Source organism: Kitasatospora saccharophila (assembly GCF_039529925.1).
Lineage (GTDB): Bacteria > Actinomycetota > Actinomycetes > Streptomycetales > Streptomycetaceae > Kitasatospora > Kitasatospora saccharophila.
Window position 1 is genome coordinate 71,175 of the sequence record NZ_BAAANS010000024.1, and the last position, 54,268, is coordinate 125,442.

General features: G+C 75.0%; 56 protein-coding genes and 1 pseudogene. 33 read left to right on the forward strand and 24 right to left on the reverse strand.

The annotated features are described in order from the left end of the window. Positions 1–59 precede the first annotated feature (59 nt). Both ABD345_RS18720 and ABD345_RS18725 read right to left on the reverse strand, forming a co-directional pair. Positions 60–419, reverse strand: a complete 360-nt coding sequence (locus ABD345_RS18720; RefSeq protein ID WP_344553420.1) for an EF-hand domain-containing protein — start codon at positions 417–419, stop codon at positions 60–62. A gap of 129 nt (positions 420–548) precedes the next feature. Further along, positions 549–1,130, reverse strand: a complete 582-nt coding sequence (locus ABD345_RS18725; RefSeq protein ID WP_344553421.1) for a TetR/AcrR family transcriptional regulator — start codon at positions 1,128–1,130, stop codon at positions 549–551. A 124-nt stretch (positions 1,131–1,254) separates the two neighbouring features. On the opposite strand from ABD345_RS18725, the gene ABD345_RS18730 reads away from it, so the two are divergent. The 3 genes from ABD345_RS18730 to ABD345_RS18740 all read left to right on the forward strand — a co-directional run bounded on the left by ABD345_RS18730 (position 1,255) and on the right by ABD345_RS18740 (position 3,363). Further along, entirely contained in the window at positions 1,255–2,034 is a 780-nt protein-coding gene (locus ABD345_RS18730; RefSeq protein ID WP_344553422.1) for an SDR family NAD(P)-dependent oxidoreductase, read from the forward strand. 61 nt (positions 2,035–2,095) lie between these two features. After that, positions 2,096–2,428, forward strand: a complete 333-nt coding sequence (locus ABD345_RS18735; protein WP_344553423.1) for a hypothetical protein — start codon at positions 2,096–2,098, stop codon at positions 2,426–2,428. Between the two features lie 53 nt (positions 2,429–2,481). Continuing rightward, positions 2,482–3,363, forward strand: a complete 882-nt coding sequence (locus tag ABD345_RS18740) for an IS5 family transposase (protein WP_344553424.1) — start codon at positions 2,482–2,484, stop codon at positions 3,361–3,363. Positions 3,364–3,374: 11 nt separating this feature from the next. Here the strand turns inward: ABD345_RS18740 and ABD345_RS18745 are convergent, their stop codons facing one another. Beyond that, positions 3,375–3,851 carry a DUF7919 family protein gene (locus ABD345_RS18745; protein WP_344553425.1) on the reverse strand — a complete coding sequence of 159 codons (477 nt, stop codon included), beginning with the start codon at positions 3,849–3,851 and terminating at the stop codon, positions 3,375–3,377. A gap of 122 nt (positions 3,852–3,973) precedes the next feature. Here ABD345_RS18745 and ABD345_RS18750 point away from each other — a divergent pair, with 122 nt between their 5' ends. After that, a complete protein-coding gene (locus ABD345_RS18750) occupies positions 3,974–4,240 on the forward strand; it encodes a hypothetical protein (protein WP_344553426.1) in 267 nt (88 codons plus the stop codon). A 12-nt stretch (positions 4,241–4,252) separates the two neighbouring features. On the opposite strand, the gene ABD345_RS18755 is transcribed toward ABD345_RS18750, so the two are convergent. Beyond that, complete coding sequence (locus ABD345_RS18755) at positions 4,253–5,230, reverse strand: sigma-70 family RNA polymerase sigma factor (RefSeq protein ID WP_344553488.1); 978 nt, start codon at positions 5,228–5,230, stop codon at positions 4,253–4,255. A 102-nt stretch (positions 5,231–5,332) separates the two neighbouring features. On the opposite strand from ABD345_RS18755, the pseudogene ABD345_RS18760 reads away from it, so the two are divergent. Together ABD345_RS18760 and ABD345_RS18765 are read left to right on the forward strand one after the other, a co-directional pair. Next, a pseudogene (locus tag ABD345_RS18760) lies at positions 5,333–6,295 on the forward strand (RNA polymerase subunit sigma-70); the annotation flags it as partial. 114 nt (positions 6,296–6,409) lie between these two features. After that, a complete protein-coding gene (locus tag ABD345_RS18765; RefSeq protein WP_344553427.1) occupies positions 6,410–6,967 on the forward strand; it encodes a dihydrofolate reductase family protein in 558 nt (185 codons plus the stop codon). Positions 6,968–6,992: 25 nt separating this feature from the next. Here the strand turns inward: ABD345_RS18765 and ABD345_RS18770 are convergent, their stop codons facing one another. The 4 genes from ABD345_RS18770 to ABD345_RS18785 form a co-directional block, all read right to left on the reverse strand. Beyond that, positions 6,993–8,039, reverse strand: coding sequence for a LacI family DNA-binding transcriptional regulator (locus ABD345_RS18770; RefSeq protein ID WP_344553428.1), 1,047 nt, complete (start codon positions 8,037–8,039; stop codon positions 6,993–6,995). Positions 8,040–8,093: 54 nt separating this feature from the next. Further along, complete coding sequence (locus ABD345_RS18775; RefSeq protein ID WP_344553429.1) at positions 8,094–8,996, reverse strand: carbohydrate ABC transporter permease; 903 nt, start codon at positions 8,994–8,996, stop codon at positions 8,094–8,096. Position 8,997: 1 nt separating this feature from the next. Further along, complete coding sequence (locus tag ABD345_RS18780) at positions 8,998–9,930, reverse strand: carbohydrate ABC transporter permease (protein ID WP_344553430.1); 933 nt, start codon at positions 9,928–9,930, stop codon at positions 8,998–9,000. Positions 9,931–10,144: 214 nt separating this feature from the next. Next, the gene (locus ABD345_RS18785) at positions 10,145–11,458 is read right to left on the reverse strand and encodes an ABC transporter substrate-binding protein (protein ID WP_344553431.1); all 1,314 of its coding nucleotides are present in this window, start codon (positions 11,456–11,458) and stop codon (positions 10,145–10,147) included. 293 nt (positions 11,459–11,751) lie between these two features. On the opposite strand from ABD345_RS18785, the gene ABD345_RS18790 reads away from it, so the two are divergent. From ABD345_RS18790 to ABD345_RS18800, 3 genes are all read left to right on the forward strand, one after another. Beyond that, positions 11,752–13,806, forward strand: coding sequence for a beta-galactosidase (locus tag ABD345_RS18790; RefSeq protein ID WP_344553432.1), 2,055 nt, complete (start codon positions 11,752–11,754; stop codon positions 13,804–13,806). A gap of 102 nt (positions 13,807–13,908) precedes the next feature. Beyond that, complete coding sequence (locus ABD345_RS18795; RefSeq protein WP_344553433.1) at positions 13,909–14,463, forward strand: GNAT family N-acetyltransferase; 555 nt, start codon at positions 13,909–13,911, stop codon at positions 14,461–14,463. A 306-nt stretch (positions 14,464–14,769) separates the two neighbouring features. Continuing rightward, positions 14,770–15,417, forward strand: a complete 648-nt coding sequence (locus ABD345_RS18800; RefSeq protein WP_344553435.1) for a hypothetical protein — start codon at positions 14,770–14,772, stop codon at positions 15,415–15,417. A 138-nt stretch (positions 15,418–15,555) separates the two neighbouring features. Here ABD345_RS18800 and ABD345_RS18805 read toward each other — a convergent pair whose 3' ends face one another. Further along, positions 15,556–16,194, reverse strand: a complete 639-nt coding sequence (locus ABD345_RS18805; protein WP_344553436.1) for a LysE family translocator — start codon at positions 16,192–16,194, stop codon at positions 15,556–15,558. 213 nt (positions 16,195–16,407) lie between these two features. On the opposite strand from ABD345_RS18805, the gene ABD345_RS18810 reads away from it, so the two are divergent. From ABD345_RS18810 to ABD345_RS18820, 3 genes are all read left to right on the forward strand, one after another. Further along, positions 16,408–18,180 (forward strand): MFS transporter, encoded by a 1,773-nt coding sequence (locus ABD345_RS18810; protein WP_344553437.1) that lies wholly within the window; start codon positions 16,408–16,410, stop codon positions 18,178–18,180. A gap of 34 nt (positions 18,181–18,214) precedes the next feature. Then, positions 18,215–18,661 carry a MarR family winged helix-turn-helix transcriptional regulator gene (locus ABD345_RS18815; RefSeq protein ID WP_344553438.1) on the forward strand — a complete coding sequence of 149 codons (447 nt, stop codon included), beginning with the start codon at positions 18,215–18,217 and terminating at the stop codon, positions 18,659–18,661. 167 nt (positions 18,662–18,828) lie between these two features. Beyond that, the gene (locus ABD345_RS18820; protein WP_344553439.1) at positions 18,829–19,257 is read left to right on the forward strand and encodes a hypothetical protein; all 429 of its coding nucleotides are present in this window, start codon (positions 18,829–18,831) and stop codon (positions 19,255–19,257) included. A gap of 46 nt (positions 19,258–19,303) precedes the next feature. Here the strand turns inward: ABD345_RS18820 and ABD345_RS18825 are convergent, their stop codons facing one another. Further along, on the reverse strand, positions 19,304–20,155 hold the full coding sequence (locus tag ABD345_RS18825; RefSeq protein WP_344553440.1) for an aldo/keto reductase: 852 nt from the start codon (positions 20,153–20,155) through the stop codon (positions 19,304–19,306). Positions 20,156–20,273: 118 nt separating this feature from the next. On the opposite strand from ABD345_RS18825, the gene ABD345_RS18830 reads away from it, so the two are divergent. After that, on the forward strand, positions 20,274–20,924 hold the full coding sequence (locus ABD345_RS18830; protein ID WP_344553441.1) for a helix-turn-helix domain-containing protein: 651 nt from the start codon (positions 20,274–20,276) through the stop codon (positions 20,922–20,924). Positions 20,925–20,990: 66 nt separating this feature from the next. On the opposite strand, the gene ABD345_RS18835 is transcribed toward ABD345_RS18830, so the two are convergent. Continuing rightward, positions 20,991–21,554: a hypothetical protein gene (locus ABD345_RS18835; protein WP_344553443.1), complete on the reverse strand. Its 564-nt coding sequence runs from the start codon at positions 21,552–21,554 to the stop codon at positions 20,991–20,993. Positions 21,555–21,799: 245 nt separating this feature from the next. After that, complete coding sequence (locus ABD345_RS18840; RefSeq protein ID WP_344553444.1) at positions 21,800–22,570, reverse strand: TetR/AcrR family transcriptional regulator; 771 nt, start codon at positions 22,568–22,570, stop codon at positions 21,800–21,802. Between the two features lie 146 nt (positions 22,571–22,716). Between ABD345_RS18840 and ABD345_RS18845 the strand changes: the two genes are divergently transcribed. Then, positions 22,717–23,874 carry an FAD-dependent oxidoreductase gene (locus tag ABD345_RS18845; RefSeq protein ID WP_344553446.1) on the forward strand — a complete coding sequence of 386 codons (1,158 nt, stop codon included), beginning with the start codon at positions 22,717–22,719 and terminating at the stop codon, positions 23,872–23,874. 107 nt (positions 23,875–23,981) lie between these two features. After that, on the forward strand, positions 23,982–24,383 hold the full coding sequence (locus ABD345_RS18850) for a DUF5959 family protein (RefSeq protein ID WP_344553447.1): 402 nt from the start codon (positions 23,982–23,984) through the stop codon (positions 24,381–24,383). A 71-nt stretch (positions 24,384–24,454) separates the two neighbouring features. Here ABD345_RS18850 and ABD345_RS18855 read toward each other — a convergent pair whose 3' ends face one another. Genes ABD345_RS18855 through ABD345_RS18865 form a run of 3 tightly spaced genes read right to left on the reverse strand, consistent with a single transcriptional unit; the run spans position 24,455 to position 28,141 of the window. Then, positions 24,455–26,362, reverse strand: coding sequence for a serine hydrolase (locus ABD345_RS18855; RefSeq protein ID WP_344553489.1), 1,908 nt, complete (start codon positions 26,360–26,362; stop codon positions 24,455–24,457). Further along, positions 26,293–26,871, reverse strand: a complete 579-nt coding sequence (locus ABD345_RS18860) for a hypothetical protein (RefSeq protein WP_344553449.1) — start codon at positions 26,869–26,871, stop codon at positions 26,293–26,295. The genes ABD345_RS18855 and ABD345_RS18860 overlap by 70 nt, the downstream gene beginning before the upstream one ends. A 25-nt stretch (positions 26,872–26,896) precedes the next feature. Beyond that, on the reverse strand, positions 26,897–28,141 hold the full coding sequence (locus tag ABD345_RS18865; protein ID WP_344553450.1) for a PucR-like N-terminal domain-containing protein: 1,245 nt from the start codon (positions 28,139–28,141) through the stop codon (positions 26,897–26,899). A 589-nt stretch (positions 28,142–28,730) separates the two neighbouring features. Between ABD345_RS18865 and ABD345_RS18870 the strand changes: the two genes are divergently transcribed. Then, positions 28,731–29,069: a hypothetical protein gene (locus ABD345_RS18870; protein WP_344553452.1), complete on the forward strand. Its 339-nt coding sequence runs from the start codon at positions 28,731–28,733 to the stop codon at positions 29,067–29,069. A 6-nt stretch (positions 29,070–29,075) separates the two neighbouring features. Here the strand turns inward: ABD345_RS18870 and ABD345_RS18875 are convergent, their stop codons facing one another. Then, on the reverse strand, positions 29,076–30,152 hold the full coding sequence (locus tag ABD345_RS18875; RefSeq protein WP_344553454.1) for a 1-acyl-sn-glycerol-3-phosphate acyltransferase: 1,077 nt from the start codon (positions 30,150–30,152) through the stop codon (positions 29,076–29,078). 277 nt (positions 30,153–30,429) lie between these two features. Here ABD345_RS18875 and ABD345_RS18880 point away from each other — a divergent pair, with 277 nt between their 5' ends. From ABD345_RS18880 to ABD345_RS18905, 6 genes are all read left to right on the forward strand, one after another. Beyond that, positions 30,430–31,311, forward strand: a complete 882-nt coding sequence (locus ABD345_RS18880; RefSeq protein ID WP_344553455.1) for a patatin-like phospholipase family protein — start codon at positions 30,430–30,432, stop codon at positions 31,309–31,311. Between the two features lie 445 nt (positions 31,312–31,756). Further along, the gene (locus ABD345_RS18885; protein WP_344553457.1) at positions 31,757–33,163 is read left to right on the forward strand and encodes a family 2B encapsulin nanocompartment shell protein; all 1,407 of its coding nucleotides are present in this window, start codon (positions 31,757–31,759) and stop codon (positions 33,161–33,163) included. Positions 33,164–33,424: 261 nt separating this feature from the next. Next, positions 33,425–34,255 carry a hypothetical protein gene (locus ABD345_RS18890; RefSeq protein WP_344553458.1) on the forward strand — a complete coding sequence of 277 codons (831 nt, stop codon included), beginning with the start codon at positions 33,425–33,427 and terminating at the stop codon, positions 34,253–34,255. Positions 34,256–34,386: 131 nt separating this feature from the next. Continuing rightward, entirely contained in the window at positions 34,387–35,151 is a 765-nt protein-coding gene (locus tag ABD345_RS18895) for a bestrophin-like domain (RefSeq protein WP_344553459.1), read from the forward strand. A gap of 258 nt (positions 35,152–35,409) precedes the next feature. Continuing rightward, on the forward strand, positions 35,410–36,012 hold the full coding sequence (locus ABD345_RS18900) for a CYTH domain-containing protein (protein WP_344553460.1): 603 nt from the start codon (positions 35,410–35,412) through the stop codon (positions 36,010–36,012). Continuing rightward, positions 36,009–36,509: a hypothetical protein gene (locus tag ABD345_RS18905; RefSeq protein WP_344553461.1), complete on the forward strand. Its 501-nt coding sequence runs from the start codon at positions 36,009–36,011 to the stop codon at positions 36,507–36,509. The genes ABD345_RS18900 and ABD345_RS18905 overlap by 4 nt, the downstream gene beginning before the upstream one ends. A gap of 99 nt (positions 36,510–36,608) precedes the next feature. On the opposite strand, the gene ABD345_RS18910 is transcribed toward ABD345_RS18905, so the two are convergent. After that, positions 36,609–37,361, reverse strand: a complete 753-nt coding sequence (locus tag ABD345_RS18910) for a dienelactone hydrolase family protein (protein WP_344553490.1) — start codon at positions 37,359–37,361, stop codon at positions 36,609–36,611. Positions 37,362–37,634: 273 nt separating this feature from the next. Here ABD345_RS18910 and ABD345_RS18915 point away from each other — a divergent pair, with 273 nt between their 5' ends. After that, on the forward strand, positions 37,635–38,084 hold the full coding sequence (locus ABD345_RS18915; protein ID WP_344553462.1) for a MarR family winged helix-turn-helix transcriptional regulator: 450 nt from the start codon (positions 37,635–37,637) through the stop codon (positions 38,082–38,084). A gap of 58 nt (positions 38,085–38,142) precedes the next feature. Then, positions 38,143–39,597, forward strand: coding sequence for an MFS transporter (locus tag ABD345_RS18920; protein ID WP_344553463.1), 1,455 nt, complete (start codon positions 38,143–38,145; stop codon positions 39,595–39,597). 7 nt (positions 39,598–39,604) lie between these two features. On the opposite strand, the gene ABD345_RS18925 is transcribed toward ABD345_RS18920, so the two are convergent. After that, on the reverse strand, positions 39,605–40,036 hold the full coding sequence (locus ABD345_RS18925; protein ID WP_344553465.1) for a nuclear transport factor 2 family protein: 432 nt from the start codon (positions 40,034–40,036) through the stop codon (positions 39,605–39,607). Positions 40,037–40,143: 107 nt separating this feature from the next. Between ABD345_RS18925 and ABD345_RS18930 the strand changes: the two genes are divergently transcribed. From ABD345_RS18930 to ABD345_RS18945, 4 genes are all read left to right on the forward strand, one after another. Then, the gene (locus tag ABD345_RS18930; protein ID WP_344553466.1) at positions 40,144–40,719 is read left to right on the forward strand and encodes a GNAT family N-acetyltransferase; all 576 of its coding nucleotides are present in this window, start codon (positions 40,144–40,146) and stop codon (positions 40,717–40,719) included. 83 nt (positions 40,720–40,802) lie between these two features. Then, positions 40,803–41,606 (forward strand): GNAT family N-acetyltransferase, encoded by an 804-nt coding sequence (locus tag ABD345_RS18935; protein ID WP_344553468.1) that lies wholly within the window; start codon positions 40,803–40,805, stop codon positions 41,604–41,606. Positions 41,607–41,615: 9 nt separating this feature from the next. Then, complete coding sequence (locus tag ABD345_RS18940; RefSeq protein ID WP_380271705.1) at positions 41,616–41,921, forward strand: hypothetical protein; 306 nt, start codon at positions 41,616–41,618, stop codon at positions 41,919–41,921. 51 nt (positions 41,922–41,972) lie between these two features. Further along, positions 41,973–42,914 (forward strand): GNAT family N-acetyltransferase, encoded by a 942-nt coding sequence (locus ABD345_RS18945; protein WP_344553469.1) that lies wholly within the window; start codon positions 41,973–41,975, stop codon positions 42,912–42,914. 9 nt (positions 42,915–42,923) lie between these two features. Here the strand turns inward: ABD345_RS18945 and ABD345_RS18950 are convergent, their stop codons facing one another. Further along, a complete protein-coding gene (locus ABD345_RS18950; protein ID WP_344553470.1) occupies positions 42,924–43,730 on the reverse strand; it encodes a phosphotransferase in 807 nt (268 codons plus the stop codon). Positions 43,731–43,761: 31 nt separating this feature from the next. After that, a complete protein-coding gene (locus ABD345_RS18955) occupies positions 43,762–44,787 on the reverse strand; it encodes a 2-dehydropantoate 2-reductase (protein WP_344553471.1) in 1,026 nt (341 codons plus the stop codon). Positions 44,788–45,000: 213 nt separating this feature from the next. Between ABD345_RS18955 and ABD345_RS18960 the strand changes: the two genes are divergently transcribed. Next, positions 45,001–45,432, forward strand: a complete 432-nt coding sequence (locus ABD345_RS18960; protein WP_344553472.1) for a hypothetical protein — start codon at positions 45,001–45,003, stop codon at positions 45,430–45,432. A 20-nt stretch (positions 45,433–45,452) separates the two neighbouring features. Here ABD345_RS18960 and ABD345_RS18965 read toward each other — a convergent pair whose 3' ends face one another. Beyond that, positions 45,453–46,610, reverse strand: coding sequence for a PP2C family protein-serine/threonine phosphatase (locus ABD345_RS18965; RefSeq protein WP_344553473.1), 1,158 nt, complete (start codon positions 46,608–46,610; stop codon positions 45,453–45,455). A gap of 266 nt (positions 46,611–46,876) precedes the next feature. Here ABD345_RS18965 and ABD345_RS18970 point away from each other — a divergent pair, with 266 nt between their 5' ends. The 3 genes from ABD345_RS18970 to ABD345_RS18980 all read left to right on the forward strand — a co-directional run bounded on the left by ABD345_RS18970 (position 46,877) and on the right by ABD345_RS18980 (position 50,265). Next, entirely contained in the window at positions 46,877–48,427 is a 1,551-nt protein-coding gene (locus ABD345_RS18970) for an APC family permease (protein ID WP_344553474.1), read from the forward strand. After that, a complete protein-coding gene (locus ABD345_RS18975) occupies positions 48,424–48,798 on the forward strand; it encodes a cupin domain-containing protein (protein ID WP_344553475.1) in 375 nt (124 codons plus the stop codon). The genes ABD345_RS18970 and ABD345_RS18975 overlap by 4 nt, the downstream gene beginning before the upstream one ends. A gap of 75 nt (positions 48,799–48,873) precedes the next feature. Continuing rightward, on the forward strand, positions 48,874–50,265 hold the full coding sequence (locus ABD345_RS18980; protein WP_344553476.1) for an NAD(P)/FAD-dependent oxidoreductase: 1,392 nt from the start codon (positions 48,874–48,876) through the stop codon (positions 50,263–50,265). A 53-nt stretch (positions 50,266–50,318) separates the two neighbouring features. Here the strand turns inward: ABD345_RS18980 and ABD345_RS18985 are convergent, their stop codons facing one another. The 3 genes from ABD345_RS18985 to ABD345_RS18995 all read right to left on the reverse strand — a co-directional run bounded on the left by ABD345_RS18985 (position 50,319) and on the right by ABD345_RS18995 (position 52,086). Beyond that, on the reverse strand, positions 50,319–50,942 hold the full coding sequence (locus tag ABD345_RS18985) for a DinB family protein (RefSeq protein ID WP_344553477.1): 624 nt from the start codon (positions 50,940–50,942) through the stop codon (positions 50,319–50,321). A 68-nt stretch (positions 50,943–51,010) separates the two neighbouring features. Next, positions 51,011–51,280: an acylphosphatase gene (locus ABD345_RS18990; protein ID WP_344553478.1), complete on the reverse strand. Its 270-nt coding sequence runs from the start codon at positions 51,278–51,280 to the stop codon at positions 51,011–51,013. Between the two features lie 194 nt (positions 51,281–51,474). Continuing rightward, positions 51,475–52,086 (reverse strand): GNAT family N-acetyltransferase, encoded by a 612-nt coding sequence (locus ABD345_RS18995; RefSeq protein ID WP_344553480.1) that lies wholly within the window; start codon positions 52,084–52,086, stop codon positions 51,475–51,477. 300 nt (positions 52,087–52,386) lie between these two features. Between ABD345_RS18995 and ABD345_RS19000 the strand changes: the two genes are divergently transcribed. After that, complete coding sequence (locus ABD345_RS19000; RefSeq protein ID WP_344553481.1) at positions 52,387–54,261, forward strand: FUSC family protein; 1,875 nt, start codon at positions 52,387–52,389, stop codon at positions 54,259–54,261. The last annotated feature ends 7 nt before the right edge of the window (positions 54,262–54,268 follow it).

Below are 54,268 nucleotides of genomic sequence, written 5' to 3' on the forward strand. Positions count from 1 at the left end.
CGTCGGGGTCGGGGAGGCGGACGACCAGGCCCTTGGCGGTTCGGCGTTTCCCGGGCCGCTCAGCCGAGCGGGCCGTAGAGCCGGTTGCCCGGGGCGGCCGGATCCGGGATGACGCAGCACTCCTGGAGGGCGCTGAGGAGTTCGTCGACGGAGAGCTTGCCGCTGGCGTCGGTGTCCAGGTGCCGGAAGGCGGCGGCGCGGTCCTCCGGGGCGGTGCGGCCGTGGTCGAGGCGGGCCTTGAGGGAGAGGACGTCGTACGGCTCGCGCAGCATCGCGCTGCTGCGGGGCCAGTGCACCCAGCCGGCGCCGGGGGCGGGGACGCTGCCGACCAGGACCGGGTAGGCGGGACGCGGGTGGGCGGGGCGCGGCGGTGCGAGCTGTGGTGGGGCGGGACGCGGCGGTGCGGGAGCGGGTTCCACGTCACCGATGGTGGCGGTAGGCGGTGGGCGGGCCGGGGGCTTCCCATCCGTCGGGTGGTTTTCCGATCGGCCGGAAAGCGTCTTGTCGTACCATGAGGTGGGGGCCGGGCGCGGCCGGGCGCGGCCGGGTCAGTGCGGCCAGCAGTCCAGGGCGTGCGCGGCGATCCGGTGCAGGTCCGCGGGCGGGGTGCCCTCGGTGGCCTGGACGGCGAGGCCGTAGGTGACCGTGATCAGGTGGTCGGCCAGCACGCGGGGATCGGTGCCGGGCGGGAACTCGCCCGCCCGGGCGGCCAGTTCGAAGCGGGCGCGCAGGGCCGCCCGGTGCGCCGCGCGGCGGGCCGCGCTCTCGGCGCGCACGCCCTCCGCGCCCGGGCCGGTGGCCAGCGCGCCGTGCACCAGCAGGCAGCCGGGCCCCTCCGCGCGGGTGACCACCTCGACGGTGCCGCGCAGCAGGCGCTCGGCGGCGGCCCGGGCGGTCGGCTCGGCCAGCGCCTCCTGGACGTGCCGGGCGGGCCCGCGGTGGTAGCGGTCCAGGCACTGGCGGAACAACGCCTCCTTGTTGCCGTACGCCGCGTACAGGCTGGGGCGGTTGATGCCCATCGCGGCGGTCAGGTCGGAGAGCGCGGTGCCCTCGTAGCCGTGCCGCCAGAACACCCGCATGGCGCGCTCCAGGGCCTCGTCGAGGTCGAACGTGCGCGGACGGCCCGTCATGTCGCCCTGCCTTCCCGGGAGTTCGCGCGGTGGCCCGCGCTCGGGCGCCGCGATTGTGTACCGATCGATATGGTAGCGTCCCCGATGTGTACCGCACGGTACAGATCTCGGAGGGGGACCCGACATGACGCACCAGACCACCGCCACCGCCACCTTCGCGCCCGACGTGCTGGCCGGCCGCACCGCCCTGGTCACCGGCGGCTCGCGCGGCATCGGCGCCGCCACCGCCCTCGCGCTGGCCGCCGCCGGGGCGGACGTCGCGATCAGCCACAGCGGCTCGGCCCCGCGCGCCGAGGAGGTGGTGCGCCGGATCGAGGCGCTCGGGCGGCGGGCCGCCGCCTACCGGGCCGACCAGGGGGACGCCGCACAGGTCGAGGGCCTGGTGGCCGCCGTCGCCGAGGACTTCGGACGGCTGGACGTGCTGGTCAACAACGCCGGCGTGATCACCCCCGGGCCGCTCGCCGGAGAGGCCGACCCGGACGCGCTGGCCCGCCAGCACGCGGTCAACGTGGGCGGGGTGACCACCGCCGTCCGGGCCGCCGCCCGGCTGCTCCCCGACGGCGGACGGATCGTCACCATCGGCTCCAACCTGGCCGCCCGCCCCGGCCGGCCCGGCCTCGCCGACTACGCCGCCACCAAGGCCGCCGTCGTCGCCTGGAGCCGCGCCGCCGCCCAGGAACTCGCCCCCCGCGCCATCACCGTCAACGTGGTCCAGCCCGGCTCCACCGACACCGAGATGAACCCGCAGGACGGCCCGAACGCCGCCGCCCAGCGCGCCGCCAACGCGCTCGGCCGCTACGGCCGCCCCGAGGAGGTCGCCGCCGCCGTGGTCTTCCTGGCCACGCCCGCCGCCGCGTTCATCACCGGCAGCGTGCTCGCCGTCGACGGCGGCTACTTCGCCTGAGGCCGGATCCGTGCGGGCCGCTACCCTTCGTTCGAGCAGTTCGAGCAGGGAGGGACGGCGGATGAGCACCCCACAGTGGCCCGAGGGCCGCGAGGCGGACCCGGTCGCGGCCCGGGAGCGGTACGCGAACGACCTCCGCAAGGCGCGGCAGGACGCGCGGGAGGCGCTGGCCCCGGCCCCCGCGGACGCGCACTGGGGGCTCGGCACCGCGCTCCTGCTCGCCGGGGCGTTCGGCGCGCTGGCCGGCCCGGCGGTCGGCGCGGGCATCGCCGGCTTCGCCGGGGCGCTGTTCCTCGCCGTGCTGCTCGTGCAGTTCGGGCTGGGGCGTCGCGGGGCGGACGCCCTGCGGCGGGCGTACGCGGCGGCCTTCGGCTGGTGGTCGTACGCGCTCTAGGCCGTGTCCGATGGGTCGCGTGACCCGCCCCTTGATGGATCGTTTCGGTCGTTATGGGGCGGGGTGATCTTTCAGATGAGGAATGGGCTCGACTGGAACCGCATCTGCCGAGGAGCGCGGGGCGAGGCGGGCGGTGGCAGTGCCACCGCCGGGTCATCAACGGGATTCTCTTCCGGCAGCGGACTGGTCTGCCCTGGCGGGACTTGCCGTCCCGTTTTGGGAAGTGGAAGACGGTTCATGACCGTCATCGCAGGTGGTCAGCAGACGGCACGTGGGAGAGGATCTTGCGGGCGGTGCAGGCCGACGCTGATGCCGAGGGCCGGATCGACTGGAGCATGGTCAGCGTGGACTCCACTTCCTGCCGGGCTCACCAACATGCGGCAGGTGCTCGCTCCGGCCCGCCGAGAGTCTCCGGTAGACGAAGCACACCGGTCAGGCACCGGGCCGACGAGGCCCTGGGACGTTCCAGAGGCGGCCTGACCTCAAAAATCCACTTGGCGGGCGAGGGCGGATGTCGCCCTCTTGCCTTCGTGATCACTCCCGGCCAGTGGGGCGATGCCCCACAGTTCATCCCCGTGCTGGAACAGATCCGGGTTCCGCGGCCGGCTGGCGGACACCCACGTACGCGGCCCGATCACCTTGGTGGCGACAAAGCCTATTCGTCGCGCCGCAACCGTTGCTATCTGCGGCGCCGCCAGATCAAGCACACGATCCCAGAGCCGAGGGATCAACGTGCCAACCGCCAGCGGCGTGGCAGTAAGGGCGGCCGTCCGACCGGGTTCGACAGGGAGATCTACCGACGCCGCAACGAAGTGGAACGGACGATCAACCGGCTAAAGATCTTCCGTGCGGTCGCAACTCGCTACGACAAGAGGGCCTACGTCTTTCATGGGACGGTCACTGTCGCCTCGATCCGGCTTTGGCTGCGTACGTAGGTTGCTCGGGTCTACTGCAGCATGCGTTCGGCGTCATCTGGGATCCAGGGGAAGGGAACGTCTGGCCATCGCGCGGCGGCCCACGCATCGAGATCGACGGCGAGCACAGCATCGATGAAGACCTGCGGCGGCCGGTAACCATGGTCTGTGATGTAGTGCGTGATCAGGAACGGGGCGGCATAAGCGATCCCATGCTCGCCCGGGATCCGAACCTCGCCATTCCCTTCCGGAGCCTTGTCCTCGGGGCAGAGGTCGCATTCGTGTGCGCCGAGGCAGACGTTCATCCACTGAACCTGCTGAACAGCCTTGAGCTTCTCTACAAACGCGGTGGGGACCGTTCCCGTCGAGTACGGCTTGCCAGCTTTTAACCACCCGACGTTCAGACGGCTGTACGCCGGGCGGTACCAGAGCGCGTAGAAGCCCGACTCCCGGTCCGTGAAGGTGTCCTCGTCCTGGTAGTCGTACTTGCTGAGGTCTCTGTAGAACACCAGCACATCATTGCCGCATGGCTTCCTTGACATCCAGGCGGGTCAGGACTCGTCGGACACGGCCTAGCCGGGGGGCCCGCCGCGGGCGATGAGTTCCGGGCCCCCGGGTGGTCAGTACCGGCATGGAGACCCTGGAGCTCGACCCGGGTCCGGGTCCGGGAGCGGAGGCGCGGCTCGACGCGCTGCTCGCCGGGCGGCCGGAGACCGTGTGCGTCGCGCTGCGGGTGGCGGAGGCGTCCCGGCCCGGGCCCGGTGACCTGCGGCGGGTCGGGGAGTTGGCGCTGCTGGTGCGGCGGGCCGGCCACCGGGTGGTGCTGCGCGGGGCGGGGGAGCGCTGGCGGGTGCTGCTGGAGCTGACCGGGCTGGCCGGGGCGCTGCCCGTGGAGTGAGCGGCCCCCCGGTCAGGCCCGCGGGTCGGTGGTCAGGCGCATCGGCAGGCCCCACAGCGGGAAGAGCCGCTCGACGTCCATGTGGTTGGTCATGGTGGCGATCCGGCCGTCGACGATCTCCAGCAGGGTGATGCCCCAGGGCGTCCAGCCGTTGCCGTCCTCGGCCGGGCGGTACTGGGCGAAGGCCGGCGTGCCGTTGGCCTCCACCGGCAGCAGCCGGGAGCCCGCGCAGCCGCAGCCCGCACCCTGCCACCACTCGCCCAGCTCGACCACGCCCCGCACCCACATCTGGAACGGCGGCATGTTCAGCACCGCGTCCTCGTGCAGGAGGCGTTGGAGGCCCTCGATGTCGAAGGCTTCGAACGCCCGGACGTAGCGGGCGAGCAGGGCGCGCTGGGTCTCGTCCAGCGGATCGAAGGCGTCTCCGGCGGGGCCGGCGGCGGACATCGTCGCCCGGGCGCGCTGCAGGGCGCTGTTCACCGAGGCGACCGAGGTCTCCAGCAGCTGAGCCGTCTCGGCCGCCGACCAGGCCAGCACCTCGCGCAGGATGAGGACGGCGCGCTGCCGGGCCGGGAGCTTCTGCAGCGCCGACACGAACGCCAGCCGGATCGACTCCCGGCCCACCGCGACCTCCGCCGGGTCCCCGGAGAGGACCCGCGCATCCGGCACCGGGCCGACCCAGACGTTCTCCTCCAGCTGGGCCAGGTCCGGCGCGTTCGCCGGGCAGGGCGAGGTCAGGTCCATCGGGCGGGCCCGGCGCTGGGGGGCGGGGGCCATGTCCAGGCAGACGTTGGTGGCGATCCGGTACAGCCACGTCCGCAGCGCGGAGCGGCCCTCGAAGCCGTCGAACTTCGACCAGGCGCGGAGCAGCGTCTCCTGCACCGCGTCCTCCGCCTCGAAGGCCGAGCCCAGCATGCGGTAGCAGTACGCCGTCAGCTCCCGCCGGAACGGCTCCAGCCGCTCCGCCGCCCCGTCACGATCCATGATCATTGCCACGGGAGCCAGCTTAGGCGCCACCCCTGACAACCGGGCGGGACCCACCCGGCGCCGTCCCGGCCGGCAGGAGCGGCGCCGCCGGGGCGCACGCCCGCCGAGCGGGGAGCGCGGGCGGGAACACCGGCCCGGGCCGCGGTGCGGCAGGATGGGCGGGTGGAACTCGACGCGCACCGTGCGGAACTGACGGCCTACTGCTACCGGATGACCGGCTCCTTCCACGACGCCGAGGACCTCGTCCAGGAGACCCTGCTGCGCGCCTGGAACGCCCGCGCCCGCTACGACCCGGCCCGCGCCTCGGTGCGCACCTGGCTGTACCGGATCGCCACCAACGCCTGCCTCACCGCCCTCGAAGGACGCGCCCGCCGCCCGCTGCCCGCCGGCCTCGGCGCCCCCGGCCAGGACACCGGGGCGCCGCTCGTCCCCGCCGCGGACGTGCCCTGGCTGGAACCCTTCCCCGACGCCCGGCTCGACCCCGCCGCCCGGGCCGACCTGCGCCTCGCCTGGGTCGCGGCCGTGCAGCTGCTGCCCGCCCGGCAGCGGGCCGTCCTGGTGCTGCGCGAGGTGCTGGCGTTCAGCGCCGCCGAGGTCGCCGAGCAGCTCGACACCACCGTCGCCGCCGTCAACAGCGCCCTGCAGCGCGCCCGGGCCGCCCTCGGCGCCGCCGACGCCGAACGGGTCAGGGAGCAGGACGGGCCCGGGCGGCGGGCCGTCGTCGACCGCTACCTGGCCGCGTTCGAGGCCGCCGACGTGCCCGCGCTGGTCGGCCTGCTCGCCCGGGACGCCGTCCTGGAGATGCCGCCGCTGCCGCTGTGGTTCCGCGGCCCGCTGCACTACGGGCGGTTCATGGACCGGGTCTACGGGATGCGGGGCCCCGGCTGGCGCACCCGCGCCGTCGGCGCCAACGGCCAGGCCGCGTTCGCCGCGTACGCCCCCGACGGCGCCGGGCACCGGCTGCACAGCGTCCAACTGCTGGACGTCGCCGACGCCTCGGTCACCCGCACCACCGTGTACACCGACCCCGCCGTGCTGGGCCTGTTCGACCTGCCGGAGCGGTGGTAGCGGGCAGTACCGCGCGAGGCGGGGAAATCCGTCCCGGCGACCGCGATGAGTTCCGGGCGCGGCGCCGGTACGTACCGGTGGAAGAGTCCACCACCGGAGCACAGGAGCCCCGCCATGAGCGTCATCGTCATCGAGTTCAGCACCCTGGACGGCCGGGTCGGCGACCCGGACGGATCGGACGGCACGCCCCTGGGCGGCTGGATGCTCCGGCACGGCCGGGAGCACGTCTCCGGCGACAAGTTCCGCCTCGGCCGGACGCTGGACGACGGGGTGCTGCTGCTGGGCCGCCGCACCTGGCAGCTGTTCTCCCGGCTCTGGCCGAACCGGACCGACGAGTTCTCCGCCCGGATGAACGCCGCGGCCAAGCTGGTCGCCTCCCGCACCCTGGCCCCCGCCGACACCGCCGCCTGGGCCAACTCCCGGCTGCTGGAGGGCGACCTGCTGAGCGCGGTGAAGGAGGAGCGGCGGGACGTCGTCGTCACCGGCAGCATCGGCCTGGTGCACCGGCTGATCGAGGCCGACCTGGTCGACGAGTACCGGCTGCTGACCGTCCCCGTGGTGCTCGGCACCGGGGCCCGGCTGTTCCCCGACGGCGCGCCGGTCGGCGACTTCCGCTGCGAGCAGGCCGAACCGGTCGGCCCGGCCTGCTACACCCGCTACCGCCGGGCCTGACCGCCCCCGGGGGTGCGCCGCCCGCTCAGCCGGAGCGGCGCACCACCAGCTCGGTCGGCAGGATCACCGTCGGCGCCTCCTCGCCCGCGATCCGGTCCAGCAGCAGGCGGACCATCTCGGCGGAGATCCGGTCCCACGGCTGCCGGATCGTGGTCAGCGGCGGCCGGGTGGTCAGCGCCACCGGCGAGTCGTCGAACCCGCCCACCGCGACGTCCTCCGGGACGCGCCGCCCGGCGTGCTCCAGGGCGGACAGCGCGCCGTCCGCCATCAGGTCGGAGGCCACGAACACCGCGTCCAACCCGGGCTCGCGGTCCAGCAGTTCGCGCATCGCGGCCTCGCCGCCGGAGCGGCTGTAGTCACCCCGGGCGACCAGCCGCTCGTCCACCGGCAGCCCGTACTCGGCCAGCACCTCGCGGTAGCCGGACAGCCGCTCCACGCCGCCCGGGGTGTCCTGCGGGCCGGCGATGGTGGCGACCCTGGTGCGGCCCGACTCCAGCAGGTGGCGCACCAGGTCCTTGGCGCCCTCCCGGTCGTCCGCCGCCACGTACGGGACCCGGCCGCGCTGGCCCAGCGGGCGGCCGCAGCACACCATGGGGATGTCCGCCTCGCGCAGGTGCTCGATCATCGGGTTGCCGCGGTGCGAGGAGACCAGCAGCACCCCGTCCACGTGGCCCGCCGCCAGGTAGCGGGTGACCCGGCGGCGCTCCGCGTCGTCGCCCGCCGTCATCAGCAGCAGCGGGATGTCGTGCTCGGCCAGCGCCGCCGTGCAACCGCGCAGCAGGGTGGTGAAGTTCGGGTCCTCGAAGAACCGCTCCTGCGGCTCGGTCAGCAGGAACGCCACCGAGCCGGAGCGCTGGGTGACCAGGCTGCGGGCCGCCCGGTTCACCACGTAGCCGAGCTGCGCGATGGCCGCCTCCACCGCCTGCTGCGAGGCCGGGCTGACGTTGTGCCCGCCCTGCAGCACCCGGGACACCGTGCCCCGCGAGACGCCCGCCACCGCGGCGACGTCGTGGATGGTCGGCGGGCGCTTCGGCCGTCCGGCCGCCCGGCCGCGGGGCGCTGGTTCCGTCATCGGGATGCAGGTCCTTGCAGATCGAGGTGTCGGGGTCACTGTAGTGGCGGCCCGTCAGGACTTCACTGCGCCGGACAGCAGGTCCACCCGCCAGTACCGCTGCATGCCGAGGAACAGCGCGATCAGCGGCAGGATCGACAGCAGCGCGCCGGTGATCACCAGGGTGTACAGGGCCGGCTCGTTCGCGCCCTGCTGGAGCAGCGAGTACAGGCCCACCGTCACCGGGAACTTGTGGTCGTCGCCGAGCATGATGTACGGCAGCAGGAAGTTGTTCCAGATCGCCACGAACTGGAACAGGAACACCGTCACCAGCCCCGGCACCATCATCGGCAGCGCCACGCTCCGGAACAGCCGCCACTCCCGCGCCCCGTCCACCCGGGCCGCCTCCACCACCTCGTCCGGGATCGCCGCCTCCGCGTAGATCCGCGACAGGTAGATGCCGTACGGGGACAGGACGCTCGGCAGCAGCACCGACCAGTAGCTGTCCGCCAGGCCCGCCTTCGACATCAGCAGGTACTGCGGCACCGCCAGCGTGATCGGCGGCATCAGCACGCCCGCCAGCAGCACGTTGAACACCGTCGAGCGGCCCCGGAAGCGGTACTTGGCCAGCGCGTAGCCGCTCACGCCGGACACCGCCGCCGACAGCAGGGCGCCCGCGCCCGCGTACAGCGCCGAGTTGGCCATCCACTGCCAGTAGACGCCGCCGCGGTACGAGGACAGCTCGGACAGGTTGTCCCAGAAGCCGGTGCCGGGCGCGTAGGTGAAGGTGGTGAACAGCTCCTGGCGGCTCTTGGTCGCCGCCGTCACCACCCAGACCACCGGCACCAGGCAGTACACCGCGCCCAGCAGCAGGAGCAGGGTCGGCGTCCAGGCGGTGCGGCGCGGGGCGGTGCCCCGGCGCGGGAGGGCGGGGGCGGTGCGGTTCTTCCGCGGGGCGGACGTGAGGGTGGCGCTCATCTCAACTGCCTCCGTTGGCGCGCTTGTTGACCAGCTTCAGGAACCCGAAGGAGAGCAGCAGGGTGGCCGCCGCGATCACCACGGAGGTGGCCGCCGCCGAGTAGATGTTGCCCTGCACGAACGCGTCCCGGTACACCTTCATCAGCGGCGACCAGGTCGAACTCATCGAGTTCGTCAGCGGCTTGAGCGTCATCGGCTCGGCGAACACCTGCAGGGTGGCGATCATCGAGAAGAAGAAGGTCAGCACCAGCGACGGCGCCACCAGCGGGATCTTGATCCGCAGCGCGATCTGCAGCTCCGAGCAGCCGTCCAGCCGGGCCGCCTCGTACAGCTCGGCCGGCAGCGCCCGCAGCGAGGTGTAGATCACGATCATGTTGAAGCCGGTGCCGCCCCACACCGCGATGTTCGCCATCGCCAGGTACAGCCCGTTGCCGTGCAGCAGGTCCGGACCGCTCATCCCGGCCTGGGTCAGCAGGTAGTAGCCCGGGCTGACCTGCGGCAGGTACAGGAACCCCCACAGGGTGGACGCCACGATGCCCGGCACCGCGTACGGCAGGAAGATCACCAGCCGGGAGAACGCCCCGAACCGCACCCGCGGCACGTCCAGCAGCAGCGCGAAGAACAGCGCCGCGCCCAGCATCGTCGGCACCAGCAGCGCCCCGTACAGCAGCACCCGGCCGGAGCCCGCCAGCAGCTCCGAATCCGCCAGCGCCGAGCTGTAGTTGGACAGCCCCGCCCACACCTCGGTGCGGGCGTGCGAGCCCAGGCCCAGGCCCTTCACCTTCACGGCGCGCAGGCTCAGGTAGACCGCGAAGCCGATCGGCAGCGCGAAGAACAGCGTGAACAGCAGGGCCGCCGGGCCGAGGAAGCCGTACGGCGCGAGCGAGCCGCGGCGCCGGACGAGGGCGCGGGGCGGCGGGGGAGGGGAGGCCATGGCGGCTCCTAAGGACCTTGGAGGGGTGCGCGGAGGGGGGTCGTGCGGGACGGGAGGTCGTGCGGGACGAGGGGTCGTGCGGGACGGGAGCCCGGACCGCCGCCGGGCGGAGCGGCGGACCGGGGGCTCGGCGGACCGGGCCCGGCCGCGGGCGCTGCGGGGAGCGGTCGGGCGCTGCGGGGAGCGGTCGGGCGGAACGGTCGGGCGGGGCGGGTCAGCCGACCTGGAAGCCGTTCTTCTTCAGGTCCTCGACGGTGGACTGCTGCATCGCCGTCAGCGCCGCGCCGAAGTCGCCCTTGTCCTGGGCGGCCTTGCCGAAGGCGTCCTTGAACGCGGAGTACGCCACGTTCACGTTCGGGCCCCAGGCGGCCGGGGCGGTGCCCTTGGCGATCTCGGCGGCCTTCGGGTAGAAGTCCGGCTGGTTGGCGAAGAACTCCGGCGCCGCCGACAGCAGGCTGCCGGTCTGCGCGGAGGTGGCCGCCGGGTAGATGTTGACCTGCTGGACGAGCGCGGCCAGCGCCTCCGGGTCGGTGTTCAGCCAGGTGGCGAACTTCGCCGCCGCGTCCGCGTGCCCGGACTTCACGGCGCCGGTGGTCACGCCGGTCGCCGAGCCGCCCCAACTGCCGGTCACCGAGGCGCCGGACTCCCACTGCGGCAGCGGGGCCATCGCCCACTTGCCCTTGGTGTCGGGCGCCGAGCTGGTCAGCACGCCGGGCGCCCAGACCGCCGAGACCCAGCCGATCTGGGTGCCGTCGTTCAGCGCCTTGCTCCAGGCCGGGGTGTACATCGGCTGGTTGTCCACCGCGCCGTCCTTGACCAGGCCGGACCAGAAGTCGGCGACCTTCGCCGTCGCGGGGTCGTCGATCGCCACCTTCCAGGTCTCGCCCGAGGTGGTCCACCACTTGGCGCCCGCCTGCTGGGCCAGGCCCGCGAACAGGCCCGGGTCATTGGCGGAGAAGGTGGTCAGCGCCTTGTCCGGGGCCTTCTGCTTCAGCGCGCGGGCGGTGGCGGCGAACTCCTCCCAGGTGGTGGGCACGGTCAGGCCGTACTGCTCGAACAGGTCCTGCCGGTAGTAGAAGGCCAGCGGCGCGGTGTCCTCGGGGATCGCGTACACCGCGTCCGAGCCGAGCGTGACCTGCTTCCACACGCCGTCCGCGAACTGCGACCTCGCGTCCCCGGCCTGCTTCGCGATGTCGGCCAGCACGTCGTTGGAGACCAGGGTGGGCAGCGCCTGGTACTCGGCCTGGATCAGGTCCGGCGCGTTGCCCGCCTTCGCGGCGGTGATGGTCTTGGTGACCAGGTCGTCGCCGCCGGCCTGCTTGAGCACGCTGACCTGGACGTCCGGGTGCGACTTGTTCCAGACCTCGGCGACCTTGTCCATGTTCGGCGCCCAGGACCAGAAGGTCAGCTTCACCGGGCCGGAGGCGGCCTTGGCCGAATCGCCGGAGCCGCCGTCGGACGAGCACGCGGACAGCACGAGCGTGCCGCACAGGGCGGCGGCCGCGGCGAGGGCGAGGCGACGGTGCATGGATCCTCCCGGGGATCACGGGGTTTCGGGTGAGGGAGCCGGGCGGCCGGCCGCCGCGCGAGGGGGTGCGCGGCGGGGTGCCCGGGGGAGTGCTGCGGGGGCTCCCGGAGCTTTCCGGGGACTGCGACGGGCGGTGCTTCGAGGCCCGGCCCGTCGCTGTGCACGTTCACAGTACGGAAACCTGGGAGACACTTGTCAATCCCCGAGCCCGTACGGTTATCTGGGCGAGACACAGCGACACCCGGCCGTGACTAGGGTGTGCACGTTCACAGTTCTTCCCGATGGAGCGCCCCATGGATCACCCGCGGTACCCCCGCCCGCTCGGACTCGACCCGCTCGCCTACGGCGGCGACTACAACCCCGAGCAGTGGCCCGAGGAGGTCTGGGCCGAGGACGTCCGGCTGATGCGCGAGGCCGGAGTCACCATGGTGAGCGTCGGGATCTTCTCCTGGGCGCTGCTCGAACCCGAGCGCGGCCAGTACGAGTTCGGCTGGCTCGACCGGCTGCTCGACCTGCTGCACGCCAACGGCATCCGCGCCGACCTGGCCACCCCCACCGTCGTCCCGCCCGCCTGGTTCTACCGCGACCACCCCGAGGCGCTGCCCGTCACCCGCGAGGGCACCCGCTACGCCTTCGGCTCGCGCGGCGCGATCTGCCACAGCTCACCCGCCTACCAGCACGCCGCCGCCACCATCACCGAACGGCTCGCCCGCCGCTACGGCGACCACCCCGCCGTCGCCCTGTGGCACGTCCACAACGAGTACGGCGTCCCGGTCAGCGACTGCTACTGCGAGGAGTCGGCCGCCCACTTCCGGCGCTGGCTGGGCGAGCGCTACGGCACCCTCAAGGAACTCAACTCCGCCTGGGGCACCGCCTTCTGGGGCCAGCGCTACACCCGCTGGGACGACGTCCAGCCGCCCCGGCTCACCCCCACCGCGGGCAACCCCGCCCAGCAGCTGGACTACGCCCGGTTCACCAACGACGCCGTCCTCGCCAACTTCAAGCGCGAACGCGACCTGCTGCACCGCCTCGCCCCCGGCATCCCGGTCACCACCAACTTCATGACCGCGCTCAGCCAGTGCCAGTCCATGGACTACTGGGCCTGGGGCCGCGAGGTCGACCTGGTCGCCAACGACCACTACCTGGTCGCCGAGGACCCGCGCAGCCAGATCAACCTCGCGATGGCCGCCGACCTCACCCGCTCCGTCGCCGGCGGCCGCCCCTGGCTGCTGCTCGAACACTCCACCGGCGCCGTCAACTGGCAGCCCCGCAACCTCGCCAAGCGCCCCGGCGAACTCGCCCGCAACAGCCTCGCGCACGTCGCCCGCGGCTCCGAGGGCGCGATGTTCTTCCAGTGGCGGGCCTCCCGCTCCGGCGCCGAGAAGTTCCACTCCGCGATGCTCCCGCACGCCGGCACCAACAGCCGGACCTGGCGCGAAGTCGTCGAACTCGGACAGGAGTTGGGCGCGCTCGCGGAGATCCGCGACAGCCTGGTGCGGGCCGACGCCGCGATGCTCTGGGACTGGGAGTCCTGGTGGGCGCAGCGCCTGGAGTGGCGCCCCAGCGTCGACCTGGACGCCCGCGAACGCGCCGAAGCCTGGTACACCGCGAGCTGGGACGCCCACCTCACCGTCGACTTCGCCCACCCCGAAGCCGAGTTGAGCCGCTACCCGCTGGTCGTCGTCCCCGCCCTCTACCTCACCACCGAGGCCGCCGCCCGCAACCTGCGCCAGTACGTCGAGGGCGGCGGCACCCTGCTGGTCTCCTGCTTCTCCGGCATCGTCGACGAGCACGACACCGTCCACCCCGGCCCGCACCCCGGCGCGCTGCGCGACGTACTCGGCCTCACCGTCGAGGAGTTCGCGCCGCTGAGGGCCGGCGGGAGCGTCCGGCTGGAGGGCGCCGCGAGCCCCGACGGGCTGCGCGCCGAGGCGTGGACCGAGTTCGTCGTCACCGAGGGCGCCGAGACGGTGTGGCGCTACGCCGACGACCCCGCCGAGGGCGGCCCCGCCGCCGGAGGCCCCGCCGTCACCCGGCACGCCCTCGGCGCCGGCCGCGCCTGGTACGTCTCCGCCCGCCTCGACGCCGACTCGCTCGCCCGGGTGCTGCGCGCCGTCTCCGCCGACGCCGGCCTGACCGAGCGCCGGCTCCCCCACGACGTCGAGGTCGTGGAACGCGCGGGCGACCACGGCCACTACCTCTTCGCGATCAACCACGGCGCCGCCGACGCCGACCTCCTGGCCCCCGGACCGGGCACCGAACTCCTCACCGGCGCCCGGGTCTTTGACACCCTCACCGTCCCCGCCGGCCGGACCAGGGTGCTCCGCCACTCCGCCGGACGGGGCTGACGGCGCAGAAGCCGGTGCCCCCCGCGCGGGGGCACCGGGCGGGGGCACCGGGCCGCCCGAAATCCGCTTGCCCCGGACCCCGGGCCCGCCAATGATCCGGGTATGGACCACGTGATACGAGCCGTGACCGGCGAGGACTGGCAGCAGGTCAAGCAACTGCGGCTGGACGCCCTGCGGGACCCGGCCGCGGGCATCGCCTTCCTGGACACGTACGACAACGCCGCCGGCAAGCCGGACGAGCACTGGCGGGAGCGGGCGGCCGGTTCCCGCGGCGAGGCGATCATCCAGCAGTTCGTCGCCGAGCGGCCGGACGGCGGCTGGGACGGATCGGTGACGGTGCTGATCGAGCGGGCCGGCCGCGAGGACGTCATGGGCGCGCCGGTCGAGGTCGACCAGGCCCACCTGGTGGGCGTGTTCGTCCGCCCCGAGCAGCGCGGCACCGGCCTGGCCGGGGCCCTGTTCGACGCGGCGGTCGCCTTCGCCCGCGGCCTCGACGAGCCGAAGGTCTCCCGCGTCCGCCTCTACGTGCACCAGGACAACCAGCGGGCCGAAGCCTTCTACCGCAAGGCCGGCTTCACCCGCAGCGGCCGCACCGTCCCCGTCCCGGGCGACGAGTCGTCCGTCGAGCGCGAACTCGTCCTCGGCCACTCGGGTTGAACCCGCCTCGCCGTGGGTGCTGAGAGCCGTCGATCCGGGGGCAGGCCCCGTCCGGGTACGAGCGGGTGGACCCGAACGGCATCACCTGGGTCGAGGAGCTCCGGGCGAGCGGGTGCTGCCGCACGGCGTCGAGCTGACCTGGCCGCGGGCCGCGCAGGCGTACGACTCGGCACACGGGTACGAGGAACCGCCGAACCCGGGGTCGGTAAGGACTCTTGACAGTCGGGTGGCCCGGACCACCAGTATTGGCCCGGCCAGAGTGCTTCAGGCCACCGAAGTCCCCCACCTTCGAAGGGAGCGCGGTCCATGGCCGGACCCGTTCGCGCACCACTCCGAGCCCTGCTCGCCGGAGCCGTCACCGCCGCCGTCGCCGGCGTGGTGCTCACCGGCACCGGCGCCGCCCACGCGGCGGGCACCCCACTGCCCGCCCGGGTCCTCGCCCCGTCGCCCGCGGCGTCGAGCGTCCAGGTGCCCGCGATCCAGGTGCAGGTCAACCCGTCCTCGGGGACGGTGGCCGCCGGCTCGTCGGCCACCGCGACCGTGAGCACGGCCATCATCAACAACGGCTCGTACACGTCCATCGCGCTGACGGTCAGCGGTGCTCCCGCAGGGGTCACCGCCTCGGTCAGCCCGTCCTCGGTCAGCGGCAGCTCCAGCGCCGTCCTGTCGGTGTCGACCGTCTCCACGGTCGTCCCCGGCACCTACCCGCTGACGGTCAGGGGCGCGCTGAACGGCATCTCGGCCACGTCCTCCGCGACCTACACGCTCACCGTGACCGGCGGCGCCACCGCCCCGGCGTGCTCCACCGCCCCCTGGGTCGGCACGCAGGTCTACACCGGCGGCAACACCGTCTCGTGGCAGGGCCACCAGTGGAGCGCCAAGTGGTGGACGCTGGGCGAGGAGCCCGGCACCACCGGTCAGTGGGGCGTCTGGCAGGACCTCGGCCCCTGCTGACCTGCACGCATCGCCGGGCCGCGGCCCGGAACCGGGCCCGGCGGGAGCGTGCGCGCCGGCCCGGAGCGCGCCGGGGCCCGGAGCGGACCGGGCCGCAGGACGGGCAGAACCCGGGACGGTGGCGCGGCGGTGCCCGGGTCAGTCCTTGCGGCCCGTCGCGGCGACGGTGACGCCCAGGCCGATCATGGCGAGGCCGCCGACCCCGCCGACCAGGGAGAGCCGCCGGGGCGAGCGGGCGAACCAGTCGCGGGCGGTGGCCGCGACCAGGCCCCACACCATGTCGGAGACCACGGCGATGAGGTTGAAGACCAGGCCGAGCAGCAGCATCTGCGCGGTGACGTGCCCCTGCTCGCGGTCGACGAACTGCGGCAGCACCGCGGCGAAGAACACGATGGTCTTGGGGTTGGTCAGGCCGACGGCGAAGCCCTCCCCGAACGTCCGCAAGCCGCCCCGGGCGGCTCCGACCCCGTCGAACGCCGCCCGCAGCGAGCCGCGTTCGCGCCACGCCCTGATGCCGAGGAGCACCAGGTAGGCGGCGCCCGCCAGCTTGAGCAGGGTGAAGAGGAGGACGGAGCGCTCCACCACCGCGCCCACCCCGAGCGCCACGGCCACCACCAGGGCGTACGCGCCGCTGGTGTTCCCCGCGACCGTGGTCAGCGCGGCGCGCCGGCCCTGGGCCAGCGCCCGCCCGATCACGAACAGCACGCTCGGGCCGGGGATCACGATCAGCAGGGACGACATGGCCGCGAAGGCGAGCAAGCGGTCGGCGGACACCATGGGAGTCATGCAAGCACGGGGCGGCCTGTTCCCTCCAGCGGTTTTCCCGTTCGAGGCTTTGCCAAAGCTTTACTGACGGTCCGTCAACTCCCGCTCCCCGCACCACCTCTGCTCCCGTCCACCATCCGGGACGACTGGCCGGGGCGGGGGGCGCGCAGTAATTTAGTTCACATCAGCTAACTATCATCACGGCTTCCCAGGGGGCGGCAGGAGATGGCGGACGTGGACATCGAACAGGGCAGCAAGAAACGGTGGATCGGCGCGGAACACCCGCGCTACAAGTGGGTGGCGCTGTCCAACACCACCCTCGGCATGCTGATCGCGACGATCAACTCCTCGATCGTGCTGATCTCGCTGCCGGCGATCTTCAACGGCATCCACCTCAACCCGCTGGAGCCGGGCAACGTCAGCTACCTGCTGTGGATGCTGATGGGCTACATGCTGGTCACGGCGGTGCTGGTGGTCACGCTGGGACGGCTCGGCGACATCTGGGGCCGGGTGCGGATCTACAACGCGGGCTTCCTGATCTTCACCATCACCTCGGTGATCCTCTCGCTCGACCCGATGGACGGCGGCGGCGGCGCGCTCTGGCTGATCGGCTGGCGCGTGGTCCAGGCCGTCGGCGGCGCCATGCTGATGGCGAACTCCGCGGCCATCATCACCGACGCCTTCCCGGCCAAGCAGCGCGGCATGGCGCTCGGCGTCAACATGGTCGCCGCGATCGCCGGCTCGTTCATCGGCCTGGTCCTCGGCGGCGTGCTGGCCGAGTGGAACTGGCGCTCGATCTTCTGGGTCAACGTCCCGATCGGCATCATCGGCACCGTCTGGGCCTACCGCTCGCTGCACGAGACCGGGATCCGCCGCCCCGGGAAGATCGACTGGTGGGGCAACATCAGCTTCGCCGTCGGCCTCACCGCGCTGCTCGCGGGCATCACCTACGGCATCCAGCCGTACGGCGGCCACACCATGGGCTGGACCAACCCCTGGGTGCTGGCCGGGCTGATCGGCGGCGCGGCCGTCCTGATCGCGTTCTGCCTGATCGAGATGAAGACCGCCGAACCGATGTTCCCGCTGCGGCTGTTCCGCGACCCGGTGTTCGCGGGCGGCAACCTGGCGACGCTGCTCGGCTCGATCGCCCGCGGCGGCCTGCAGTTCATGCTGATCATCTGGCTGCAGGGCATCTGGCTGCCGCTGCACGGCTACGACTACGAGGACACCCCGCTCTGGGCGGGCATCTACCTGGTGCCGCTGACCATCGGCTTCCTCGCCGCCGGCCCGGTCTCCGGCTACCTCTCGGACCGCTTCGGCGCCCGGCTGTTCGCGGCCGGCGGCCTGGTCGTGATGGCGGCCTCGTTCGCCGGACTGCTGATCCTGCCCACCGACTTCGGGTACGTGTGGTTCGCCCTGCTGGTGTTCCTCAACGGCCTCGGCGGCGGCCTGTTCGCCGCCCCCAACACCGCGCTGGTGATGTCCAGCGTCCCGGCCGCCGACCGCGGCGCCGCCTCCGGCATGCGCGCCACCTTCCAGAACGCGGGCATGGTGCTGTCCATCGGCGTGTTCTTCTCGCTGATGGTCGCGGGCCTGGCCGGATCGCTCCCGCAGACCCTCACCGACGGCCTCACCGGACAGGGCGTCTCGCCCGCCGACGCCCACACGGTGGCCCAACTCCCGCCCGTCGGCATGCTGTTCGCGGCCTTCCTCGGCTACAACCCGATCCACGAACTGCTCGGCCCGCAGGTGCTCTCCGGCCTGCCCGCCTCCAACGCCCAGACCCTCACCGGCCGGGACTTCTTCCCGCACCTGATCTCCGGCCCGTTCCACGACGGCCTGATGGTGGTCTTCTCGCTCGCCATCGCGATGTCGTTGGTCGCCGCCCTGGCCTCGCTGCTGCGCGGCCGCGGAACGGGTACGGTCGGGGACGGCCCCGAGGACGGCGCGGCCGCCGTCCCGGACGGGGACGCCGCGGTGTCCCGGGGCGCGGCGTGACGTGAAGCGGACGGCGGAGCAGGGGAGTCCAACGGTGGGACAACAGGACGAGGGCGGGCTGGACCCGGCCGAGGTGGCGCGGCTGCGGCTGGTGATCGCCCGGCTGAACCGGCACCTGATGCGGGCCTCCGACCGGCAGGAGTTCACCTTCACCCAGCAGTCCGCGCTGGCCCGGATCGAGCAGCACGGCCCGATCCGGCTCGGCGAACTCGCCGGGCTGGAACGGGTCTCCGCCCCGTCGATCACCCGCACCGTCGCCTCGCTGGTCGAAACCGGCATGGTCAACCGCGTCCCCGACCCCAGCGACGGCCGCTCCGTCCTGGTCGAACTCTCCCCGGACGGCGTCGAGTTGCTGGCCCACATCCGCCGCCGCCGCTCCGAACTGCTGGCCCGCCGGGCCGCCGAACTCACCGAGGCGGAACGGCGGACCCTGATGGCGGCCCTGCCGGTGCTGGAACGCCTGGTCGCCTTCGAGGACTGAGACCGCCCGGGGCGGCGACACCCCACCGGAAGGCCCCACCGGAACGCTCCACCGGAACGCCCTGCCGGAACGCCCGGCGGGGCGTTCCGGCTCCCGCTTCCGGCTCTTTACTTCCGGTCGCCCGGGGACGAAGATCAACCCGAGGTTCGGGGACGACGGGGGCGGACATGGGCCGGAACAGGGCGCTGGGCCTGCTGGTCGGCCCGATCCTGCTGCTCGCCGGGCTGCTCTGGGCCTCCTACCACCTGGTGACCCACGTCCGCTACGCCGGGGCCCCGCAGGTGCGGGCGACCGTCCTGACCGCCCACTACGAGCAGGACGGACGCGGCGTCCACGCCCGCCGGATCGTGCTCGCCGTCCCGGCGGCGGTTCCCCTCGACAACCTCTCCAGCGCCCCCGAGGGCCTGCGCCCCGGCGACACCGTCACCGCGCTCACCCGCCCCGGCCACGCCCTCCTCCCCGGCCAGCTCCGCTGGTCCCTGCTGCTGCTCCCGTCGTGCTTCGTGCTGGTCGGCCTGGCCGGCACCGCGACCGGCGTCATGCACCGGTGGGAGAACCCGCCGCCGCGCCCCGCCGATCCGGAAGCCTGGGAGTGAGCAGGGGACCGGACGGGACGGGGCAGGACGGGGCAGGGCAGGACGGTCAGCCCGTCAGTTCGGCCAGTTCAGCCGGGGCCAGCTCCAGGTCCGCCGCCGCCAGGTTGTCGGCGAGGTGGGCGGGCGAGGAGGTGCCCGGGATCGGGCAGACGTGTGGGCCCAGCGCCAGCAGCCAGGCGAGCAGGACCCGCGGCACGGTCGCCCCGTGCGCCTCGGCGATCCGGCGCACCGCTGGCGACACCGCCGGGTCGCCGCCCGCCAGCGGCGGGAACGGCACGTAGGCGATGCCGAGCGCCCGGCACTCCGCCAGCAGCGCCAGGTCCGCGCGCCGGGTCAGGTTGAAGTGGTTCTGCACGGCGGCCACCGGCGCCACCGCGCGGGCCTCCGCCAGCTGCCCGGCCGTCACGTTGCTCACCCCGAGCTCCCCGACCAGGCCCGCCCGCCGCAGCTCGGCCAGCGCCGCGAAGCGCTCGGCCGGCGACTCCCCGGGATCCGGGCTCATCGCACCGATCCGCAGGTACACCAGGTCCAGCCGCTCCAGGCCGAGTTCCCGCAGGTTCCGTTCGACCGCCCCGCGCAGCTCCGCCGCCGTGGCCGGAGCCGTGAACGCCCCGTCCGGGGTGCGCTGCGGCCCCACCTTGACGGCGATGAACACCCGTTCCCGGTACGGGTGCAGGGCCTCGCGCAGCAGGGCGTTGGCGGAGCGTTCCCCGGCGAAGTAGAAGGCCGCGGTGTCGAAGTGGTCGACGCCGGACTCCACCGCGCGGCGCAGCACCTCCCGCGCCGCGGCGGGTTCGGCGAGCGGCAGCCGCATCGTCCCGAGCCCGATCCGGGACAGCGTGGCGCCGCCGGGCAGCGTGAAGTCCCGGGCGCGGTCGTACTCCTGATTGATCGTCATGTCAGAATCCTCTTCGGATCCCGGACGGGGGCAACGGGCTGGCAGCATGCTGCCGGTCGTCGAACCGGACGACCGAACGACGGCGAGGGGGTGCGGAGTGGTGTCCGCCGAGGAACAGGTGACCACGATCCACGGGAAGCGCGAACTGCTGCTCCGGGCGGCCCCGTTGTTCGCGGGAGCGCGCGAGGAGTTCCTCTGCGCGGCCGCCGACCGGGACACCTGGTCCGGCGCCGCCGACGCCGCCGGTGCGGCCGGTGCGGCCGGTGCGGCCGAGCGTCCCGCCGGTCTGCGGGTGCGCAAGCTCTACACCCCGTCGGTGGTGGCGGACGACGCGTTCGCCGCCCACGCGTTCCGGGTCGCCGCCGCCGGGGGCCAGGTCCGGGTCAGCAGTTCCGGGCTGCCGGCCGAGATGATCGTGGTGGACGCCCGGGTGGCCGTCCTCGGCGGCACCGGCCCCGGCGGGCGGCCGACCTACTCGGTGCTCCGCGCCCCGACCGTGGTCGAGGGCCTGCGCGCCCTGTTCCGCGGCGCCTGGGAGGCGGCCCGCGACCTCGCCGAGCACCGGGACCGCCCCGTCCCGGTCCTCGACACCAGGGCCCGCGCGGTGCTGCGGACGCTCGGCCGGGGCCTCACCGACGAGAGTGCCGCCCGCGACCTGGACATGTCGCTGCGCAGCTACCGGCGGCGGGTGGCCGAGCTGATGGTCCTGCTGGAGGCGGACAGCCGCTTCCAGGCGGGCACCCGGGCCCGCGAGCTGGGGCTGGCCTGACCGTCCGGCCGACCCGCGCCCGCCGGGGCCCGTTCCCGCCGGGGCCCGCGCCCGGCGGGGCCGGGGTCAGAGGATGGTCAGGACGGTGGCGAAGTTCAGGGCGCTCGCGCCGCCGGGGCGGTCGCAGGCGAGCAGGTCCAGGTTCGGGGCGGTGAAGGTCTCGACCGCCGTGCCGCCGAGGAACTCGCCCGAGGTGACGGTGCCGGTCTCGGTGATCACCGTGGTGGCCAGGCCGCGCACCACGGTCGCGGTGAACGGGAAGCTGCTGCTGGTCCCGTTGTTCCAGCGGACGGTCTCCGTGCCGGTCTCGGTGAGCAGTTGGTCGCAGCTCAGCTCCAGCAGCGCGGTGACGTCCCGCTCCCCGGCGCTCGCCGTCGACCCGACGGCCAGGCAGCTGCCGGTGGGGCTGTGCGGGCCGGTGACGTTCAGGTTGCCGTCCACCGTCACGGTGGTCGGCCGGACGGTGTGGGTCAGGCCCGGGCTGTACGTGGTGTACGTCCAGCCGGTGCAGTTGACGGTGGCGAGCAGGGCCGGGGCGGCCTGCGCGGGGGCGCCGGCCGACAGCCCGGCGCCGCCGAGCAGCAGGGCCAGCAGGCCGGTGAGAGTGGTGGCACGTCCGGTACGGAGCACGGCAGCCCTCCAGGGGGTGACGGCGGTGGCGGGACGACGACGGCGGCCCGGGTCGCCCCGCCCCGGCCCGGCAGTGGCGGGGGAGGGCGACGGGGCAGCGCACCCAGGGTCGCGGCGGGCCCGCCGCCCGGCAAGGCGTACCCCGCCGACCGTCGGGCCGGGTCCGGGGAATGGCCGGACGCCGACCGCTCCGGGCCGGTCCTGGCCGAGGACGTTCGCGCAGCCGCTCGAAAACCGGCCCCGGATCAGGACGCCTGTGCGGCGATCCCGTCCAGCACCATCTCCAGGCCCACCGCGAACGACTCGCCCGGCGTCAGGTGGTCGGCCGAGACCATCACCTCGGCGATCGTCGGATGCCGCCCCTGCGCCAGCACCCGCATCATGTACGGCCCCATCGCCACCTGCCAGTCGCGGTCCGAACGCCCCTCCGCCCGCTCCGCCCGACGCTGCGCCACCTCCACCCGCAGCCGCCCCGCCAGGTACGCGTGGAACACCCCCGCCGCCTGCTGCACCCGGGTCGGCTGCCCGGCGAAGCCCGGCGCGCCGTGCACCACGGACAGCGCGGTCTCCCGGGCGGCCAGCGCGTTCGGCCCCAAGTGCGGCCGCCCGCCGAGCAGTTCGATGAACCACTCGTGCCGCAGTGCCGCCGCCCGGTAGCGTCCGGCGATCGCCCGCAGCTCCTCCCGCCACCCGGTCGGTGCCGGTACCGGTGCCGGTGTCGGCCGGGGCGCGGGCGGGGCGATCTCCCCGTACACCGCGTCCACCATCAGCTCCAGCAGTTCGGCCTTGGTCTCCACGTACCCGTACAGCCGCATCGGGCCGACCTCCAGCGCCGCCGCGACCCGCCGGATCGACACCCCCTCCAGCCCGTCCGCGTCGGCCAGTTCGAGCGCCGCGCCGACGATCAGCGCCCGGCTCAGCGGCGCGGGCGAACGCCGCTCCGGCGGCTCCGGGCGCTCCCAGACCAGCCCGGACCCGGTCTCGGTCCCGGTCTCGGTGTCGTGAGAGGACGTCATGGCAGGCGGTCTCCGTTCGGCGGTGCGGGCGGTGCGGGTGGCACGGGGGCGGTGCGGGAACACGATACGGGGGTGCGTTGCGATACACCGTATCGAGTCGATACGGTGTATCGAAAAGGTTCGGCGAACGAGGGGGAGGACGGAAAATGGCACACCCGACGGAGGTGGCGATCGTCGGCGGCGGCCCGGGCGGGCTGACCCTGGCCCGGCTGCTCACCATGCGCGGCGACCGGGTCACCGTCTACGAGCGCGACGCCGGCCGGGCCGCCCGCACCCAGGGCGGCACGCTCGACCTGCACGCCGACACCGGGCAGCGCGCCCTGCGCGCGGCCGGGCTGACGGAGGCGTTCCGCCGGCACGCCCGCCCCGAGGGGGAGGACATGCTGCTGCTCGACCACACCGGCACCGTCCTGCACCGCGACGACACCCCGGACGACTCGCCCGCGCTCCGCCCCGAGATCGACCGCGCCGACCTGCGCGACCTGCTGCTGGACGCGCTCCCGCCCGGCACCGTCGCCTGGGGCCGCGCCCTGCGCACCGCCGCCCCGGCCCCGGACGGCGGCTGGGAGCTGGAGTTCGCCGACGGCGACCGGGCCCGCCACCGGGTCCTGATCGGCGCCGACGGCGCCCACTCCCGCCTCCGGCCGCTGCTCACCCCCGCCGTGCCGCACCACCTCGGCGTCAACACCGTCGAGGGCGCCGTCCCCGACATCGACCGCACCCACCCCGGTCTGGCCGCCACCGTCGGCCGCGGCAGCTACTGGGTGGTCGGCGACGGCCGCTCGCTCGCCGCCCAGCGCTGCAGCGACGGCTCGGTCCGGGTCGGCCTGTCCTTCCACGGCCCCGCCCACCGCGCCGCCGACTGGCTCACCACCTGCGGCATCCCGTTCGCCCGCCCCGACGAGGCCCGGGCCGCGCTGCTCCCGCTGTTCGACGGCTGGACGCCCGCCTGCCGGGCCCTGATCAGCGCCTGCACCGGCCCGCTCACCCCCCGCGCGCTGACCGCCCTGCCGGTCGGCCTGCGCTGGGCGCACCGCCCCGGCCTCACCCTGCTCGGCGACGCGGCCCACCTGATGCCCCCCGTCAGCCACGGCGCCAACGCCGCGATGCGCGACGCCCTGGAGCTGGCCACCGCGCTCGACGCCGCCCCCGGCGACCCCGACGCCGCCCTGCGGGCCTACGAGGAGGAGATGTTCGCCCGCACCGCCGGGGTCGCCGCCGAGTCGGCCCGGATCCTGGAGATGATCACCTCCCCGGCCGGGGGCCGCCGGATCGCCGCGTTCTTCCGGGGCGAGGGCGGCTGAGCCGCGCCGCCGGGAAAAACCCTGGACAGGGCGCCCCCGCGGTCCGGCAGGATGGCCCGGAACGGTCTTCACGAGGAGCGGGCACGGGTACGGCGGACGACGGGGCGGTGGAACTGATCCACCTCGCCGACGGGCGGAAGGGCGTGGTGGTCCGGGTGCTGGGCCGGCGCGAGCCGGACGGGCTGGCCGCCGAGGTGGTCGTCGCGAGCGGCTTCTGCGCCGGCCGGCTCCCGGTCCGCCTCCCGGTCCGCCTCCCGCCCGCCGAGCTGGACGCCTGGGCGTCGGCCCTGGACGACCTGGCCCTCGGCCGGAGCGTCTGCCGGCTGACCGACGCCCGGAACCCGGAGATCGACGTCGCGTTCGACACCCGGTTCACCGTCCCGCTGGTCACCGTGGAGGACGTCCAGGGCTCCGCCACCGCCATGGCCGTCCCGGTGGACCTCCGGGACGGCTGGATCGACGAGCAGCGCGAGCGGCTGGAACGCGTCCGCCGGACGTACCGGGTGTGACGGCCGCCCTCAGCCCGGTAGCCCTCAGCCCGGCCGGCCTCAGCCCCGGCCGGCCTCAGCCCCGGCTGCTCTCAGCCCCGGCGGCGCAGCTCGCAGGGGTGCGGGAGGTAGGGGCCGAGGAAGCCCTCCCGGTCGCCGTTCTTGAAGGCCAGTGCCCGGCCGGTCAGACCGCCGTCCTGCAGGCGCAGTTGGAGGCCGAACGCGGGGCTGTTCAACCGGGCGTCCGCGGTGGGCAGTTGGAGCTCCGCGATCAGGCGCAGGTCCCAGCGGCGGGAGGCGGCGGCCGGGACGGCGACCGGCGGCAGGTCGGCCAGCCGGACCTCGACCAGGCCGTCCGGCAGCGCGGCGAGCGCCAGCGGGACGGCGCCGTCGGGGGTGGCGACCTCGCCGGACCAACGGCCCGCGGGCAGGGCGAGCGGCAGGTCCGGCTCGTCGACCGGGGCCAGGTGCGCCGGGTCGAACTCCGGGGCCAGCACGCCCGTCAGGTGCGCGACCACCGCGTTGCGGGCGGACTTGTCGGTCGAGTTGGCGAGCACCGCCACCGACAGCCCCCGCCCGGGCAGGTCGATCATCATCGCCGCGACGCCGCCCATCCCGCCGCCGTGGCTGCTGCACACCGAGCCGTCCGCCGCGCGCTGGACGACCCGCCCCAGCCCGTACCCCAGCTTCCCGCCGGGGGCGATGGCGGGCGCGTCGAGGACGGCCGCGGCGGTGCCGGGCGCCAGCAGCCCGGCCGAGCGGCGGGCGAACAGCGCGACGTCGCCGGCCGTCGCCCAGCCCGCCCCCGCCGCCGGGTGCCCCTCCCGGCAGGGCGGGTAGGCCCGCCCGTCCGGGGTGTACCGCACCGCGGCCGGGGCGGGGCCGGGGTGGACCGGCCCGAAGGCGAAGCCCGCCAGTCCGAGCGGCTCGGCGACCCACTCCCGCAGCAGCGCGCCCAACTCCCGCCCGGTGGCCGCCTCCAGCGCCCGGGCCACCTCCTGGTAGCCGATGTTGGAGTACTCGAACTCGCCGTCCGGCGCGTGCAGTTGCCTGCGGTAGCGGGCCAGGTCGATCGGCCCCGGAGCGCCGTCGGGGCGGTAGGAGAAGTCGTAGTACCCGGGGAACCCGCCCCGGTGCCGCAGCAGTTGGCGCACCGTCGGCGCCGCGTGCGCGAACTCCCCGGCCAGCGGCGCGTCCAGGTCCAGCAGCCCCCGGTCCGCGGCCAGGCACGCCGCGAGGCCGGTGAACGCCTTGGTCACCGAGGCCAGCCCGTACGCCGTCCCCGGCGTGGCCGGCCGCCCCGCCGCGACGTCCGCCCACCCGTACGCCCGGGCCAGCACCAGCTCCTCGCCCGCCGCCACGGCCACGCTCACCGACGGGCAGCCGGTCTCCGCCAGCACCCGTTCGCACGCCTCGTCCAGTCCGTCCAGTCCGCCCAGCCCGTTCGGCATGCCGGTTCCTCTTCTCGCGGCGGTCCGTTCCGGGTACCAGTGTGACGTCCGCGAACCGTTGACGGCGGGGCAGCCCCCGCCGCGCGGCCGGTCGGCCTCGGCGAGCAACTCGGCGGGCAGGCCGGTGAACGGCCCGGCGGCGTCGGTGCGGGCCAGGTCGAGCAGTTGGCGGCGGTACGGGCTCGGCCGCAACGCGCCCGCCGCGTCCAGGAGTTCGCGCAGTGCCCCGGCGGCGGGGGCGAGCCGGAACCGGTAGGCGGCGGGCGCGGCGCGCAGGGTGGGTTCGGCGGGCTCCAGTTCCAGGCCGCGCGCGGTGCGGACCGCGGCGGAGGCGAAGTCGCCGCGCAGGGCGTCCAGATCGGCCAGGTCCAGGTGCAGCGACCAGTTCGCCGGATCCAGCAGCAGGGCCCGTTCGAAGGCCGCGGCGGCCCGGTCGTGGTCGCCCCGTTCGCGCCACGTCCCGGCCCGGACCACCTCGGTCAGCATCGCCGGGGCGATCGCGTCGGCCCGGTCGCACAGCGCGAAGGACCGTTCGGGGTGCCCGCACATGCGCAGGAACAGCGCGTACCGGGCCACCGTCTCCGGCTGCGGCGCCCGCCCGGCGACCGCCTCCACGGCGGCCGTCCACGGCGCGAGCGCTCCCGCCGCGGCCGGGACGTCCAGCGGGTGGCCGTGGTCGCCGATCCGCAGCGCGCGGCCTCCGCCAGGGCCTCCGGATCGACCAGGGCCACCACCCGGGGATCGCCGAACCACGGCGCCGCCGCCCAGGCCACCGTCGGCCGGGCCCCCGCGACCGCGCCCAGCGCCAGCACCGCCTCGTCCAACTCCCCGTCCAGGAAACAGAAGTAGGCACGCGCCAGCACCGTGATCAGGGTGTCGGCCCGGGCCAGCAGCGCCCCCAGCTCGGCGGGCCGCTCCGTCCGCAGTTCGGCCAGCAGCGCGTACGGCTCCGGGTCGGCCGGGTCCGCCGCCACCGCCCCGGCCAGCTGTCCGAGCGCCGCCGCCGGGTCGTCCCCGCAGTGGGCCGGCACCCGGGCCAGGGCCAGGTGCGCGGTCACCGATCGATCAGTCAGGTGGGCGACGTCATCCGGCCAGGTGGGAGGGGGTGCGGGCCGGGGTGCCCCGGGCGGGGGCCGGGTCGTCCCGGGTGGCGGCGGTCGCGCGGAGGGCGATCTCCAGTTCGAGGCGGGTGTCGGGGGAGGCGAGGGCCGGGCCGAAGAGCCGGTGGACCCGGTGCAGGCGGTGGCGGGCGGTCTGCGGGTGGATGCCGAGGCGGGCGGCGACCTCGGGGGCGCTGCCGCGGCCGGTCTGCAGCCAGGCGAGCAGGGTGGCGGCGAGGCGGTCGCGCTGCTTGGGGGTGAGCGGGGCGAGCGGCGCCAGCCGGCGTTCGGCGATCAGCCGGACCAGCGCCGGGTCGGTGAGCAGCAGCAGGTCCGCGTAGCGCTCCCGGCAGTCGACCGGCCGCTGCGGGGCCTGGGGCAGCGAGGCCCGGACCAGGCGGGCCCAGCGCAGCGACTGCGCGGCCAGGGCGGGCGGCACCGCCGGGCCGATCACCGCACCGCGCCCGTGCAGGGCGGCCGCGAACTGCGGGTCGGCGAGCAGCGCGGCCGGGTCGGGCAGCAGCAGGTGCGGCCGCGGCACGTCCAGCCCGGCCAGCACCCGGTCGGGCAGCCGGACCGGGGGAGGGGCGGGCGGCCCGGGAGGGCCCGGCGGGCGGGGCGCCGGTCGCGGGTCGAGCGAGACGGCGGCGACCTGCGCGGGCAGCGGCCACTCCGCCAGCCGGGCGGCCGCGGCGAGTTCGGCCGGGTCGGCGCCCGCCAGCAGCAGGTCGTGCAGCCGGTGCCGGGCCCGGCCGAGCGCGCCGGCCCGGTCGGTGCGGGCCTCCACGTACCCCTGGACGCCGGCCGCCGCGACCTCGTCGATGTGCGCGAACACCGCCTCGGCCAGGGCCACCAGCTGCTCCGCGGTCAGGCCGCGCCGGCGGGCCACCCGGGCGTACCGGCGCCAGGCGACCCGGGCGCCGAGCCGGAACGCGGCCTGCAGGGCGTCCAGGCTGCGGCCCTCGGCGAGCTCGCCCCGGCCGAGCGAGCGGTACACCCGCAGCTGGCGCGGGCCGGGCGCGGGCAGCCCGGCGACCCGGTCGGTGAACTCGGCGAGCGCGGTCTCCACGCCCTGCTGGATTCCGGCGCCGAATTGCCCGGAGAGCGGCCGGGAGAATTCCGGGACGGCGGCCCTGATCTCCCGGACGACCTCGGCAGCGAGGGATTGCTGCTCGGCCCTGAGATCGGCGGAGAAATCGGGTGGCAGCCCCTCCCACGGTCCGGTCAATTCCGCTCCTCCGGGTAGCGAAAATCCGTTTGTCCGACGCCCGGCGCGGAGCGCTCCGGTGCGGTCGGGACACCCGGATTATGCGGCGGCGCCACCCACCGGTCAACGGGTCGGGCACGGTCGCGCGGGTCGGCGCACCACCCGGCGGGCGCGGAAACGCCGACCCGGGTGACGGTTCCGCCGGAAGGGCGGACGGAATTCCCGGCACTTCCGGACCGGATTTCCGGGACCGGCCGCGCCGCGGCCGGCGAATTCCGGAAACCGCGCCGAGAGCGGCGGGAGCGGCGGGAGGGGGCGGGAGGAGAGAGCGGACCGGGAGGAGACCGCCGCGCCCCTCGCAACCGTCCCCGCCGCCCCGGCGCCCGCCGTCCCCGCGTTCCGGGCCGTCCCCGGCCCGGCCGCCCGGCCGCCCGGCCGCACCGGCGAGCACCACCGCGAACGCGGCCCGGCCCGCCGGGCGGTGTGATCCACGTCTCGGTGCCGCCGGTGATGTCACAGATCCGGGCGCCGGGCGCTCCCAAGCACGGGTCCCGCGGGAGAGACCCCACCCGCCCCGTCCTCGTTCCGTCCTCTGGGAGAGATCACCGGCATGGAAATCCTTCGGTACGCGTTCCTCGTCTTCCACCTCTTCGGGTTCGCCGCGCTGCTGGGCGGCGTCTTCTACCAGCTGCGCGGGAAGGACCCGGTGACCGGCGGGTACATGGTGACCAGCGCGGTCGTCCAACTGGTCACCGGCGCCGGGCTGATCTGGACCAGGACCTCGCTGGACCTGCCGGTGCCGTACCCGAAGATGGCGGTGAAGCTGGGCCTGGACGTCCTGGTCGCGGTGCTGGCCCTGGTGGGCATGCGCAACCGGCGGGCGTGGGCGTTCTTCGCGGTGGCGACGTCCACGGCCGCCGCCGCGGTGGTGGCCGTCGCCTGGACCTGAGCCCGCTCAGGCCGGGTCGAGGTTCCCGGTGCGCCGCCGGGACGGGTGCGCGGCGGGGTCGTCGGGCTCGGCGATCCACCGGTCCAACTGCTCCCAGCGGTCGTACAGCCAGTCGGCGAAGGCGGCGGCGTCGGCGGTGGGGACCTGCTCGGCGCCGAAGCTCCACCAGCGCAGCCGGAGCCGGTCGCCCGGGCCCGGGGCGTAGCCGGGGCCGAGCATCCAGGGGAGCAGCCGCTCGGGGCCGGTGTGCCCGCACACCAGCACCAGGGCGGACGGCCCGGCGGCGGTCAGCGCCGCCAGCGCGCCCGGCAGGTGCGGCGGCAGCACGTGCGGCATCGCCTCGGCCCGGTCGGCCAGCGCGTCCCGCCCCCGGGCGCGCAGCTTGGCGATCGCCCCGGCGCGCCGGGCCGCGCTGTAGTTGGTGCCCTCGGGGTACAGCCAGAGCGCCTCGTCCGGGCCCAGCGCCCGCCCCAGCGCGGTGATTTCGGCCAGCGCGGCGGCCCGCCCGGCCCGGTCCCAGCGGAACAGGGTCAGCGGCACGCCGCGCAGCAGCGCCCGCAGGCCGGGCTCCAGGGCGACGCAGCGCTTGGCGATGCCGCGCGGGCGGCGGCCGAGCACGGCGGTGACCGCGGTGATCGCCAGCTGGGTGTTCAGGATGCCGGCGTGTCGGGCCAGCACCACCACCGGCCGCCCGGGGTCGGGCGCCGGCTCGGGCGCCTCGACCTGGAAGCGCAGGCCGCTCCAGTGCTCGGCCAGCAGCCGGAAGCGGCGCCCGGCCCGGGCGGTGAGCAGCCGCCAGGCGTCCGGGCCGGCGCGGCGGGCCCGCAGCCGCAGCGAACCGGCCAGCGCGGTCAGCGAGAACCCGGCCAGGTAGGCGGCCCACACCAGCGGGAGCCGGGCGGCGGCCGCGGCCCGGGCGGGCAGCAGCGGCCGGAGCAGGCCGAGCGGGAGCAGCAGCGGGACGAGGAGGAGCAGAAGCACCGTCAGGGCGCCGAGCGCGACGGCGTCCCGGGCCGAGGCGAGCGCGGCGGCGCCCGGCCGGGCAGCCCGGGAGAGCCCCGGGGAGGGCGGAGTCCTGTGCATGGCTCCAGCTCTCTCACGCCGCCGGTCCCCCGGCCAGCCGAAGATCCACTCCGCTGGACCGATCGGGGCTGGTGCCGCGTCAGGCGGCCCGCGCTGCGACGGGCCGAGGCTGCCTGACGCGGCACCGGTCTCCGCCGCCGGGTGCTGCGGACGGGCGAAGGCGCAGGTGGGAGCGGTTGCGGCCGCCGGAAACCGGATCGGACGATGGGCCTTGCGGGCCCGTCGGGTCCGCGCGGGGGACGGACCCGGGGACGCCCCGGAGACAGGCGGCGCAGCGATGGACGGTCTGACGGACGGGCAGGGCAAGGTCGCGTTCGTGCTCGGCGGCGGCGGCGAGCGCGGCGGCAACCAGGTCGGCATGATCCGGGCCCTGCTGGAGGCCGGGATCGTGCCCGACATCGTGGTCGGCACCTCGATCGGCTCGGTGCAGGGCGCCATCCTGGCGAAGAACCCCACGGTCTCGGTCATCGCCGAACTGACCGAGCTGTGGATGGAGTTCATCAGCATGCGGGTGATGAAGCCGTCCCTGCGGGCGTTCCTGTCCAACGTCCGCCACGTGCGGGCCGGGCTGACCTCGGAGGACGCCGCGCACCGGATGCTGCTCAACCACTTCGCGCCGCACACCCGGATCGAGGACCTCAAGCTCCCGTTCGTCTGCCCGGCGTCCTCGATCGAGCGGGCCGCGGCGCACTACTTCGACCAGGGGCAGCTGATCCCGGCGCTGCTGGCGTCCTGCTGCGTGCCCGGGCTGTTCCCGCCGGTGGAGATCGACGGCGAGCACTACCTGGACGGCGGGCTGATCGACTCGCTGCCGGTCGGCCTGGCCGTCTCGCTGGGGGCGAGCACGGTGTACGCGCTGCGGATCCGGCAGACCGGCGAGCAGTTGGAGGTGCCCCGGATGCCCTGGCAGCTCGCGCACGTCGCCTTCGAGGTGAGCCGGCGGGCGGCGGTGGAGGCGGAGATCGCCCGGCGCCGGCCAGGTGTCACCGTGCACGTGCTGCCCAGCGGCGAGGACGAGTTGGTGAAGGCCGGACGCGGACCGATCGCCTCCGGTCGTGCCGAACTGGAGACTGTCCGGCGCCGGATCGCGCTCGGCTACGACGCGGCCTCCGCATTCCTGGAGGGCCTCCAGCGCACCCGGCAGGACGCGACCGGCTGACCGCCGCACCGCTCCGGGGCCCCGTGCGCGCGCCCGGCGGACGCTGGTTGGGCGCCCCCGCCGACGCGCGCCCCTCCCGAGCTCCCGGACGCCCCCGCCCGCCGGGGGCGTCCGGGAGCTCGGGCCCCGGAGCGGCAGCGGCGCAGGCCACCATGGGGCCGGGGGCGGAAACGGCGTCTGACACGGTGTCAGCGCCGCCAATCCTCCACGGGCCAAGGTTCACCTAATCGGGTGCACGCGGGGGTGCACGGGCAATCCGGGGGCCGGAACGATCTAGTGTTCCGGAGGCGGCGGGCGAGCGCGGCGATCCAGTGCCTTCCGGCTCCCGTCGACGCTTTTCCCTTCCTTTACCCATTGCCCCACCGTTACCCCAGCAACACCCCCATACGCTCACGGATCTGACGGATAGTCAGGTTCCGTGCGAGACGAAGGAGAGCCCGGCCCGATGTCCGTGGACAGCAGCCCGGAGACTCAGCAGGCGCAGCGCCAGCAGACCAGCCTCACCACCGCAGCGGCCCGCAACCTGGCCACCACGACCAAGTCCGCGCCGCAGATGCAGGAGATCACCTCCCGCTGGCTGCTGCGGATGCTCCCGTGGACCCAGACCTCCGGCGGCACCTACCGGGTCAACCGCCGACTGACCTACACGGTCGGCGACGGCCGGATCGAGTTCATCCAGACCGGCGGCGACGTCCGGGTCATCCCGCAGGAGCTCGGCGAACTCGCCCTGCTGCGCGGCTACGAGGACGAGGAGGTGCTGACCGCCCTCGCCGGCCGCTGCCGGCAGCGCGACTTCCGGGCCGGCGAGGTGCTGGTCGAGCGCGGCACCGCGTCCGACCAGATCCACCTGGTCGCGCACGGCAAGATCAACCAGGTCTCCACCGGCAAGTACGGCGACGACGCCGTGGTCGGCGTCCTCGGCGACGGCGACCGCTTCGGCGAGAACGCCCTGCTGGACGCCGACGCCACCTGGGACTACACCGCCACCGCCAAGACCGCCGGCACCCTGCTGACCCTCAGCCGGGCCGACTTCGAGGCGGTGCTCGCCCAGTCCGACAGCCTGCAGGCCCACATCCGGGACTTCGCCAGCCTCCCGCTGCAGCGCCAGAACGAGCTCGGCGAGGCCGAGATCGCCATGTCGGCCGGCCACGAGGGCGAGCACCTGCTGCCCACCGCGTTCGTCGACTACGAGCTCAAGCCGCGCGAGTACGAGCTCTCCATCGCGCAGACCGTGCTCCGGGTCCACTCCCGGGTCGCGGACCTGTACAACCAGCCGATGAACCAGATCGAGCAGCAGCTCAAGCTCACCGTGGAGGCGCTGCGCGAGCGCCAGGAGTACGAGCTGATCAACAACCGCGAGTTCGGCCTGCTGGCCAACTGCGCCTTCAACCAGCGCATCCAGACCCACTCCGGCCCGGCCACCCCCGACGACCTGGACGAGCTGCTCAGCCGCCGCCGCGACTCCGAGTTCTTCCTCGCCCACCCGAAGGCGATCGCCGCCCTCGGGCGGGAGTTCAACGCCCGCGGCCTGTACCCCGACACCGTCGACCTCCAGGGCCACAAGGTCCCGGCCTGGCGCGGCGTCCCGATCCTGCCCTGCAGCAAGATCCCGATCACCCCGGAGAACACCAGCTCCATCCTGGTGCTGCGCACCGGCGAGGACAACCAGGGCGTCATCGGCCTGCACCAGACCGGCATCCCGGACGAGTACCAGCCCAGCCTGTCGGTCCGCTTCATGGGCATCGACGAGAAGGCCGTGATCAACTACCTGGTCACCGCGTACTACTCGGCGGCCATCCTGGTCCCGGACGCGCTCGGCGTGCTGGAGAACGTGGAGATCGCGCACCGCTGACCGGCGGCCGCCGGCTCCTGATCGGCACCGCGCAGTGACGGCCCGCCGCCGGCCGTAACCAAACGGCGGCGCACCACGTTGAGGGTGCGTCGGATTGATCATGCCGATCCGTTTCTGCAGCTCGCCCACGGCACTGCGGGTGGAACGGCCCGATCCTCCGACGCGCCCTCGACTGCGCTCCGGCCACCTCGGCCGGGCCCGAAGCGGGGCGCGCACCAGCTCGACGACCGCCCACAGCCACCGGAAGGTAGGACCACGCCCATGCAGCGCAACGGCCGTCCGTCGGCGGACGGCAGAACGGGAGCCCCGGCCTTACCCGCCCGCGCCCTGCCCCCGCAGTGGAGGCGCGGCGCCCGCACCGCCACCGCCCTGGCGGGCGTCGCCGTGGTCTGCGCGGTGCTCACCGGCGCCACCCAGGCCGCGTCCGCCGTGCGCGGCGCCGGCGGCGACCACCGGCTCGACATCTGCGTCAAGGTGCACACCTCGGTCGACGCCCCCGGCGTGCACATCGAGGTGGACGCGGGCGGCGGGGCGAACGTCCCGCTCCGCCCGCAGAACGGGGCCGGGGGCGGGAGCGACGGCAAGCCGGGCAACGGGCACGAGAGCCACGGGAACGGGAACGGGTACGGGCACGAGCACCACTGCCACCCCAAGCCCAGCCCCACGCCCAAGCCCAGCCCCACGCCGACCCCGACGCCGAAGCCGACGCCGACGCCGACCCCGACGCCCACCCCCGTCCCGAAGCCGGCGCCCACCCCCACGCCGACCCCGGTGCCCGCACCCCCGGCACCCCCGGCCACCGGGCCACCCGCGCCCCGCTCGGCCCGGACCGCCCCCAGCGCGGTGCCACCGCCCGCGCCGGCCCCCAGCCCCGCACCGACGACGCCCGCGTCGAGCCCCCCAGCCGCCCGGCCCGCGCCCGCCCCCACCGTCCACCTGCCGCCGCCCCCGGTGCACGTCGAGGCGCCCAAGCGGCACAGCACCCCGACCACCACCCGGATGCTGGTGGTCACCGTCCCCGCCGTGCTCGCCGCCGCCGCGCTGCGCCCGCGCGGGAAGTCCGGAAGCGCCGGGCGCCGCGGCCGTTCCTGATCCCGCCGTTACCGCCCCCGCGGCCGCGATCGCCCCCGCGGCCCTTCCCGAGCCCGCACCGGGGCGGGAGCGGACCGGCGGAGAACCGACAACACCCTTCACCCAACCGACAGTTCAGGAGAGGACCCGTCATGTCCGAATGGCTGGCACTAGCCCTCGCGATGGCCGGGGCGTGCCTGGTCGTCGTCGCGGTCGTGCTGGTGCGGAACCGCAGGGTCGACGAGCACGAGGACACCTCGGAGACGCCCGACGTCATCGAGTACATCACCATGATGATCGGCGTGGTCTACGCGATCGTGCTGGGCCTGGCGATCGCGGGCGTCTGGGAGTCGCGCTCCGCCGCGCAGGACGACGTGCAGCGCGAAGCCCAGGCGCTGCACGAGGTCAGCGCCCGCGCCGAGGTGTTCCCCGCCGATTACCGCGCCGTGGTCGACAAGGACGTCGAGGCGTACGTCTCGTTCGTGGTGGACACCGAGTGGCACTACATGCGCACCGAGGGGGAGATCAGCCCCGAGGGCACCGACCTGCTCGCCAAGCTGCGCACCGACGTCGCCGCGCGGGCGCCGCAGAACGACATCGAGGCGCAGGCGTACCAGGCGATGATGGACAAGATCGCCAGCGCCGACGAGGCCCGCAACTCCCGTGGCGGCAACGTCGGTCCGACCATGCCCGGGGTGGTCTGGTTCGGTCTCGGCGTCGGTGCGGTGATCACCATCGGCATGCTGTTCGCCCTGCAGATCCGCCGCTCGCCGCGCGAACTCGTCCTGGCCGGCACCTTCAGCGCCCTGTTCGGGTTCCTGCTGTTCCTGATCTGGGACTTCGACGACCCCTTCGGGCGCGGCATGTCGGTCACCACCGAGCCGTTCCTCAACCTGTTCCCCTTCCTCGGCGGCTGACCGGTGGTCGACCGATGGTCGAACCGTGACCGGGTAGGTGCACCAACTGTCCGCCCGGTGAACGGAACTGAGCGGACATGAGGAACATTCGGCGGCGCGCACCGTACCGAAGCGGTTCGCGCACTACTCTGGTGGGAGCCGCCCGCCGCACCGACCGGGGTCCTGGTGCGGGCGGCTGACGGGGAGCCCGCGCGGGCCGCCGCCCCGGGCGGCGGTGGCGCGGGCACGACGGGGGAGAGCACGAAGGGGAAGCACCGCATGGGGGAACACACGGGGGAGGGCACCCGCCGGGGCGCCACCGCACCGCACGCACCGCACGCACCACAGGCACCGCACGCACCGCACCCGGTGGGGGACGAGTCCGACCCGGCCGAGCGGGGGCGCCGCTTCCTGCTCGCCCGGGTGCCCGCCCCCGGCAGCGTCACCGCCGCCCGCCGGATCACCGACCGGTACGTGGACGGCACCCGGCTGCGGCTGCGCCGGGTCGAGCGGCTCGACACCGGCGAGTGCAGCTACCGGCTCGGCCGGGAGCAGCCCGCCTGCCCGGACGCGCCCGCCGACCTGCAGCTCTCCGAGCAGGAGTACGCCCGCCTGCTGGCCGCGCTGCCCGGCCCCGAGCTGACCAGGACCCGGCTCGGCGTCCCCCCGCTCGGGGTGGACGTCTTCGAGGGCCCGCTGCTCGGACTGGTGCTGGCCGAGGCCGAGTTCGAGAACCCCGAGGATGAAGAAACGTTCGTCCCTCCTCCCGGCTGCGTCGCCGAGCTCACCACGGACGACCATTTCACCGGCGGCCACCTGGCCCGCACCGACCGCGAACACCTCCGCGCCGGCCTCGCCGAGTACGGTGTGGCCCTGCCGTGAGCTCCGCGGCCGAGGCCCGGCACCGAGGCCCGATACCGAGGAGGGCGGACCGGACGGACACCGAGGCACGGGAAGCCTGCGTCAGCGCCCTGACCGCCCTGGCCGACAGCGCCGCCCACCAGGACCGCGCCGACGCCGGACGGGCACTCGCGTCGTTCGCCGAACTCCCGGCGGCGGCAAGGGTGCTGGCCGACCTGCTGGCCGACCCGCAGGACACCTACGTGACCCTGGAGACCGCCCGGGCCCTGCTGCGGCGCGGCGACCGGGCGGCGGTCGCGATCCTCGTGGAGGCCCTGGCCGACCTGGACGTCCAGCACGAGCAGTACGTCGACGACGCCGTCCGCGAGGTGCTCGGCGTCTTCGAGGAGGACCGCACCCGGGTGTCGCTGCTGGCCGAGGAGTCGGCCGCGGGTCCGGACGCCCGGTCGGCCAAGGGCGCGGCCGTGCTGCGCGGCATGCTGGGCGCGGTGGAACCGGTCTTCGGGCCCGCCCGCTGACCGCTTCCCGACCGGCGGCCGACCGCTCGGGGCGCCTTCCGGCGGGTGCCTTCCGGCGGTCCGGGGACCCGAAGGCCCCGGACCGCCGGAAGGGCGTCGCTACTCCGCGGAGTTCTTCAGGTGCCGGGCGAAGAACCCGGCCGCGGCCTCGCCCGCGTACTCGGGAACGCCGGTGTGGCCGCCCATGTTGGCGCTCAGCGACTTCTCCGCCGAGCCGAAGGCGTCGAACAGGTCGAGCGAGGCCCGCCGGTCGTTGCCCTCGTCGTCCCACTGCAGCAGGACGTGCAGCGGGACGGTGACCCGGCGGGCGTCCTCGAAGGTGGCGCGGGGGAGCAGGCTGCCGGCGAACAGGCCGGCGGCCGCGATCCGCGGCTCGACCGCGGCGAGGCGGACGCCGATCGAGATCACCCCGCCCGAGTAGCCGACCGGGCCGCCGATGCCGGGCACCTCCAGCAGGGCGTCCAGCGCGGCCCGCCACTCCGGGACGGCCAGTTCGACCAGCGGGAGGACCAGGGCGTCGATGGTCTCCGGGCCCACCGGTTCGCCCGCCGCCATCGCCCGGCGCAGTTCGGCGCGGCCCTGCTCCAGGGCGGGGACGCGGGGCCGCTCGCCGCTGCCGGGGAGTTCGATGGTGGCCGAGGCGAAGCCGTCGGCGGCGGCCCGGCGGGCCCGGTCCGCCAGCCGGGGGCGCATCCGGGCCAGACCCAGCGGCGGCATGCCGAGCAGGATCAGCGGCACGGGCGCGGACGGGTCGGCGGACGCGGGCGTCCACAGGACGCCGGGGACCTCGCCGAGGGTGAAGTCGCGTTCCAGGACGTCGCCGTCGAGGTGGGACGCGGAGGTGAAGTGCACAGTCATGGCTGTGTGCCTTTCGGGAGTGCTCAGGAACGGCGCTCCCGGACGGATCACTACCGCCCGACCGTGGCCCCAGCGGGGAGCACCCATGTCGTCACTGCGTTCACGGGTACCACCTCCAAGGTCTCTCGCACGGCCTCCGGAAAAGTAGCAGCCGGCGTGGCGGGGTGCCAAACGGCGGGCCCGCCCGGGGGCGGGGCGGCTGCGGAGATCGGCCGAAATCTACAGGGAAACTGTACATTCGGCGGTCGGAAACCTAGGGTGGGGAGCATGAGCGAAGACTCCGACCCCGCGCCGTCCGCCCTGTGCGCCTCGCAGCAGGTGCGCTCGGTGATCGGCAAGCTGCGCCGCCGGATCCGGTCCGCCGCCGGGACGGGAGACTTCACCCTCACCCAGGCCTCCACCGTGGGACGGCTGCTGGACAGCGAAGTGGGCCTGACCACCAGCGACCTCGCCGTCGCCGAGGGGATGCGCCACCAGTCGATGGCCACCACCATCGCCACCCTGGCCGCACAGGGCCTGGTCGAACGCAGCCGCGACCCCGAGGACGGCCGCCGGGTCCTGATCGGGCTCACCCCCGAAGGCCGGCGCCGCGGCGAGGAGGGCCGCCGGGCCCGCGGCGAGTGGCTGGCCGCCGAGCTCCAGGCGAAGTGCACCGAGGAGGAGCGGCGGACCGTCATCGCCGCGATGGCCGTCCTCGAACGGATCGTCCAGGAGTGACGGCCCGCCCCCGCCCCGGGGAACCCCCGTACCACGACCACCGAGCGGCAGAAGCACCATGACCGACCGTACGACCACGACCGCCCCCGGCGAGCAGCTGGACCGGGCACCGGCGCTCGACCGCCGACTCGTCCCCCCGATGGTGCTCGGCTCCGTCCTCAACCCGATCAACTCCACCATCATCGCCGTCGCGCTGGTCCCGATCGGCGCCGCGCTCGGCGCCTCGCCCGCGCAGACCGCCTGGCTGGTCTCCGCGCTGTACCTGGCCACCGCGCTCGGACAGCCCGTGGTGGGACGGCTGATCGACCTGTTCGGCCCGCGCCGGCTCTTCCTCGCCAGCACCAGCCTGGTCGGCGTCGCCGGGATCGTCGGCACCCTCGCGCCCAACCTCGGCACGCTGATCGCCGCCCGGGTCGTCCTCGGCTTCGGCACCTGCGCGGGCTACCCCGCCGCGATGGCCCTGCTGCGCGCCGAGTCCCGGCGCACCGGACAGGACAGCCCCGCCGGGGTGCTCACCCTGCTCGCCGTCGCCAACCAGACCGTCGCCGTGATCGGCCCGCTGCTCGGCGGACTGCTCACCAGCGCCGGCGGCTGGCGCAGCACCTTCGCGCTGAACATCCCGCTGTCGGTGCTCGCCGTCACCCTCGGCGCGCTGCGCCTGCCCAGGCAGGACCCGGGAGCGGCACCGGAGACAGGACCCGGGACGGGGCCGAAGGCGGCGGGCGGCGCCGGCCCGCTGCGGCGGATCGACCTGCCCGGCATGGCCCTGTTCGCCGTCCTGCTGCTCTCGCTGCTGCTGTTCCTGATGCACCCGCACGCCGACCGCTGGTACCTGCCGCTGCTCACCCTGGCCGCCGCCGTCGCCTTCACCGTCCGCGAGCGCCGCGCCGAACAGCCGTTCATCGACGTCAAGGTGCTCGGCGGCAACACCCCGCTGCTCCTCACCTACGCCCGCGCGCTGGCCGCGTACGTCGTCTCCTACGCCTTCCTGTACGGCTTCGCCCAGTGGACCGAGGAGGGCTTCGGCCTGTCGCCGCTGCAGGCCGGGCTGGTGCAGGCCCCGACCTTCCTGGTCGGCATCGGCGTCTCGCTGCTGGCCGGGCGGCGCGGCGGCATCCGGGCCACCCTGCTGGTCGGCGGCCTCGGCCAGGTCGCCGCCTGCCTGCTGATGCTCGCGCTCGGCGCGCACAGCCCGCTGTGGGCGCTGGCGGCGCTGGCCGTGGTGTTCGGCGTCCCGCAGGGCGCCAACGGGCTCGCCCTGCAGAACTCCGTCTTCCAGCAGTCCGACCCGGCCCGCACCGGCTCCTCCGCCGGGCTGCTGCGCACCTTCGCCTACCTCGGCTCGATGGTCGCCTCCGCGGCGACCGCCGCCGCCTACGGGCCGCACGCGGGCACCGCCGGAATGCACCAACTGGCCTGGATCATGCTGGGCGCGGCCGTGCTGTTCCTGCTGCTCACCGCCTTCGACCGGACGCTGCCCGCGCTGCGCGCCCCCGCGGCGGCCCGTTCCTGAGCCGGTCTCAGCTGCTGCGGGCGCCGGAGACGGCCGAGCCGTCCATGTAGTCGCGGACGTGCACGATCAGCCCGTCCCGGACCCGCAGCACCAGCAGGCCCGGCACCGCGAAGGCGCCCCGGCCGCCCGCGATCTCGCCGCGCACCACCTGCTCGACCACCAGCACCTCCGGGTCGGTCGACACGTGCAGCGCGCTCTCCTCGACCTCGACGGGCCGGACCGGGCTGGCCCCCCACGCCGCCCCGTACCCGGCGCGCACCGCCTCCCGGCCCTCGTAGCGCTCCGGGAAGCCCGGGAAGCGGAACGGGAACTCGTGCACGGCGTCCGGCGCGTACAGGTCGGCGAGGGCGTCCGCGTCCAGGTCGAGCATCGCCCGCCGGTAGCGCGCCAGCACGTCCTGCGGAGTGCGGTCGGACGGGGACGGGACGGCAGAGGACATGGTGAACTCCCGTGACTGGTGGGAAAGTCGGTGTGCCCACGAGCCTACTGCGGTCCGGCGCCGCACCGGACGGGATTCCGGATCCCCGCTGCGGCAGGATGGCGGGCGTGCGACTGCCCGGGACGACACCACCGCCCAGAACGACCCGACTGCCCAGGACGGTGCCGGAACTCCCGGCCGCCCACGGCTACCGGCTGCGCCGCTGGGGCCCGGAGGACACCGGGCTGCTCCGCGAGGCGGCGGCCGACCCGTACATCCCGCTGGTCACCAGCGTGCCCGCGCCGTACAGCGAGGGCGCCGCGGCCGCCTACCTGGAACGCCAGCGGCGCCGGACCGAGATCGGCACCGGCTACCCCTTCGTGATCGTCGACCCGGCGGGCCGGGCGGTCGGCGACATCGGCCTCTGGACGGGCGAACTGCCGCTGCGCGGCCGGGCCACCGTCGGCTACTGGGTGGCCGCCCCCGCCCGCCGCCGGGGCGCCGCCGGGGCCGCGCTGGCCGCCGTCACCGACTGGGCGCTCGGCGAACTCGCCGTTCCCGCAATCGAGTTGTACGTCGAACCGTGGAACACCGGCTCGATCCGCACCGCCGAACGCGCCGGCTACCGGCGCACCGGCCCACTGACCGCCCACCGACCGCCGGACGGAGAGCCGCGCGACACCTGGCGCTACGTCAGGCCGTAGCGCCCCCGCCCCCGCCCCGGCCGTCCGTCGTCCCGCTCGAAAAATGATCAGCAGTCGAACAACTCGCGCCCTACTCTTCCCGCATGGACCGCGTGAACGTCAGCACCCTCGCCGAGCGACCCGAACTGGCCGACGCCCTTTGGGAGATGCCTGACAGCTGGCCCGCCTTCGTGTTGCAGGATCCCGTCAGCAGGGCCTTTGTCGGCCGGATCCCCGAGGTGTTCCGCGACCACGTCCTGGTCGCCACGGACGGCGACGGCACGTTGGTCGGCCGCGCGCTCAGCGTCCCGTTCCGACTGGCCGGCCCCGAGCGCAACGGTGAGCTGCCCCCGCGCGGTTGGGACGAGGTGCTGCTCCGGGCGTTCGCCGACCACCGCCGCGGCGAGACGCCGGACACGGTCGGCGCGATCGAGATCGCCGTCCGCCCCGATCTCCAGCGCCGCGGCCTGTCCGGGCGCTTGCTCACGGCCCTGCGCGAGAACGCCCGCAGCCGCGGATTCGCCGAAGTCGTCGCTCCCGTCCGGCCCAGTGCCAAGCACCACGAGCCGCAGACGCCGATGAGCGAGTACGCCTTCCGGACGCGGGAGGAGGACGGACTCCCGCACGACCCGTGGCTGCGCGTCCACGTCCGGGCGGGAGCGGTGATCGAGAAGGTGGCACCGGCGTCGATGACCGTCGCCGGATCCCTCGCCGAATGGCGCGAGTGGACCGGCCTGCCCTTCGACCGGCCCGGCGACGTCATCGTGCCCGGCGCACTCGCACCCGTCCACTGCCGGCTGGAACGTGACTGCGCCGTGTACGTCGAGCCGAACGTCTGGGTGCGGCACCGGGTGAGCCGGGTAACTCCGGCGCGATCACCGGGGACGGGCCCCGCGACCACGCACTAGGCTGCCGCAATGGCCACCGTGAACGCCGCGAGCACGCCGGGGAAACCCGTTGAACTGGTGGTGTTCGACTGTGACGGGGTGCTGGTCGTCGAGGACAGCCCCGCCGGGATGCGCGCCGCCCGGGCCGCCGGGATGCGCCGCCTCGGCTACACCGGCGGCCCCACCGGACGGGCGCTCGCCGGCGGGGAGTTCGGGCACCGCCACTTCGGGAAGGACGGGTACCAGGAAGGAGGCGGGGACGGCGCGCCGGACACCGTGCTGTTCTCCGAGATGCGGCACCTGCCCGCGCTGCTGCGCACGCTCACCGCGGGCTGACCGGACGGCGGCTCCCGCGCCCCGTCCCCACCGTGAGGAAGGACCCCCGCCATGGCCAAGCCCCAGCTGCCCGCCGGGTACACCGCCCGGCCGTTCGACCCGTCCGCCGACCTGCCCGCCGTGCTCGACCTGCTGACCGCCTGCGAGCGGCACCTGCACGGCGACGCGGCGGTGGAGGCGGACGCCGGGGAGTTCGCCGCGGTGCTGGCCCGCCCCGGCTTCGACCCGGCCGCGGACACCCTGCTGGTGCACGGCCCGGACGGCGGCCCGGTCGCCTGGGCGTGGAGCGACCGGCGCTGCGAGTGCCGGGTGCACCCCGCGCACCGGGGGCGCCGGATCGGCACCGCCCTGCTGGGGTGGATGGAGAGCCGGGCCGTCGAACAGGGCGTCGGCAAGCTGGTCCAGGTGGTCGCCGACCTGGACGCGACCGGCCTGGCGATGCTGCGCACCTACGGGTACCGGCCCAAGGGCGCCAGCTGGCTGCTGGAGATCGCCCTCGACGGCCTGCCGGCGGACGGCGAACTGCCGCCCGGACCGGCCGGGGTGACGATCCGTCCGTTCCGGGCCGGTGACGCCCGGGACGAGCACCAGGCGCACCGGGTGGTCGAGGACGCCTTCGCGGACTGGAAGGCCCGCCGGATGGACTTCGCCGAATGGGCCGAACACGCCGTCCACCGCGAGAACTTCGCCCCCGAGCGCTCGCCGCTCGCCGTCTCGGACACCGACGGCCGGGTGGTCGGCGTCGCCCTGGCCCTCGACCAGCCCGGCAGCGGGGACGGCTACGTGGAGAGCCTGGCCGTCGACCGCGACCACCGCCACAGGGGCATCGCCCGCCACCTGCTCCAGCACACCTTCCGGGCCTGCCGGGACGCCGGGCTGAGCCACTGCACGCTGTGGACGCACTCCGGGACGGGCGCGCTCGACCTGTACCTCAAGGTCGGCATGACGGTCCGCTACACCAGCGTGGTGCTGGAGAAGAGCCTGCCGGGCTGACGGGCCCGCTCAGCCGGGCCCGTCGAGCAGGTCGAGCAGCCGCAGCGCCTGGCGCTCCCCGGTGCCGGGCGGGTTGCGGGCCGCCGTCGAGGCGTCGGCGGTGAGGAACACCAGCCACAGCAGGGCGAACAGGCGGCGGCACTCCAGCAGCCGCAGCCGCTCGGCGGGGGAGAGCCCGAACCGGGCCAGGAAGGCCCCGGCGTCCAGGCCGCCCTCCGCCCAGGCGGAGACGTGCTCGACCGTCTCGGCCAGCTCGTACGGCCGGTCGGAGCGGCCGGAGTCCTCGAAGTCGACCAGGCGGACGTCCGCGCCGTCCCACAGGGCGTTGGCGAGGTTGCCGTCGGCCTGCCCCAGCACCGGCACCGAGGACGACTCGCCCGCGCACAGCCCGTCCTGCGCGCCGTCCAGCCAGCGCAGCCCCGCGGTCAGCGCTCGCCGCGCCGCCGCACCGCGCACCGCCCCGGCCCGGGCCCGGACCGCCGCCGCGGACTCCCCGACGTCCCAGCGCCGCCGGGGCAGCCGCGCCGCCTCCGCCGCCGGGACGGCGCCGTGCAGCCGGTGCAGGGCGCGGGCCAGCGCGGCCAGCCGGTCGTCGGTCAGTTCGGTGCCGCGCAGCACCGTGCCCGGCAGCCGGGACATGGTGACGGCGCCGTCCGCGCGGGCCAGCGGGCGCGGGGCCAGCCCCGGGGCGTGGCGGTCGAGCAGGGTCAGCGCCCGCCACTCCCGCTCCGGGTCGCCGTCGGAGTCCGGGCGGAAGCGCTTGTGCACCGAGTCGGGCCGCAGTTCGACGCCGTGGGTGGTCCACCGCTGCGCCATGGCGCGTCAACTCCTTCCGCGGTCAGCGGGATCAGGGGTTCCCGTCGAGGGCGGCGAGCAGTTCCGGGCCGGACCAGGCGGGCGGCGCGGACGCCTGCTCGGCCGCCCGGACCAGTTCGAGCAGGCGGCGGTTGGCCGGGGCGGGCAGCCCGTGCCGCTCGGCCAGCGCGACCACCTCGCCCTGCAGCTCGCCGACCTCGGTGGGGCGTCCGCGCTGCAGGTCCTCCCACATCGAGGAGCGGGCCCGGGCGTCCACCCGGAGGCTGGCCGCCGCGACCCGCCGGAACACCGCGTCGGGCAGGTCCAGCACCGAGGGCATCCACTGCGGCGGGACGGGCGTCAGCCTGGCCGGGGACAGCCCCGCCGCCGCGAACACCGCCAGCGCCTCGCGCTGGCAGCGGGCCAGCACCAGCCGGTACGGGCGGCTGCCGAGCTGCTCGCGCAGCGGCCGGCCGGAGAGCGCGTTGACGGCGTTGTTCAGGTTCATCAGCAGCTTCGCCGCCTGCACCCGCGGCATGTCCGGGCGCAGCCGCACCGGCAGCCCGGCGGCGGCCGCCGTCTGCGCGAACCGCCGTGCGGCGGAAGCCCGTTCGAGCACCAGCTCGCCGCCGGTGCCCTGGTGGAAGGAGGCCGGGCCGGTGCGCACCACGTTGTAGGGCACCATCCCGGCCAGCACCGTCCGGCCCGGCAGCGCCTCGTGCAGCGCCCGGGCGTTGTGCAGGCCGTTCTGGAAGCTGATCACGGTGCTACGCCCGTCCAGGTGCGGGTCGAGCAGCCGGGCGGCGGCCGCGGTGTCCGCGGACTTGACGGTCACCAGCACGTAGTCGGCGCCCGCCGCGGCCGCGGCGTCCACCGCGGTGCGCGGCCGGGCGTGCAGCCGCCGGTCGCCCGGGCCGGTCAGGGTCAGGCCGGCCCGGTCCAGCTCGGCCATCGCGGCGGCCCGGCCGATCAGCGTCACGTCGGCGCGGGCGGCCAGCGCCCCGCCCAGCCGGCAGCCGATGCTGCCCGCCCCGAACACGGCGATCCGCGGCGGCAGGGTCGAACGGTTCTCGGACACCGGCGGCTCCTTCGACAACGGCGTCAGCGGCACGGCCCCACGGCCGACGGCCCAGAGGTTACCGCCCGGTCCTGCGGGGCCCACCCGCCGGGGCGGGCCCGGACGGCCGGCGGGTGACGGGAAGGGGGCGGCACGGGTGCACGCCGGACGGCGGTCCGGGGCGGCGGCCCGCCGGGGGTGTGGCGGCCGGCGCGACCGGGCAGGGGGCGGTGCGTGAACGCACTCCTCCAGCTGTGGGAACGCGGCGAGCGCCCCGCCGACGACGGCCTGTACCGGGCGGACGGCCGGGCCTGGTACGTGACGGAGGACTACGGCCCCGACGACCTGGCCGGCTTCGCCCTGGCCGAGCCGACCAGCGTCCGGGAACTGCTCGACCCGGAGCGGACCACCAGCGCCGACACCCACCCGGCCGGCCACCTCGTGCTGCCCGACGGCTCCGGCACCCTGGTGTGCGGCGACGGCTCCCTCGGCTCCGAGGGCTTCGTCGCCCGCCTCGGCCCCGACGGCGCACCGGTGTGGCTGCTGACGCTCGCCGACGGCAACCCGTTCGAGGCGATCGCGCTCACCGGCACCCGGGCCCGCTTCACCAACAACCGCGGCCACGGCCTGGTCGTCGACCTGGCCGAGCCGCCGTACGGCCCCTGACCGGACGTTCCCCGCGCACCTCAACCCGCGGACGGCCCCGACGGCCCCGACGGCCCCGCGGAGCGCTCCGCCGGCGGCGCCAGCCGGGACGCCAGCAGCGCCGCCACGTCGTCGTCAGCGGGCCCGCCCGCGTAGCGCCGCAGGTCCCGGCGCAGGCCCTCCAGCAGCGCGACGTCCGAGTCGCCGCTCCAGCGGGCCAGCCGCTCGGTCAGCGGGTAGAACTCGCCGCGCCGGTCCCGGGTCTCGCTGACGCCGTCGGTGTACAGCAGCACCCGGTCGCCCGGCCCGAACGGGAGGGTCTGCGGGTGGTACTCGCTGGCCACCAGCGCCGACAGGTTCAGCGGCGGCAGCGGCACCTCCGGCTCCACCGGCCGCAGCCCGCCGTCCGGCCGCAGCAGCACCGGCGGCGGGTGCCCGCAGTTGAGCAGGTACGCCTCCGGCCGGTCGTCCGGGATCTCCAGCAGCACGGCGGTGGCGAAGCGCTCCGACGCGTCCAGCGAGGTGGCCCGCTCCGCGTACCGCTGCAGGCCGATCTCCAGCCGGCTCGCCAGCGCGGGCAGGTCCCGCGCGTCGTACGCGGCCTCCCGGAACGAGCCGAGCAGCGCCGCCGCCATCTCCACCGCCGGCAGGCCCTTGCCCTGCACGTCGCCCAGGATGATCCGCACCCCGAACGGCGTGCGCACCGCCTCGTACAGGTCGCCGCCGATCTGCGCCTGCTCCGCCGCCGCGTTGTAGTACAGCGTCAGGCCCACGTCGCCGAGCCGGTCCGGCAGCGGGCGCAGCACCACCTGCTGCGCCGTGCGCGCCACCGAGCGCACCAGCGCCAGGTCGCGCTCGCGGCGCACCCGCATCCCGGCGGTGTACGAGGCGGCCAGGGTGACCGTCACGGTCGCGGCGATCACCGAGGCCGCCGCCGCGCCGACCTCCCGGTCCCGGAGCAGGGCCAGCACCACCTCGGTGGCCACCGCGATCAGACCGATGGTCAGCGTCCCGAACGAGCCCCAGGTCGCCGCGGCGAGGGCGGGCGCGGCCGCCACGAACCGGTCGTAGCGCTGCCCGGCCGGGGTCTCGGCGTCCGCCACCGCGGACAGGGCGATCAGCAGGAAGGGCGACACCCGGACGACGGTGGCCAGGCGCGGCCGGAAGCGGCCGGGGGATTGGTCGTTGATGGTGGGCATGACCCGCAGAACGCTACCGGCGCCGTCCGTCCGATGGTGGGAGGCGCGGGCGGGGTGGTGATCACCGCCGTTCCGGGGGCGGCCCGGGAAGGGGCCTGACCTGGTTCGACGCCGCCCCGACGGGGGGTCGGCCGAAGTCCGGCACTGTGTCAGAGGCGCAACAGGACGCCTGACAGATTGAATGATTGTCCTATGTCAACGGGACGACAAGACTCGTGCCCCTCAACCGAGTCACATCCGCGCCGACCCCGATTGCCAAGGTGAAAATGACCGCCATCCCCGTGGCCCCGCCGGAGAACCGGTGGGCGACGCCCAAGCGCGTGAGCCTGGTCCCGCTGGTCGCGCTGATCTTCTTCAGCGTCTCCGGCGGGGCCTACGGCATCGAGCCGCTGTTCTCGACCTCCGGCCCCGGGATGGGCATCCTGCTCATCCTGGTCGCCCCGCTGATCTACAGCGTCCCGCACGCCCTGGTCTGCGCCGAGCTGGGCACCGCGATCCCGGTCGAGGGCGGCTACTACCACTGGGTCAAGCGCGGCCTCGGCCGGTTCTGGGCCTTCCAGCAGGGCGTGCTGCAGTGGGTGTGCAGCTTCGTCGACATGGCGCTCTACCCGGTCATGTTCACCTCGTACCTGTCCAGCCTGATCGGCGCCGTCGCCCCCGGCGAGCACGTGTTCTTCGAACTCCACCTGTTCAAGGCCGACATCGCGGTCGACCTGAACTGGGTGATCTGCGTCGGCGTCATCGTGCTCTTCACGCTGCTGAACCTGATGGGCGCGGGCTGGGTCGGCGACTCCTCGGTGGCGTTCGCGGTCATCTGCCTGACCCCGATGCTGATCCTCACCGCCATCGGTGGCTACCACCTGCTCACCGACGGCACCAACCCGGTCTCCTCGATGACCGCCGAACAGGGCCAGTCCACCTGGAACGCCTTCGGCTCCGGCCTGTTCATCGTGATGTGGAACTACTCCGGCTGGGACTCGGTCTCCACCGTGGCCGGCGAGATGGAGAACCCGAGGAAGCACCTGCCCAAGGCGCTGTTCTGGTCCGTGCTGCTGATCGTCGTCGGCTACCTGCTGCCCTCGCTGGCCGCCCTCGCGGTCGGCGCCGACGGCGAGAACGGCTGGAAGGGCTGGAAGGACGGCTCCTTCTCCGACATCGCCGGCGAACTGGCCGGCCCCTGGCTGCAGTACACCGTCACCATCGGCGGCCTGTTCGCCTCGGTCGCGATGTTCTCCGCGCTGCTCGCCTCCTACTCCCGGCTGCCGTCCTCGCTCTCGCACGACGGCTACCTGCCCAAGTGGGTCTCCAAGGAGAGCAAGCGGTACCGGATGCCGATCGCCTCGATCATCGGCTCCTCCGTCATCTACGCGCTGTTCTGCTTCTCCAGCTTCAGCAACCTGGTGATCTTCGACGTCTTCCTCACCAACATCGGCATCCTGCTGGAGGTCGCCGCGCTGATCGTGCTGCGGATCCGCGAACCCGAACTGGAGCGCCCCTACAAGATCCCCGGCGGCTGGTGGAGCATCGGCCTGATCACCCTCTGCCTGACCGCCGTCAGCGTCTGGGCCGCCATCGAGCAGTACGACGAGGAGGGCACCAAGGCCGTCGTCTACTGCCTGATCGTGGTCGGCGCCGCCCTGCTGCTCTACCCGCTGCTCTCGCTCCGCAAGGCCGCCCGGGAGACCGCCGCCGCCGAACGGGCCGCCGCGCGGCTCGCCGCCGGGGTCGAGGCGTACGGGCTGTCAGAGTGGCAGCCGGACTCGGCACACAGTGACAAGGCCGCCGGCGGCACCGCGGCCGATAGCGTCGAGGCATGATCAACAGCTTCGCCCTGCACGTCCCGGACGCCGAACTGGAGCCCGAGCCGCTCGACCCCGGGCAGATCGTCTCCGGCACGCCCGAGGTCACCGGCAAGGTGGTCTGGGAGTCCGCCGACGGGCGCCGGATCCGCGGGATCTGGCAGATCACCCCCGGCGTCGTCACCGACACCGAGGCGGACGAGATGTTCGTCGTGCTCAGCGGCCGGGCCACCGTCGCGTCCGAGGACGGCCCCGTCCTCGAACTCGGCCCCGGCGACCTCGCGGTGCTCCGCGCGGGCGACCGCACCACCTGGACCGTCCACGAGACGCTCCGCAAGGTCTACGCGATCGACCTCGGCCCGGAGCCCGCCGAGCACGAGGACCGGTAACACCCGAAGCACCCCGCGGCCGGGCCGCACCCCGCGGCCGGGCCGCGCACCCTCCCAAGGCAAGGAACCGAGAGCATGGACCCCGTACACGCACTGCGGGACGCCAAACCCACCCCGTTCTGGCTGGAGGACCCGGGCCGCCCGGCCGCGAACTCCGCCCTCACCGGCGACGTCCGCTGCGACCTGCTGGTCGTCGGCGGCGGCTACAGCGGCCTGTGGACGGCCCTGATCGCCAAGGAACGGGACCCCGGGCGGGACGTGGTCCTGATCGAGGCCAACGAGACCGGCTGGGCCGCCTCCGGCCGCAACGGCGGCTTCTGCGCCGCCAGCCTCACCCACGGCCTCGGCAACGGCCTGGAGCGCTGGCCCGACGAGATGGCCGCGCTCGAACAGCTCGGCGCCCGCAACCTGCAGTCCATCGAGGACGCGGTGACCGGGCACGGGATCGACTGCGACTGGGAGCGCACCGGCGAACTCGACGTCGCCACCGAGCCCCACCAGGTCGAGGAACTCGCCGAACTGCACGAACTCGCCAAGCAGTACGGCGACTACGAGTTCCTGGACGCCGACGCCGTCCGGGCCCAGGTCGCCTCCCCGACCTACCTCGGCGCGCTCTGGGACAAGGACGGCGTGGCGATGCTCCACCCCGCCAAGCTCGCCTGGGGCCTCAAGCAGGCCGCCGAGCGGCTCGGCGTGCGGATCTTCGAGCACACCAAGGCCCTCGACATCGCCGAGTCCGGCCCCGGCATGGCCGTCCGCACCCCCTACGGCCGGATCCTCGCCCGGCAGGTCGCCCTCGGCACCAACGTCTTCCCGTCCCTGGTCAAGCGGATCCGCCCGTACACCGTGCCGGTCTACGACTACGCGCTGATGACCGAACCGCTCAGCGCCGAACAGCTCGCCGCGATCGGCTGGCAGGGCCGCCAGGGCATCGGCGACAGCGCCAACCAGTTCCACTACTACCGGCTGTCCGCCGACAACCGGATCCTGTGGGGCGGCTACGACGCCGTCTACCACTACGGGGCCAAGGTCCGCAGCGAGTACGACCAGCGGCCGCAGACCTACCAGACCCTCGCCAAGCACTTCTTCCAGACCTTCCCGCAACTGGAGGGCCTGCGCTTCACCCACGCCTGGGGCGGCGCCATCGACACCTGCACCCGGTTCTCCGCCTTCTTCGACACCGCCTACCACGGCAAGGTCGCCCTCGCCGCCGGCTACACCGGCCTCGGCGTCGGCGCCACCCGCTTCGGCGCCGAGGTCATGCTCGACCTCCTCGCCGGACAGCGCACCGAGCGCACCGCCCTGGAGATGGTCCGCCGCAAGCCCCTCCCGTTCCCGCCCGAGCCCGTCCGCTGGGCCGGCATCGGCATCACCAAGTGGTCCCTCGACCGCGCCGACCGCAACGCCGGCCGCCGCAACCTCTGGCTCAAGACCATGGACAAGCTCGGCCTCGGCTTCGACAGCTGACCCCCACCTGCCCCCCCACGACGGCCGCCCGCGCCCCCACGCGCGGGCGGCCGTCAGCCGGTCAGCTGCTCGCCCGCCGCGGCGGCCGCCTCGCGGGCGGCGTGTTCGACCTTGCGGTGGTGGGCCGACCACCACGCGGCGTCGCCCTCGGGGAGGAGGGCGTCGGCCGGGCGCAGGCCCGTGGCGCCGTCGAGCAGTTCGCGGAGCAGGTCGGCGTGGCCCGCGTGCCGGTGGGTCTCGGCGACCACGTGCAGCAGGACCCGGGCCAGGCTGAGCCTGCTGTACGGGGGCCACGGGACCTCGCCGAGCGCGTCCAGCGGCAGGGCGTCGACGGTGGCGTCCGCGTGCGCCCAGACCCGGCGGTAGCCGTCGAGCAGGGCCGCCCGGCTCTCCTCCGGGCGGGCCCACAGGTCGGCGTTCGGCTCGGCGGCGCCCGCCGCCCACAGGCCGGGGCCGCCCTCGAACGGCCGGCCGAAGGCGGTGCCGAAGTACACCGCCTCCGCGCCCGTCAGGTGCTTGACCAGCCCCAGCAGGTTCGTCCCGGTCGGGGTCAGCGGGCGGCGGGCGTCGTACTCCGACAGGCCCTCCAGCTTCCACACCACCGCGTCCCGGGCGTCCTGCAGGTACAGCTTCAGATCCCGCTTGCTCGCGGCGAGTCGCCCGTCCGTCTCCGTCATGCACGGAGTCTGTGCGGACCCCGGGGCGGACGGCAAACGGTTTCCGCGCCCCGGCCCGGGCGGGTCGGTCAGGTGGTGACGGCGAAGACCAGCAGGCCCTCCGGCTGCTCCTCGACCACCTCGACGTGCTCGACCACCGCGCGGGAGGGGCCGTGCCGCATCCAGGCCACCATCTCGGCCACCGCGGCCGGCTCCCCCTCGAAGACCGCCTCGACCCGCCCGTCCGGCAGGTTGCGCACCCAGCCCGCCACGCCCGCCGCCGCGGCCGCCCGGCGGCAGGAGTCGCGGAAGAAGACGCCCTGCACCGTGCCCGAGACCAGTACCCGCCGCCGGATCACCCGTCGTCCGCCTCTCGTCGTGCTCGTCGCGGCCCGCGGGCCGCCCGTGCTGCCAGCAGGTATACCGCAGCGGGGGAGGCCCGGGGGCGGACGGCGCGCTGGGGCGCGGGGCGCGGGATCCTTCGGCGGCCCGGGTGCGAGCTGACGCGCGTTCACCCGCCGCAGGGCGCCGAACCGGCGGTGGAACGGCGAGTTCAGCGCGCGGGGGACTCCCGCACCCACACCATGCCGCGGCCCGACTCCGCCGGTGCCCGCACCCCGTCCTCCTCGATCCGGTCCAGCCGGTAGCCGAGCCGGCGGGCCACCGCGGCGCTGCGCAGGTTCGCCTCGTCGCAGTGGATCTCGACCCGGTCCACCGCCGGAAGGCCCACCAGCAGCTCGGTCAGCGCCCGGGCGGCCCTGGTCACCACGCCCCGGCCCAGGTGGTCGACGTGGCACCAGTAGCCGATCTCCACCGCGCCGCCGCCCAGGTGGTCGTGCAGCCCCGCCATGCCCAGCGGCGTCCGGCCGTCGGCCGCGAAGACCCCGTAGGTGTAGCTGCCCCCGGCGTCCGGCCAGGCCAGCGACTCGGCGAACCGCTCGGCGTGCTCCGGCTCGGTCGGCATCCGGTCCGCCCAGCCCATCCACGGGTGCAGGTGCGCGAAACTGGCCTCGATCATCCGGTAGCGCACCTCCTCCTCGCCGGCCCGCCAGCGCCGCAGCACCAGCCCCTCGGCGTCCAGCCGGTCCGGGACGTCACCGGGCCGCAGGACGGGCGCGGACGCGGGGACGGGAGCGGGCGGTTCCGGGGGCGGTGCGGAGTTCATCCGTGCACTTTCGACGGGCCGGGCGCGGGCCTGGCAGGAGAGAAGGAGAACCTACCCTCCGGAGGACCACCCGTCCCCACCGGGTCCGGCCACCGGCCCCCGCCGGCAGACGTCATCCGCGCGTAACGCGGCCGCAGTGGTCACGACAAGAGCCGCGCCTAGGCTTCCGGAGCGACGGGCGGACACGAGGAGGGGGTTCCCACGGACAGGCGAGGGGCGCGACCGGACTGGCTGACCCACCCGCTGCGCTGGCAGCGCGGACCGGTGCCCTGGGCGGCCACGGTGCGCGGTGCGGCCGGGATGGCCGTTCCGCTGGGCCTCGCGGTCGCCGCCGGACGGCCCGCCGAGGGGGTGCTGGTCGGGCTCGGTGCGATGTTCGCGGGCGTCAACGACCGCCCCGCCGGGCGGCGCACCGGCGCCGTGCAGCAGGCCGTCCCCGCGCTCGCCGGCGCCCTCGGCCTGCTGATCGGCGCCGCCACCGGGTGGTGGGCGGTGCCGCTGCTCGGCGCGGTCGGCGTGCTCTGCGGGGCGATCAGCGTCACCGGGCCGGTCGCCTCCGCCGCCGCCGTCCAGCTGATGGTGCTCACCGTGCTCGGCTGCGGGATGCCCGTGCCGCTGCCCGGCTGGGCCAAGGCCGGCTGCTACCTGGCCGGCGCGGGCTGGCTCCTGCTGCTGCGTCAACTCACCACCCACCCGCGCCCGTTGCACGCCGAACGGCAGGCCGTCGCGGCGGTCTTCGACGCCCTCGCCGACGCCCTCGACGCCACCGGGACCGATCGCGCCGAGAACGCCCGCCGCCGCCTCACCGCCACCCTCGACCGGGCCGGCGACCAACTGCGCACCGACCACGACCACACCCTCGCCACCCGGCTCGCCGCCGCCTCCGCCCTCAGCGAGGCGGGCGTCGCCCTGCTGCGCGACGCCCGCCCGCTGCCCGCCCGGCTCGCCGCCGGCCCGCGCCGGCTGGCCACCGCCGTCCGCACCGACCGCCTCCCCGGCCCGCTGCCCGTCCCCGTCGCCGAGACCCCCGCGACCGCCGCCTTCGACCGGGCGGTCCTGCGGGCGGCCCTGGCCTTCGCCGAGACCTCGCCCGCGCCGGGCGGCCCCGCACACGGGCGCGGGCACGCACACGGACACGCGCACGGGCGCGAGCAGGCGGGGAGCGCGGCCGGGTCGCACGGCCTCGGACGCAGGCTGCGGCGGGAGCTGGCCCGCTGGGTGCTGGGCGGCCCGGGCCGGCGGACGGGCGGCCTGACGCCCTGGGGCCGGGCCGGACGGGCGTACGGGGTGCGGGTCGGGGTGTGCGTCTCGGCCAGCGCGGCGCTCGCGCTCGGACTGCGGACCGGACACTGGTACTGGCTGCCCGTCACCGCCGCGTTCCTGGTCAAGCCCGACCTGGGGCCGCTGTTCTCGCGCGTCGTCAACCGCTTCGCCGGGACGGTGGCCGGCGTCCTGCTGGCCGCCGCGCTCGCGCCGGTGCTGCCCGGCCGGTGGTGGCCGGTGGCCGCGGTGGCCGTGACCGGGGCGCTGATCCCCGTCGCCCAGCGGCACTTCGCCGCGCAGACCGCCGTCATCACCGTCACCGTCCTGGCCTTCGTCACCACCGGCGGCGACCACGGCGCCGCCCCCGGACGGCTCGCCGACACCGCGCTGGCCTGCGCCCTCGTCCTGCTGGTGGGCCACCTCCCCGGCCTCGCCGACACCCGGGCCCGGGTCGGCCAGCGCGCCGCGCACGCCCTGCGGCACACCCAGCGCTACCTCGACCACGTCCTGCTCGCCGAGCACCGGGACGCGCCGGACACCGACGCCGCCCGGCGCGCCGAACTGCGCCGCACCGCCTACCGCACCCTCGCCCAGGCCCGGGCCGCCGCCGAGACCGCCGCCGCCGAACTCCACCCCGGCGGCCCGGCCGGACCCGACTGGCTGCGGCTGACCGTCCACGCCGAACGGCTCGCCGACGCCGCCACCGCGTACGCCGTCGAACGCGACCACGGCGCCCCCGCGCCGGCCGCCCCCGCCGCCCGCACCCTCACCCGCAGCCTGGCCGCGGCGGCCGACGCGCTCGACCGCCCGGGCCCGGCCGGCGTGCCGCCCGCGGCCGAGGCAGTGCTGCCGCCGGAGCTCGACGGGGTGGCGGCGGAGGTGCGGCGGATAGGGGCGCTGGCGGTGGGGTGAGCGGGCT

Excerpts from the sequence above, each read along its gene's own strand:
- ABD345_RS18725 (WP_344553421.1), bottom strand. The coding sequence starts at position 1,130 with ATGACGGGCCGTCCGCGCACGTTCGACCTCGACGAGGCCCTGGAGCGC.
- ABD345_RS18730 (WP_344553422.1), top strand. The coding sequence starts at position 1,255 with ATGACGCACCAGACCACCGCCACCGCCACCTTCGCGCCCGACGTGCTG.
- ABD345_RS18735 (WP_344553423.1), top strand. The coding sequence starts at position 2,096 with ATGAGCACCCCACAGTGGCCCGAGGGCCGCGAGGCGGACCCGGTCGCG.
- ABD345_RS18740 (WP_344553424.1), top strand. The coding sequence starts at position 2,482 with ATGGGGCGGGGTGATCTTTCAGATGAGGAATGGGCTCGACTGGAACCG.
- ABD345_RS18750 (WP_344553426.1), top strand. The coding sequence starts at position 3,974 with ATGGAGACCCTGGAGCTCGACCCGGGTCCGGGTCCGGGAGCGGAGGCG.
- ABD345_RS18755 (WP_344553488.1), bottom strand. The coding sequence starts at position 5,230 with ATGATCATGGATCGTGACGGGGCGGCGGAGCGGCTGGAGCCGTTCCGG.
- ABD345_RS18765 (WP_344553427.1), top strand. The coding sequence starts at position 6,410 with ATGAGCGTCATCGTCATCGAGTTCAGCACCCTGGACGGCCGGGTCGGC.
- ABD345_RS18770 (WP_344553428.1), bottom strand. The coding sequence starts at position 8,039 with ATGACGGAACCAGCGCCCCGCGGCCGGGCGGCCGGACGGCCGAAGCGC.
- ABD345_RS18775 (WP_344553429.1), bottom strand. The coding sequence starts at position 8,996 with ATGAGCGCCACCCTCACGTCCGCCCCGCGGAAGAACCGCACCGCCCCC.
- ABD345_RS18780 (WP_344553430.1), bottom strand. The coding sequence starts at position 9,930 with ATGGCCTCCCCTCCCCCGCCGCCCCGCGCCCTCGTCCGGCGCCGCGGC.
- ABD345_RS18785 (WP_344553431.1), bottom strand. The coding sequence starts at position 11,458 with ATGCACCGTCGCCTCGCCCTCGCCGCGGCCGCCGCCCTGTGCGGCACG.
- ABD345_RS18790 (WP_344553432.1), top strand. The coding sequence starts at position 11,752 with ATGGATCACCCGCGGTACCCCCGCCCGCTCGGACTCGACCCGCTCGCC.
- ABD345_RS18795 (WP_344553433.1), top strand. The coding sequence starts at position 13,909 with ATGGACCACGTGATACGAGCCGTGACCGGCGAGGACTGGCAGCAGGTC.
- ABD345_RS18800 (WP_344553435.1), top strand. The coding sequence starts at position 14,770 with ATGGCCGGACCCGTTCGCGCACCACTCCGAGCCCTGCTCGCCGGAGCC.
- ABD345_RS18805 (WP_344553436.1), bottom strand. The coding sequence starts at position 16,194 with ATGGTGTCCGCCGACCGCTTGCTCGCCTTCGCGGCCATGTCGTCCCTG.
- ABD345_RS18810 (WP_344553437.1), top strand. The coding sequence starts at position 16,408 with ATGGCGGACGTGGACATCGAACAGGGCAGCAAGAAACGGTGGATCGGC.
- ABD345_RS18820 (WP_344553439.1), top strand. The coding sequence starts at position 18,829 with ATGGGCCGGAACAGGGCGCTGGGCCTGCTGGTCGGCCCGATCCTGCTG.
- ABD345_RS18825 (WP_344553440.1), bottom strand. The coding sequence starts at position 20,155 with ATGACGATCAATCAGGAGTACGACCGCGCCCGGGACTTCACGCTGCCC.
- ABD345_RS18840 (WP_344553444.1), bottom strand. The coding sequence starts at position 22,570 with ATGACGTCCTCTCACGACACCGAGACCGGGACCGAGACCGGGTCCGGG.
- ABD345_RS18845 (WP_344553446.1), top strand. The coding sequence starts at position 22,717 with ATGGCACACCCGACGGAGGTGGCGATCGTCGGCGGCGGCCCGGGCGGG.
- ABD345_RS18855 (WP_344553489.1), bottom strand. The coding sequence starts at position 26,362 with ATGTGCGGGCACCCCGAACGGTCCTTCGCGCTGTGCGACCGGGCCGAC.
- ABD345_RS18870 (WP_344553452.1), top strand. The coding sequence starts at position 28,731 with ATGGAAATCCTTCGGTACGCGTTCCTCGTCTTCCACCTCTTCGGGTTC.
- ABD345_RS18875 (WP_344553454.1), bottom strand. The coding sequence starts at position 30,152 with ATGCACAGGACTCCGCCCTCCCCGGGGCTCTCCCGGGCTGCCCGGCCG.
- ABD345_RS18880 (WP_344553455.1), top strand. The coding sequence starts at position 30,430 with ATGGACGGTCTGACGGACGGGCAGGGCAAGGTCGCGTTCGTGCTCGGC.
- ABD345_RS18885 (WP_344553457.1), top strand. The coding sequence starts at position 31,757 with ATGTCCGTGGACAGCAGCCCGGAGACTCAGCAGGCGCAGCGCCAGCAG.
- ABD345_RS18890 (WP_344553458.1), top strand. The coding sequence starts at position 33,425 with ATGCAGCGCAACGGCCGTCCGTCGGCGGACGGCAGAACGGGAGCCCCG.
- ABD345_RS18895 (WP_344553459.1), top strand. The coding sequence starts at position 34,387 with ATGTCCGAATGGCTGGCACTAGCCCTCGCGATGGCCGGGGCGTGCCTG.
- ABD345_RS18900 (WP_344553460.1), top strand. The coding sequence starts at position 35,410 with ATGGGGGAACACACGGGGGAGGGCACCCGCCGGGGCGCCACCGCACCG.
- ABD345_RS18915 (WP_344553462.1), top strand. The coding sequence starts at position 37,635 with ATGAGCGAAGACTCCGACCCCGCGCCGTCCGCCCTGTGCGCCTCGCAG.
- ABD345_RS18920 (WP_344553463.1), top strand. The coding sequence starts at position 38,143 with ATGACCGACCGTACGACCACGACCGCCCCCGGCGAGCAGCTGGACCGG.
- ABD345_RS18925 (WP_344553465.1), bottom strand. The coding sequence starts at position 40,036 with ATGTCCTCTGCCGTCCCGTCCCCGTCCGACCGCACTCCGCAGGACGTG.
- ABD345_RS18935 (WP_344553468.1), top strand. The coding sequence starts at position 40,803 with ATGGACCGCGTGAACGTCAGCACCCTCGCCGAGCGACCCGAACTGGCC.
- ABD345_RS18940 (WP_380271705.1), top strand. The coding sequence starts at position 41,616 with ATGGCCACCGTGAACGCCGCGAGCACGCCGGGGAAACCCGTTGAACTG.
- ABD345_RS18945 (WP_344553469.1), top strand. The coding sequence starts at position 41,973 with ATGGCCAAGCCCCAGCTGCCCGCCGGGTACACCGCCCGGCCGTTCGAC.
- ABD345_RS18950 (WP_344553470.1), bottom strand. The coding sequence starts at position 43,730 with ATGGCGCAGCGGTGGACCACCCACGGCGTCGAACTGCGGCCCGACTCG.
- ABD345_RS18965 (WP_344553473.1), bottom strand. The coding sequence starts at position 46,610 with ATGCCCACCATCAACGACCAATCCCCCGGCCGCTTCCGGCCGCGCCTG.
- ABD345_RS18970 (WP_344553474.1), top strand. The coding sequence starts at position 46,877 with ATGACCGCCATCCCCGTGGCCCCGCCGGAGAACCGGTGGGCGACGCCC.
- ABD345_RS18975 (WP_344553475.1), top strand. The coding sequence starts at position 48,424 with ATGATCAACAGCTTCGCCCTGCACGTCCCGGACGCCGAACTGGAGCCC.
- ABD345_RS18980 (WP_344553476.1), top strand. The coding sequence starts at position 48,874 with ATGGACCCCGTACACGCACTGCGGGACGCCAAACCCACCCCGTTCTGG.
- ABD345_RS18985 (WP_344553477.1), bottom strand. The coding sequence starts at position 50,942 with ATGACGGAGACGGACGGGCGACTCGCCGCGAGCAAGCGGGATCTGAAG.
- ABD345_RS18995 (WP_344553480.1), bottom strand. The coding sequence starts at position 52,086 with ATGAACTCCGCACCGCCCCCGGAACCGCCCGCTCCCGTCCCCGCGTCC.
- ABD345_RS19000 (WP_344553481.1), top strand. The coding sequence starts at position 52,387 with ATGGCCGTTCCGCTGGGCCTCGCGGTCGCCGCCGGACGGCCCGCCGAG.